Genomic DNA, 57,671 nt, shown 5'->3' with positions numbered 1-57,671 from the left:
TGACTATTACCTCCATTCACTAGACAGCCCGTTGGATCTGATTGGCTGTTTGGAGGTTTCTGGCATCGAACGGGGGAAGACTCCCACACTAAGGAAACGTGTGAAATCTAAGGTCCAGCGAATCGTCGATAAAGGTGCTGACGACATGGATTGGATCGTTATCGTCGCAATGGCCGAACCATTCGAAATGTCTGTGATAGAGAGGCCCTAATGCAAAAGGCAGAACACATACGTTATGCTGAGCTACATAACCGTGCGGCTGACTTGTTTGAAAAGGCCACTGAAGGTGAAGAGTTGAACACAGGAATGTTGGATGAAGCATTTGGCCTTGAGCATAAGGTAGCCCGTGCTGTTATAGATTTGGGCCTATCAGAACTCTCGATATACACTTACAACGTTAGCGCGGCAATGATGGCTCACTTGCTAGGTCGTAATGACGAGGCTTTGAGTATCCTCAATCACACTCGAATCAACTTAACCAATGATAAGTTGATTCAGAAGATTGCAGATAAGATTGGGGCCTATGATAGAAGCTCTACCAAGAATTCTTCGAGGAAGTTCAGATCCGATTATTGGACGCCCAGCGAGGTAGCGTTTTTGTCGGCTATTCCCCCTAGTATATCGATTGAACCGCTTACAATGCACGGTTCATCTATTCGCTATCTTGTATGGGGTAATATCAAGAAGAATACTGAATTCATCATACCTGCTATGTCCCATTCAGAGCAGTGGTATCCTCAGGAGATGTCCTCATGACAAAGGTCAAGAAGGATACCCCAAAAAGAACAACAACGCATCTTAGAAAGGTTAGCGCAAGTGATGCCGTAATGCCTGATGTCCCAGAATTGTCAGATGGCACTTATGCACTAGCTTTAGGAGTGGAGACAATCTTCGAACTCGAAAATGGCGGGCTCTCAATAGGGTTCGTCGTTGACATCAAGCTAGTTAGTGTCGATCTGGCTAAAGACAGTGACGAACCAGAAAAGATGAAAGCGATTGTCGAAGTCCTCAAATCTGAATCCCAAGTGTTCGCTGTTCTACACGTAACAGTCACAACAGCATTTGGCGTGTCTTATGGCGATGAGAGTCTATCTGCTGAGGCTGTATCTCAGTTAGGTAGAGCATGGTTCCGCCAACAAGTGACGGAGGCATTCGCAACTACTCGTGGTTATGTTTCAGCACTACTTGCCAATACTAAGTTTGCAGGGTTCACGATGCCAATCACCGACCCGGACACGTTCCTCGGTGGTGACTTTGGTAAAGTGATTGATGCTGGTATGCTGCCCAATACTCACGGTTAGAAAAAGCATTCTTCGTCTTCAGCAAGGTGAGCAATGGAGAACGAACTGAAATGGCTGATTATTGGTTAGAAGTTACTTCGAAGTATCCGACTTCCCCATGGACTCGACCATCTCCACAACTTTCCGAAGCAACTCGTCCGGCTCCATCTTCAGTTTTCGGGCCAGCACGATGAATCTCCCCATCCCGATTTCTCGCACACCGCGCTCCAGCATCGAGATATGTGATTGACCCAAAACGTCATCCGCAACCTCCTCCTGACTCATTCCAAGCTCGATTCGCCGTTTCCGAATGATGATTGCTAGGGCTAACTCAAACGTAAGCTCTTGGTTTTCCGATAGGTTAAGTTCGGATAGGGGTCTTGGCATGAGCCAAGCTAGGGTGGGTGCAAAATGCTGATAAACACAATTGTGATAAATAGATTCCGGATGGTAACTTCGTACCGAACATATCAATTCAATTACAATCCGGAGTGTGCTCGTGAGTGAGGGAACGAAGAAACCTATCTACAAGACCCTGTGGTTCTGGGTCGGAATCATCGTAGTCGTTGGCATCATCGGCAGTCAGGCTGGAAAGAAGGACGCTGGAGCGTCCGGAGTCCAGTCAACGACAGAATCCACGGCTTCGACCGGTACGGCCCCGGAGAAGCCCAAGGAGACTCCTCCCATGGCCGTGACGGCCATCGAATACTATGAATCCTATGACGGCAATGAGGTTACTGCCGACGCAAAGTTCAAGGGCAAGAGGATCGCTATCACTGGAACGGTGAAGGGCGTGGAGAAGACCTTCGGGTCGATCTACGCCGAGCTTGAAGGGAACGAACTCTACGGTCATGTCCAGTGCAAGCTTCAGACGGAAGCTGATGCAGCGAAACTCACGAAGGGCCAGTCCACAACCCTCATCGGTGTCGCCGATGGGAAGATGATGGGCTCCCCCCGTGTAACGGACTGCGTCGTCAAGTAAGCTTGGGTGTCTTAAAGCAGGAATCTGGCCGCTGGGAGAACATCTCAGCGGCCAGACGTCTTATTGGTATGAAGAACCTTCAATCCTTGATCGAGAGTGACCTGCCTGTGGAGAAGGTCGTAGAGGTCACGTTGCCTCTCACTCGCAGGGCGAAACCAGAATACAAGGGAAACGCTCATGTACAGCTTCGTGTGGATTTCGCACGAGGCAATGGATGGAGTGGGATAGCGACCGTCAACGGTCGCGAGATCAAGATCACAGGACCATATGGGACCCAGAGCAAGGTGCCGGGGTTGACCGTTCCGGCTGGGACGGGACGTGGAGAATGGGAATGGAGTCTGGATGAGAACAACAGAGAGAGGAAAGGAACTCACGAAGTTCTACAGGAGGAAGTAGGGGTTCTCACCTTAGAAAGGATGATAAGCGTAGAGATGAATGCTTTGGAGAAAGCAATGGACGGGGCGCGTACGGACAAAACAGTTTGGCAACAACTGTACGCAGCCAGACAAGCATTAGCCTGGGTTCTTGAGTCTGATTCCGCAATGGGGCCTCTACTGGCTATCCTCAATGGTATTGCTAGTCCTGAAACAACTAATCGCAGACCTTCACCTCGGTCAAGTTGTTCTTAGTCGTGTCGTCTGGATACGTGGTGAGGTACTGCCCATCCTCATCTTCCTTGACATACACGTGCGCTATTCGATCACCGCTATGGGTACTGTACCATCGTTCACCATTCGCAGTGTGCTGTATTGCATCTTCGTAGGGCACCCATCGCGGCTTCTGTGGGTGCATCGCTCTCATGTAAAGAACCTTCAACTGGACCTCACCGTGGTGATTCCTTTTACAAAGGATCAGGTACTGTGCCGGTCGGCAACATAGCCTACACCAGTCAACATTATTACTAGTTATTCTTTTCCTAGTATTAGCAATTGCGGTCGGGATGCTATGTTCTGGCAATGGCGTTGTACTCAGGCCATTACACTCTTCCTTAGTATGGATGATGTACTTCTTTCCATCACGGGAGTAATGACAGGGCTTATTTCGCATATATCCTCACAATCCGTTGGATTTCTTGATTCCTCGATTATTGCCGTTTTTCTCCCCTTGTATCCTGACGACCTTGTTCGCAACCACCAGTGAGAGGAGAAGGATAATCCAGAACCAAGGCTTCATTATACTCAAGCCTCAAGCGCTGTTGTTGCGAACCTACATATACTGGGGACTCAATGCCATCCCAAGAAATGGGTATATAGAGAAGCCTGCCCTAAGGGGTGGGCTTCTCTGTTTCTTCAATGGGATAGGCGTTGATGACGGAGTACAGACTGACCACACGAGACTGAGAGAGCAGTGCGAATCCCACTAGCATCCAGAGTACATATCTGGTGTTCTTGCTCATAGGTACCCCTCAAGATTCCAACTACCAGTTTGGAATATTCATCTAATAGTTAGTTGACTTAGTTATATTGGTTAAGTAAAATATGATGTCGAAATGGGGTTAGTTACATAGTATCTATGGAGGCGCGTCATGCTCCGCCGAATACGATTATTTATGGTAGTGCTGACTCTACTGAGTCCGAGTCTGCCACTATTTGCACAGTGCGATTCACTGGAGCAATTGTTTGTGGCAGATCAGAGCCTTCGAGTGGAAACTGCGGCCGGGATACAAGGGCCGGGGTCATTTGTCCCATCTTTTGACTTCGAGCATCAGACCGATTCGACGAGATTCTTTCTTGAAATGAGTGAGTTCCGGAAAAACTCACGGTGGGTGTTCCTCGATAACTGGTGCATGGAAAAGACATGGAACTATTCGCAGTATCTCGATACCGATACGGCCGAGGTGACGAATGCCGTGTTAAGCACATTGTCGAGAACCAAGGCTATTCCTGTCAGTGTAGGCGATACGCTTTCTGTGTTCAGGCGAATTAGTTGGATGGAGAGATCCGTCGACCGATATGGCTTCAAGAAGCTTGTCAATCCTGACGCTATTTCCATGTGGGTCGAAGTAGTGAATGCGTCAACGGGTGCTAGGATTGAACTGCTGGATTCGACGCATTTCTCGTCGACTACTGCAAGCAAGAAGCCATGTTTCCAGACGCAACACCCTTTGTTCTCCCGTCTAGTCTACATTGTACCAGCGGGTTTCCCGACAACGGATGTCTTTATTCGTGTGAACGTAGCTTCAGCCGGTTCTGTCAACAAGAGGTGGACGAGGTGGGACAATGTGGTACAAGCCGCGTCGAATATTATTCTAAACTATGAAGGTACGCGGGCATACTGCGACACGGTCGAACAAGCGAATGACTGCTCACCGACGACCGCGTCCTGCACGTTCACGGCATCCACACACAGCAGCCCGCGTCGGATTCGTGCAACGCTTGCCGCATCATCGCCGATTACGGCCTTCGACGTGTATTCGTCGACGGGGCAGCTCATACAATCGGCGTCGGTAGTATCGGGGACGACCAGCTATGACATGAACGTCGATGCTGGTCTGTACTACGTCGTCGCCCGCGTCGGCTCCAGTGTTCATTGTACCAGAAATATCGTTGTATACTGAAAGGAAGTATTGTGCGGCTTACAAGTAAAGCATTGATTGTCATCATACCCGTGTCATTTTTTGCATCAATGGAAATTGCCGCTCTACCGCAAAACCCAAGCCGGGGAAAGGCTTGCACAATTCCTGAACCACGCACCAATCCACCCGGAGAGATTGGAAGGTGTCTTTGTGGCGATTTCATTTCCGATTTTGGTGACGGGGTGTTTTCCCGTGTCTTCTGCAAGTGCGCCCCAAACTATTTTGTCCCAAGTCATCCGAACATACCGTCGGACAATTGCTCAGTAGGTGCTGACTGCTCGAACGCAGATGGTGGCCCATGCAAATCGCGCAGGAAATACGTCGACTATCCCGACAACCGAGACATTCCCAACTGGTCCGGAGGCATCATGCCGAAGTTTGGAGTCTACTCGAATTTCGACTTGTTCGGTGGGGGCTGAGGCATTACGCTGCCAACAATACCGCCCATTGTGGGAAATCGCCGGATTAGACGACAAGGTTTGATCCGGCGATTTTTGTTCATTATTTCAACCTGAGGTAGTACTCAGTACCTGCTGTGCCCGAAATAGGCTATGAGGGGTTAGGTAGTAGAAAACACACGGACTTTGGCAGAAATGTTGTTGTAAGTCCCTGAAAAACTTAAAGTCAAACTGATACAGTACCAGCCCGACATACACCTTTGATTTATCCACAGGAACCCCTATCTTTGTCGTCCCTTTTTGGAATCCAGCGTCAGGAACTCTTATGAGCACCTATATCGTCAATCCGGTCGAAGTCCGCATGGAAGAATCTTCCAAGGGCAGCATCTACCAGTCCATCATCGCGATGGGAATGCGCTCGCGCCAGATCAACGACCAGATCAAGACGCAGATCTCCGAGCGGATGGCCGACGTGATCATCGACACCGAAGAAACGGATACGCCGAACTACGATCAGATGGCCATCAGCAAGGAATTCGACGTGATCCCCAAGCCGACCTTCCTCGCCATGCGCGAGATGATGGACGGACGTATCAATGTCCGGATGCCTGAAACGCCGGAAACGGCCGCCGAATAAGCATCGACATCGAAACAGTAACGAGCCATCCGGTCTTCCGCGATGGCTCTTTGTTTTTCAGGATCAAGCCATGAACATCATCCTCGGCATCACCGGCAGCGTCTCGGCCTACAAGACGCCGTGGCTGGTACGCGACCTGCGCAGGGCCGGACATGACGTCCGCGTCGTGATGACCCCTTCCGCGACACGTTTCGTGACCCCTCTGGCCCTCGAAGCCGTGAGCACGCACGCCGTCGTGGCCGATATGTTCGACCCCTCGATCCAGGAAGGCGGCTCGTGGCATGTCCATCTGGCGCAGTGGGCCGACGTGATGCTGATCGCCCCGTGCTCGGCCACGACGCTGGCCCGTCTCGCCTCCGGCGCCTCCGATACGGCCGTACAACTGACGGCCTTCTCGCTCCCCAAGGATACCCCCCTGTTCGTAGCTCCGGCCATGGATACGGACATGTGGCATCACCCCGCCACGCAACGGAACGTCGACCGTATCCGCACCGACGGTGCCATCGTGATTCCACCCGCTACCGGGGCCCTGGCATCCGGACTGCAGGGCGAGGGTCGGCTGCCGGAACTCGACGACCTGGTAAGGATCGTGGCGTCCCACGAGCTTCCCTCGACATCCGATCCCACGACGACCATACCGGAGCCGGACGCCGCTCACTTGTCGGGAGCCGGTGCGCTCACCGGGCGTACAGTGCTGATCACCGCGGGGCCTACACACGAAGCCATCGACGACGTACGGTTCATCGGGAACCACTCATCGGGCAAGATGGGCTTCGCCCTTGCCGAAGCCGCACGCGATCGGGGCGCCCTCGTGACGCTCGTCACGGGCCCTGTCTCGTTGCCGTCACCCACCGGCATCACCTGCCTGCGCGTGACGTCGGCACAGGAGATGTACGACGCCTGCATGCAGCAGCCATTCGATGTGGCCATCTGTGCTGCGGCCGTCGCCGACTTCGCTCCTGCGGCACGCATCGAAGGCAAGATGAAGAAAGATGAAGTGACGGATGCCGCGGGCAATCTGACGTTGCACCTGCAGCGGACACCGGATATCCTGCAATCGCTCGGCGAGCGGAAGCGTGACGGCCAGATCGTCGTCGGCTTCGCACTCGAGCACGACAACGTCATCGACTACGCCAGGGCCAAGCTCGTCCGCAAGCACTGCGACATGATCGTGGCCAACAAGGCCGGAGGCGAACGCAGCGGCTTCGGCGTGTCGGACAACACCATTACCATCATCACCGGCAAGGGCGACGTGACGGACTATCCTCCGATGTCGAAGCGCGCCTGTGCCGAAGTCATTCTCGACCATATCGATCCATCAGCATGATCACACTCTCAGCCGTCGCCGTCGATCTCGGTACGCGTATGCTGTTCAGCGGCGTCTCGTTCCTGATCCAGCGCGGCGACCGCATCGGCCTCGTCGGCCGTAACGGCGCAGGCAAGTCGACGTTGCTCGGCATCATCACCGGAAACCGTCGCGCCTCGTCGGGCGAAGTCGCCCGTCAGAACGGCATGACGCTCGGCCTGCTTTCGCAGGACCTCACGCTCGACACCTCGCTCTCGCTTCGTGCGACGGCACTCCAGGCCTTCGACGAAGTACTCGCACTCCAGGCACGCATGGACGGCATGCAGAAGGAGATGACGGAGCGCACCGACTACGAAACCGACTCCTACATGGACCTGCTCCAGCGGTTCACGGATGCGCACGAACTCTTCGAACGCCTGGGCGGCCTTACGATGCATGCGGACATCGACCGCATCCTTACAGGCCTCGGCTTCGATCCCGTGGAATTCGACAAACCGCTCGACCAGTTCAGCGGCGGATGGCAGATGCGTGCCGAACTCGCGAAGCTGCTGCTCCGCAAGCCCGACTGCCTGCTGCTCGACGAACCCACGAACCACCTCGACATCGACTCGGTGCAGTGGCTCGAGGAATTCCTCCGTTCCTACGACGGCGCCATCGTCCTGGTCTCGCACGACCGTACCTTCCTCGACAACGTCACCAACCGTACCATCGAAATCACGCGCACGAAGGTCTACGACATTCCCGCTCCCTACTCCGCATACGAAGAGATACGTGCCGAGCGCATGGAACAGCAACGGGCCGCCGCCGCGAACCAGCAGCGTGAGCGTGAACGCGTACAGAAGTTCATCGACCGCTTCCGTTACAAGGCATCGCTCGCCACGCGCGTACAGTCGCGTATCAAGCACCTGCAGCGCATGGATCAGGTCGAAGTCGATGACGAAGACACGTCATCGATGCGGTTCCGTTTCCCGAGCGCTCCGAGATCCGGACGCGTCGTGGTGGAAACCAGGGCGCTCCGCAAATCCTACGGCAAGAAAGACGTACTGCGTGGTGTCGACTTCGTGATCGAACGCGGAGAGAAGGTAGCCTTCCTCGGCAAGAACGGCGAAGGCAAGTCCACGATGAGCAAGATCATCGCCGGACTCGAAGCATCGACGGGTGGTGAGCTCATCATCGGACACAACGTCACGCTCGGCTATTATGCACAGCATCAGGCCGAAATGCTCGGTGGCCACAACACCGTACTGGAAGTGATGGAGCAGGCTTCGCCTGCCGACATGCGGCCGCGCCTGCGCGCCCTGCTGGGCGCCTTCCTGTTCCAGGGAGACGACGTCAACAAGAAGGTCGCGGTTCTCAGTGGTGGCGAGAAATCGCGCCTTGCACTCGCACGCCTTCTGCTGCAACCGTGCAACCTCCTCATTCTCGACGAGCCGACGAACCACCTCGACATGCTCGCGAAGGAAGTGCTCAAGCAGTCGCTGGTCGATTATGATGGTGCCATGATCGTCGTGAGCCACGATCGTGACTTCCTCGACTCCCTCACCTCGAAAGTCGTCGAATTCCGCAACGGCAACATCAAGGAATACATCGGCGACGTCGACGACTATCTGCTCGAGCGCGTCAATGCTCCGAGCAAACCCGTACCCGCATCGCGGCAGCAGGAGCCACCGCGCGAGGTCGAGCGCAAGGAAGCGCCGCCGGTCGCTACGCCATCGCCCGCACCGCGAACGAAGCCGGTACAGAAACAGCAGATCACGAAGCGTATCACGGATGTGGAACGGAAGGTCGCGGAAACCGAAGGAAAGATCGCCGAACTGGAGCAACTCCTTGCCGATCCTGAGCTTTACAAGCAAGCCGAGCGTCAGCGGAATCTCGTTGCGGACTACGATGTAACCAAGCGCGATCTCGATGCTCTCATGGCACAGTGGGCAGAGCTCCATGATCAGTTGTCGTCGGCCGAATGATGATGCGGCGACGTAAAAAGATCAGGACGAAGTCGTGAAACCTCACGAAGTTCGCGGTGAATACGGATGAATGCAGAAACGAATCATCCTTCTCCGCCGTCGTTCATGGCCCTATTCCGGTATAGTATCACCCATCAGGACATCACCATGATTACGCGCATCGTTGCGATCGCCATGATCTTCGTCGCCGGTACGTTCGCCGCGACCGCACAACACACCGACAATCGTCGCTCGGTATCGGTGGAAGGCGAAGCGGAAACGTTCCTCATTCCCGACCGTGCATCGATCTCCATCGGCGTGGAAACGGAAGGCAAGGTCGCTGCTCAGGTAAAGAAGGACAACGATGCCAAGGTTCGCGCCATCCTCGCCGCGCTGAAGAAGGCGGGCATCGAGGAGAAGGATGTGCAGACGAGCAACCTGTCCCTGGAACCCGTCTACAACTGGCGTCCGGAAGGACAACGCGAATTCGTGAAGTATACGATGCGCAATACGGTCTACGTACTCGTGCGCGATCTCTCGAAACTCGATGCCGTCGTGGGCACGAGCGTGGAAGTCGGCAGCAACATGCTCAACAACATCGACTTCAGCGTCAGCAACGCCAAGGCCGTTCGTGACTCGCTGCGCCTCGCAGCCGCGAAGGATGCACGCACGAAGGCCGAAGCGCTCGCAGGTGCCGTGGGCGCACGCGTCGGCAAGCCCATCTCCATCAACGAGAATTCGAACTATCAGCCGCCGGTACCGGTATACCGCGCCCAAGGCCTGATGAAAATGGCGGATGCGGAAAGCGCACCGACCGTCTCCGCCGGCCAGGTCCAGATACGCGTCACCGTCAGCGCTACCTTCGAGCTCGAATAACCGTCCATCCAGCCTCCGCATGCTCAACAACAAGAAGATCGTCGTCGTCCTCCCGGCCTACAACGCGTCCAAGACACTGGAGATGACCTATCGGGAGATCCCATTCGACATCGTCGACGATGTCGTACTGGTCGACGATCATTCACGTGACGATACGGCAGACGTGGCGCATGCTCTCGGCATCCGCCACGTCATACGCCACGAACAGAACAAGGGCTACGGTGGCAATCAGAAGACCTGCTATACGAAGGCCCTCGAGCTCGGTGCCGACATCGTCGTGATGCTGCATCCGGACTATCAGTATACGCCGCTGCTCATTCCAGCCATTGCCAGCATCATCGCCAACGACCTCTATCCTGTCGTCCTGGCTTCGCGCATCCTGGGCAAGGGTGCACTCAAGGGTGGCATGCCCGTCTACAAGTACGTTGCGAACCGCTTCCTGACGCTCGTGCAGAATCTCCTCGTCGGACAGAAACTGTCGGAATACCATACGGGTTATCGCGCCTTCTCGCGCGACGTCCTTCTGGGCATCGACTTCCGCAGCAATTCCGATGACTTCGTCTTCGACAACCAGATGTTGTCGCAGATCATCTACGCCGGCTTCGACATCGGCGAGGTGACATGTCCCACGAAGTATTTCGAGGAAGCCTCGTCCATCAACTTCCGCCGCAGCTCCATCTACGGTCTCGGCGTCCTCTGGACGAGCTGCAAGCACTTCCTCCAGCGTACCGGTGTGGCCCGATTCGCCATGTACGGGCCGGCCAGACGATAAGACCGCCAGCCAGCTTCTCCCTCTCTTCTACCGCCCTTTCCGCGCCATGGCGGATCGCGAGAGGTAGGCTGCGGCCGTGGCGCAGGCCACAGGTCCCGCCGATTGGCCGTATATTGTGCGTTCGTATACGGAAGACTCCATGATCCTCACCGACAAAGAAATCCTTGCCCATATGGAGCGGGGTTCCATCAAGATCGAACCGTTCGATGCCTCGGCACTGGGTTCCAATTCCTACGACGTCCACCTCGGCCGCATGCTGGCAGAATACGTCGACGGCACCCTCGACGCCAGGAAGCACAACCGGATCAGGATGTATTCCATACCCGACGACGGCTTCATCCTGGAACCGCACAGGTTCTACCTCGGCGTCACGGAAGAGTATACCGAAACCCACGAACACGTCCCCTTCCTCGAAGGCAAGTCCAGCGTCGGGCGCCTGGGCATCGACATCCATGCCACGGCCGGCAAGGGCGACGTAGGATTCTGCAATTACTGGACGCTCGAGATCAGCGTGAAACAGCCCGTCCGCGTCTATGCAGGCATGCCCATCGGCCAGTTGATCTACTTCGCCGTCCAGGGCGACGTACTCAATCCCTACAACCGCAAGGCATCGGCCAAGTACACGGAGCGCACGAACGCTCCCGTAGAGTCGATGATGTGGAAGAACTTCCCGCAAGAGGAGCAGCGGTGAGATCCATCACCACCATCCTGATCGTCATGCTGGGCCTGTTCGTGGCCGCATGCACGGAAGACGAGGAGAACTCCCTCGAGCTGGGAGGATTCGACGAGGAACGTCTGATCGAGCAACGTCAGGCGAAGGACAAGGACTTCGCGGAATCCGACGAAAGCCCGATTCCCGAACATGTCCGCTCGTCATTCACGGGCTTGCGCTACTACAAACCCGATGAAACATTTGCGGTGGAGGCGAGCTTCGAAGGGTTTTCGAAGCAGGATACCATCACCATGGAAACATCGACCAACGAGCCACGGTTCGCCGTGCGCGTTGGGCGTTTCACGTTCGACATCAAGGGCAGGACGCATCAACTCGTCGCCTACCGCTTCGTCGGAAGCGATGACCAGGAACTCTTCGTTCCGTTCAAGGACAAGACCAGTGGCGATGAAACGTACGGCGGAGGCAGGTATCTCGATCTCCATCTGGAAGACGACACATCCTACGCCATCGATTTCAACCAGGCCTACAATCCGTATTGCGCCTACAACAGCAACTACAGTTGTCCCCTCGTACCGGACGAGAACAAACTTACCGTAGCCATCACGGCGGGAGAGCGCACATGGAAATGATGCGTCGCCTGTCCATCGTCGTGATCGCGCTGACGATGGCCGGCTGCCTGTTCGTGAAAGCACCTGACGAGAAGACCGAAGTCCAGAACGTCTCCCTGAGTCCGCTGCCCGAAGTCGAGATGAGCGACGAGCTCGTACGCACGCGTGCAGGCGACATGATAGCCCTGCTACCGAAGGGCTGGCTCTTCATCGATACGAAGGGCCGGGAATCGTCGGACATCATCGCCGTGGCGGTCAATCCCGACTATACGCTGAGCGCCGTCTTCAGCACGCTGCCGGGCAGCGAGCCATCGAAGGAAATGCTCGATCGCGAGGGCGTGCTCGGCCTGGCGCGCGTGGCCTTCAACAAGCGTTCGCGAAAGACGGCGGGTTCCACCAAGCTCGTCGGCTCCTATGCCACGGCTGAACTCGGTCCGCGTCGTTTCGGCCTCTACGACTTCAGCGCCTCCGGCGGCAGCCTGCGCTCGCGATGCGCCGTCTTCACGTCGTCGATCGGCAATCACTACGAATTCGCCCTGGTGCCGATGACCGTCAGTGGCAAGGATCTTGTGCCCGATCCCGAAACGCAGCAGATCTTCCGGTCGATTCTCGCCACGGTACAGTACTGACATGACGCTCTCCGACGATACGCAGGCCGTTCTGTCCTTCCTCCAGGAGAATACGGAGGGTGGACTGCGCAAACGCAACGACATCGGCGTCCTGCTGGAGCTTGGTGCCACCCACAATGAAGCCGATCTGTTCAATACGATCCTGCGTACCGGTACGGGCCTGTGGAAGGTCTATGGCGTCCTGCGCCGCCTCACGCCCGGGGCCGAGGGATATCCGCAGATGGAGCGCGAGTTCGCGACGCAGATGAACGATCTCCGTGAACAACTGGCGTCGCTGTCACGTCATGCCGACGACGATACCCTGAGCCGTTTCGACGACGTCTATTTCGGGATGACGCAGGGCGTGATCCGCAATCTGGTCGACCTCGCCCACGACCTCGCCAGGATCAAGGCCATGCAGGGTTGACGGCCGTGCTACCGTGGCTACACCGGATCCACTTCCTCAACCTCGACATCGTTGCCGGCGTCATCGCCTCGGCCATCCTCGCGGAACGCGTCTGTCACTGCACCTTACCTGCGGGATGGTGGTTCGTCATTCCCGTTGCCGCCTGGCTGATCTATACGCTCGACCGTGTCCTCGACGACAACCGCGCCAGCGGCGACTATCCGACGCTTCGTCATGCCTTCCATCATCGCAACAGGCGACCGCTCCTGATCGCCTGCATCGTTCTCGCTCCTGCCTGTGCCGTCGTGGCGGCCCTGACCCTGCCGCCCTTCACGTGGATCATCGCCATCTGCGCCGGCGCCCTCGTGGCCATCCATCATCTCGCGCAGCACCTGTTCACCAGCCGGTGGCTCAGCGTGCTCAAGGACGTCAACGTCGTCGTGACCTACACGGCCGCAATCTGGTCCGTCCCCGTCATCCTCAGCCCCGATCCCGGTCCTGTCGTATTCATGACCATCGCCTGCATCGTCCTCGTCACATGGGCCATCGTCGTCGTCGAAAGCATCGCGGACGTCGACATCGACACCGCCCTCCATCAGCCGAGCGTGGCGCGCGCGCTCGGTCCCAAGGGTACGATGGCGATGGTGACGGCCAGCATAGGCCTGGCCGCAGCCCTGGCCATCGGCATCATGACGACGGATCTTCCTGCGGGAGCGATGCTGCTCCTGATGTGTCTTGCCACTACCTGCCTGCCGATGCTGTTCCGATCCGGCATCGATCGCCCGATCACGAGACTTCTCGCCGAGCTCGTCCTTTCGCTGCCCTACCTGCTGTTATTCTTCGCCCGTTGAATCGTCGAACAGACGCCTCGCCATCTTGAGTGCCCGTTCGTGCCGTTTCCGCATGCAAGCAGGCGTCACACCGGCATAGTGCGCCGACTCCTCCAGCGTCAGCCCCTGAAGGTAGTGCAATGCCAGTACCTGGGCGTACTGGTCCGGAAGGGTGTCGAGAATCCGCTCCGTATCGAACCGATGCTCGGCCTGCCGGTCATCGTCCGACTGCAATGGCTGTGCGTCGTTCGCGGACAGGTTCTCCCATCCCGCATCGCCGTGCACGTCCATGAATACCATCCTGCGTTGCCGCTGCATGGCCCTGCCCAGAAAACGCTGTGCCACACACGTACGATAGGCTTCGGGATTTCGCACCGGCTCGCGGGCCAGAAAACGGGATTCTTCCAGAGCACAATTGGCCGCCGCTACCGCATCTTCAATATCTTCGATCGTAGAACCTGCATATCTCCAGGACAACATCCGATATAAATGGGTGTTGTTCGTCTCCATTCCCGCTCCTGAGTGATGAACGTGAACGGCGCAACGTATCTGCGTCGGAGAACCGCACCAAGAGCCAATTGATCAATCATCAGGCGACATTGACGAATGTCATACCGATCGCAACGAGACATCGCTAGTTTGACACGGTTCCGGGAGCCCCGTTCCAGGCGTTTCCGGACGTATTTTTGCGGCATCCACTCCCACACCGATCCAGCAGGAACATCCGATGTTCTTTAAACAGATTTATGAACCGGGACTCGCCCACGCCTCCTACATGGTAGGCTGTCAGGCAACGGGCGAAGTGATGGTCATCGATGCGAAACGCGACATCGACACGTATCTCGATATCGCGCGGCAGGAACGCCTCCGCATCACGCATCTGACGGAAACGCACATTCATGCCGACTTCCTGAGCGGCACGCGCGAACTGGCCGCCGTAACGGGCGCCACTATGTTCCTCAGCGACGAAGGCGGCCCCGAGTGGCAGTACGAATTCCCCCATACCGGACTGAAGGACAACGACACCTTCATGGTGGGCAACATCAAGGTCCAGGTGATGCATACGCCGGGACATACTCCGGAACACATCTCCCTGCTCGTGACCGATACACCGGCCACACGCGATGTTCCGATCATGATGTTCACCGGCGACTTCGTCTTCGTGGGCGACGTCGGCCGCCCCGACCTTCTCGAGAAGGTCGCCGGCCACCGGGGAACCATGGACGCGGGAGCCCGGCAGATGTTCGCCTCGCTGCGGAGGTTCAACTCCCTCCCTGACCACATACAGGTGCATCCCGCCCACGGTGCCGGATCGGCCTGCGGCAAGGCCCTCGGCGCGATACCGTCGTCGACCGTCGGCTACGAGAAGCTCGTCAACTGGGCATTGCAGCATACGGACGAAGAAGAGTTCGTGAATGCCCTGCTCGATGGCCAGCCCGAGCCGCCGCGATACTTCGCCCACATGAAGGTCCTCAACAAGGTCGAGCGCAACCTGCGGACGGAAGTGCAGCAACCACACCTGCTGTCTCTCCAGGACCTCTCGGAAGCACTCGCCGACGGAACGATGGTGGTCGATACGCGTGTGAAGACGGCCTTCGCGAACGGACACATTCCCAACACGGTCAACATCCAGAACAACAAGGCCTTCAGCACGTGGGCCGGCTGGATGATCGACTACGACAAGCCCTTCGCCATCATCGCCGACGACAGGACGATCGACGACGTCGTACGGAAGCTGATGCGCATCGGTCTGGACAACATCCTGGGCTATCGCCCTGGCATCGACGGCTGGCACGAGGGCCATCATGCACTCGCCACCACGGCAGAGATCCCGCATGACGAATTCGTCTCCCGCTACGACAATGACGACGTCGTCGTGATCGACGTACGTTCGACGAACGAATACGTGAGCGGACACATTCCCGGCGCCCGACATCTACATGCAGGCTACCTGCTCCAGCATCTCGGCGAGATACCGCGCGACAAGGTCGTCGTCATCTCATGTCAGGCGGGTGACCGGTCGAGCATCGCCACGAGTCTGCTTCAGCGCGAAGGATTCCATAACATCGTCAACTACGCTCCGGGCTATGCCGGCTGGCGTGCGGCAGGCTGTCCGTACGAAACCGGCACGACCATCGACGCCTGAGCAGCGACACATCCATCACCAACATCAGTGTATCACCACCATGCGTGAAATTTCACCCGACACCCTGAAGACCCGGCTCGGAACAGGCGAAGACGTCGTCCTGCTCGACGTACGGCAACCCGAAGAACATGCCGAAAAGAACATCCCGGGCTCGATCCTCATCCCGCTCGGAGAGCTTCCCGATCGTATCGACGAGCTCGAGGCATATCGTGACGGAGAGATCATCGTCTACTGCCGCTCAGGCAATCGCAGCGGACAGGCCTGCATGTTCCTCGAACTGAACGGTTTCACTGCACCGGTAAACCTGAAGGGCGGCATGCTCGCATGGTAACGGGACGACGTCCATGACGTTTCTCGTCCTCGCTCTCGCCGGCATCATCGGCATCATTCTGGGTCTGGTAGGAGCTGGCGGCGCCATCATCGCCGTCCCCATCCTGGTCTATCTGATGGGTATAGATCAATCCGTCGCAAGCGGCTATGCCCTGTTCACCATCGCCATCGCCTCGGCCGTCGGCGCCGTCCCGTACGTGCGCCGTCACGAGGTGTACTGGACTGCCGTCTATTCGTTCGGAAGCGTGGCGCTGGTCACGACAGGAATGGTACGCCGCTTCGTCGTGCCCATGATCCCGCAGTCGTTCATCGTCGCGGGAGACAGGGTCACCGACGATACGTTCCTGATGATCGCCTTCGCGCTGATGATGTTCATCGCGGCCATCGGAATGATTCGGGCCGGCACGGGATCGGAAACGCGCGAACCCGCACCGGCCTCGCGTCTCGCCATCGCCGGCTTCGTCGTGGGTCTCCTCAGCGCCGTCCTCGGCGTGGGTGGGGGCTTCCTGATCGTTCCGGCCCTCGTCCTCTGGTCGGGTATCGACATGAAAAGGGCCGTCGGCACGTCGCTCGTTCTCATCAGCGCCAATTCGACCATCGGAGTCCTCGCCGACATGACGTCGGGGATGGATTACGACTGGTCCTTCCTGCTCACGTTCACCGGACTGATGTCGGCAGGCATCCTCGTAGGTGCACGACTGTCACGCCATATCGACGGCCAACGTCTGAAGACCGGCTTCGGCTGGCTCGTCCTCTGCATCGGCACCATTGTCGTGTCCCTCGAGTTCTGGAAGCTCGTCATCGCCATCGTGGAGTGAGACCGGCCACGAGCTCCACGTGATATCAGCGGAGCATCCTGCCCGTCGTCATCCTGCCTCCGACCTCGGCCATCACGACATAGGCACCATGACCGAGCGATGCGGGCCATGTGATGGACGTCGTGGCTTCCATCTTCGGAAGGGTATAGACCAGGTTGCCGACGATATCATAAACGGTGATGTTACTCACCACGGATGTTCCCGTCGTCATACCGTACTGGTTGATGAGCAGGCCATCGTCCGTTCCGCCCTCGGCAACGGATGATGTGGTGGGATCGAAGACGATGTGATAGGCACTGCGGGCCGTCACGGCCAACGTGAAGGTCGAGGCATCGACCTGTACCGGCATCGGTTTCACGGCGATGACGTTCGATTCACCGTCGAATCCATGACAGGACTTCGGTACGCCCTTGAACGAACCGTCGATGGCGATCCGTACGACGTCGCTCCTGTTGGCCTTCCATATCACGATGACGTGCATACGGCCTTCGGTATCGACGCTCGAATAGGCCGAAGCCTCCGATGCATCGGACGTCGTCGTGACCACACTGCTGTCCCCTACGCGCAGACCATTGCCATCGGCGTTGCGATACAGACGATAGGCGGCACGGATATAGCCGTCGATCGCTTCCCAGTGCGTGGCAGAATACACTCCGTGATTACCGAGGATTCCGAGCACATCCGCCACGGCCAGCCCCGTCGATACCTGGCGCGGGCCGCCGTAGTTGAATTCCGAGATCGACAACATCGTACCCGGATACCGTTCGTCGATGATACGCTGCAGCGTGGGCAACAGCGGCAGGCGCATGCGCTGGCCGCTGGCCGGACCGTACCATTGACCTATCCAGCTATCCTCGACATAGCTTTCCTGCCAGAGCGAGCGTGGCGCCTGGATGCGCTTGTCCTCTTCCACCAGATTGTCGTTGAACGAGATCGCTTCCCCGTTCAGGTTCGGATACCAGTGAACGTCCAGCACGTCGAGAAGACGCTTGCCCGCCGTTCCCTCGGCCATCTTCATCATCATGAGATAACCGTCGATGAACGAACCGTAGGGCATGAAGAGACTCTTGTCGGGAGCGTCCTGCAGATTGGTGAAGGCCGAGAATCCGAATTCGGCCGGACCATAGATGAGGGCCGTCGGATCCACCGCACGGATCACCGTCGCCGTCCGTATCGATCTGGCCATGAGGTCCTGGAACGTCGTCTTGTCCGGATGGATACGCGGATGGGTCTCGGGCCACAGCGAAGGCTCGTTGTCGAGCGAATACGCTACCGTCCATTGCGGTCCCGCGCCTGCACCGTATCGATTAGTGAGGAAGCGCACTTCGTCCTCGACATAGACGACGTCATCGTCGGTATTGGCCTGTCCGGTCGACCCCGAATGCTCGATCTCCACCCTGTGGAACCGTGCGGACGGAGCGACCTGTTCGGGTGTCACGCTGCCGTTCGCATCGGCGGACACGTAACCGGCGACGGGCAGGGTCACGAGCGACTTGATCCCCGCGCCCTTGTTATCGTCGATGAACGTCGTGAGCACGACGCCGGGCTCCTGCCATCTGTTCTCGGGAACATGGTAGTACCAGGGCAGGTAGGTGTCGTTGGAATTCTGCCAGTCTTCGCCCGCATGGGAATAGTTGTTCTCCCAGTTGTACCCCGTGAGCCGGTTTCCGCCCTGACGACGGATCGTGATACCGTCCTGCGCGCCGGCATCGTTGCCGTTCGATCCGTAGATATAGGGCGAGATCGCGCGATGCGGTTGCGAATGGTCGATGGTAACGACAACGGGCTGTGCATGAAGTACGGAGGCCAGCAACGTTGTTGCGACAATGGTACGAAGCAGCATGGCAGTCATCTTCCGCTATGTGGTTGGATATCGTTCCAGCTCCGCCGATACTGGCATGAGGTTTGTTCATCGTGGCCATGGAACCATCGATACTCACCAGTCTCCTCTCCACGCCGGAGCGCCGGAAGATCTTCGACGAACTCGTCGGAGGTTTCCGTATGGGCGAGTTGACGTCTCTGCTGCTCGAAGTGTTCCGTAGAAAGACGGAATCCCTCACACCGCAGGACATTCTCGACGCCTACACGTCCAATCGGTTCGTGGCACCTGCCGAGAGCGATGCCGTCGCCATGCAGGCCTTCGGTCTGTCCCTGATGAAGGAAGCGGCCGCCCACGGTTTCACGACCATCGGCCTCTCGCCCGCCGCTCCTCTCGGAGCGTCGTCCGTCGTGGCCCCCTGCGACCAGAACAAGATATTGTCGGCACTGCGCGGTACGGAAGCAGTCTCCGATCCGACCAACGTGCTGGCACTGGAAGCCTCCGTCCGCCGACGCGACGCACGACGTAACGCCGGAACTCGTATGGATACCATTCGCCTGTCGGCCCTTCAGCGCGTCATCCGTACACCACCGCCCGGCGATCCCCGATTCCGCCCGCACTTCGATCTCTTCGGCATGACGTCCGCCGGCCACGACCGGGGAACGACCTGGATCGAGGAAGAAATCGTGCATCATGTCTCCACCCTCGTAGCCCTGTCTCACGATGGCATCGCGGGCGCGGCCGCCCATCGCGACATCAGGATCGCCTTCCGGATCCATGATCGCCGACCCGCCATCGACAGACTCTCCACGAACGTCATGGGCCGCATCGCGGCCACACTTCCGGACATCGTCATCGAACGGGAGTACATTCCGCAGCATGATCAGCCCTACTACAAGGGTCTGCGGTTCAAGCTCAGCCTGCGGCACGAAGGCACATGGTACGAAACGGGCGATGGCGGCATCGTGGACTGGACGGCGCGATATCTCTCGGACAGGAACGAACGGTGCGTGATCAGCGGCATAGGCACGGAATTCACGCATCGTCTCCTGATGCTGAAGAAGCGATAGTCGTAGGTTTCAGGCGGCGACGGACGGCCACGCCATGACCATCTTCGAAAGGACTCGCTGGCCACTGCGGCGGAGAGAGGAGGGGCCTGTCAGTCCTCGTTCCTGTCGCGATGCTTCTTCCTGAAGACGAAGCTCACGGGCACGCCTTCGAGGTCGAAATGCTCGCGTAGCTGACGCTCCATGAAGCGCTTGTAGGAATCCGGGATGAGATCCGGATGATTGCAGAAGAAGGCGAAGATCGGCGGTGCCGTACGCACCTGCGTGATGTAGTTGATGCGGAGGTCGCGGCCCCGCACCGAGGGCGGTGGGACGCGATCCAGTTCGGCGAGCAGAACGTCGTTGAGTTTCGACGTGCTGATGCGTACTTCGCGGCGGGCCTGGATTTCCTTCGCCATTTCGAGCACGCGTGTGATCCGCTGCTTGGTGAGTGCGGAGATGTAGACCACCGGAGCGTAGTCGAAGGTCGGGAGGGCCTCCTTGTACTTCTTCGTGAAGTCGTCGGCCGTGCGCGTATCCTTCTCGACGAGGTCCCACTTGTTCACGGCGACGATGATGCCTCTCCGTTCGGCGACGACCTGGTCGATGATGCGCTTGTCCTGCGTTTCCAGTCCTTGCGTGGCATCGAGAACGACGATGGCGACATCGCAGCGTTCGATCGCACGGGCCGTGCGCATCGTACTGTACATCTCCACCTGTTCCTTGATCTGGCTGCGGCGGCGCAGACCTGCCGTATCGATGAGGACCATCTCCTCGCCGTAGAAGCGCACGACGCTGTCGATGGCATCGCGCGTGGTGCCGGCGATCGGCGTCACGATACTGCGCTCGCGTCCGAGCAGGGCATTGGTCAGTGAGCTCTTGCCGACGTTCGGGCGGCCGACGATGGCGATCTTCAGGCGATCGTCCTCCGCTTCCTCGTTCTTCGGCAGGAAGCCGACGACGCGATCGAGAAAGTCTCCGGTGCTTCTGCCGTTCAGGGCGGAAATGGGATAGGGATCGCCGAGACCGAGGGAATAGAATTCGGAGGAATTCATATCCATCATCGCATTGTCGCACTTGTTCACGATCAGGGTCACCGGCTTCGGTGTCGTCCGCAGCATTGCGGCGATCATCTCGTCCACCGGCGTCACGCCATCGCGTCCGTCACAGACGAAGATGATGGCATCGGCTTCTTCGAGGGCCATCATGGCCTGTTCGCGGATGGCCTTGTCGAACAGCTCCTCGCTGTCCGGCACGATCCCCCCCGTATCCACGAGCTGGAAGTGGACACCGTTCCATTCACCGCGGGCATAGATCCGGTCGCGCGTCACACCGGGAACGGCCTCCACGATGGCATGGCGCTCTTCGATGATACGATTGAAGAGCGTGGATTTGCCCACGTTGGGGCGGCCGACGATTGCGACGAGACTCATAACTCGGTACCGGGAGCGGGCGTTGGGACAGGATCGACTACAAAGGTACGGCTTTTTGCGGGGGTGAGAGGTGGCGGATAGGATGGCCCATACCGACCTGCCCGGACAGGACCGAATCAAATCCGTGGTTACAGGCTATGGATACTATTGGTGAATTTGCACCATACATCATACTAGACGACATGGCACTGCCTGAACGGCTTGGCAGACCGATACGGGTTCATGGAATCGTATCTCGATGTGTCTAATGGATTCTGTCGATATTTAACGGACCCAATCATTCCCTTTACAAACCACGCTTCATCTCCAAAATCACTCTACGAATGGTGGTCCTAACTCAAAACCACCCTTATCCACTATTTACAGGCATCAACAATTATCAGTATTTACACGGGGGTATGCATATGGGATCCACAAAGGCCCAGCCAGATTGAAGAGACAACACAAAAAGAAAGCTCTCAAGCAAAGCCAGAGAGCCAATATAGCAGCAACGCTAGTGAAGTCTTTCTTATCGAAATTAATGCGATGATAAGCGATGGGACGGCCCGGAAATCGAAGCTGACAACTTCGAAGAAGCCTGCATTAAGGCAGAGGCTGCTGGTCGAGGTTACATCATTGGATCATGTCTTCGTTAGATCCACCATGTTCGTCACACTAAAGCCGATAGCTGTTGCGTTCGCAACACAATCAGTCCTATTCACATAGCCTTGCGAGGAAGCATAAACGATATTCCCATTATCGGCCTTACAGTTCCAACGAAACTTTCCGGCAGTATCCTTGAATAGATACCATTGCCATTCTCTTGCAGGTGCGGACATCTTTCTTTCTCCCTGAGTGTTATTGAAGTATGACCATTGCTAGACTGCCAGATTGGGTAGGGTCACTCCCTTCATGTTGAACTTGCTCCTGATTTCTAGCAGGTCCTTACGTCGCAATCGACGGACGATCCTCTTGTGCTTTGCACTATGACAATCACCATTTGTTAGATCCAATTTCAAGCTATCCTCTTCACAATGCGCGTGAGGATCCGATGGAAATGGATCTTCGTCGTACTTATGAATCATCCATCTCTTTCCAACACTTTTCACAATAAATCCAAGTAGATCACCCGGCATCTGTGGCAAAGTATCGTTGACTTCTTCGTGCTCAATCTCCACCCATAAATCCCTAAAATCGATACCACTCAGAAAGTCTTCCACAACGTAGAGTCTCATTTTCTCGCTACTGCCATTCAGCACCTTGTCTATCTCTTCGCGGTACTGATTGAAGACTTGCAGGATATCGATTTGCCCGATAGTGTATCCGAGACGTTTGCTTAGACGGTCCGAAAGAACATCAACTTCGCTCGTGGTCAAGATCATACTATCGTTGTGCATGTCACCTCTCTCCACTTACTAGATAATTTCATCGGAAACCTAGAGTAACATCTACGGCCAGTTACCCGGCCCCGCTTCAACGGTAAAAACCGGCTTGTCGATGTCCGGCCAATAATAGAACCATCCGGGCAAGGTGAGATCGTAGTCTGCGGAACAATCGTTGCGGTACGTGCATGTGACCTGCTCACTGGCCTCCTGTTCGGGCTGACAGGAGATATATACTCTCGTGTTGTACAGCGACCCGATGATCCAGTTCGGATAGATCGGTGAAAATTCCACATGGCCGGCAGGAGAACCAATGCAGAAACATGATCGTGGCCCGGCAACCTCGGATATCTTCTCGCCAGCGTCAGGGTTGCAAGGTGGGTTCCCTTGGCTTGCGCCGGGATGACGCTTCGACGTCAACGCGGACAGTGTGATACAGCAGAAAACGAACGAACAAACGAGCGGAACAAAGCGAACCATAGAGCAATAAGGGAATGGTTGACGGAACGGACTATGGAACGAGCATGGTATTCGTACAGACGACGGTACCGGAACTATTGACACCACACACGATGTACAGACCGGCCCCTGTCGAAAGGGCGACAGTAGAAGGCCATGTGGTTACGGCAGTGCTCGATACCAAGTATCCTGCCTGCGAGAACGCCTTCACAAGGGTAATGCTTGAGGACGTCACAGCCGCATTGACACTTCCCGATGTTCCATTCGTTACGGTCATCCCACATCCCCCGGTAGCAGCACCGCAGGCATTCTCGGAGTTGACCGTAGCCATGAAGTTCTCGAAATATGGGTTGTTGAGGAATATCCTTGCATTGAGCGTAGCGAAAAGATCCGTGCGTGAAAACACGTCATTGTCTGATCCGCTTGTGTACACGTTCACGCGGACACAGGCATACGTCGTATCCGAAATAACAGATGGAATGACGTAACGGACCTTCGACGCCAATGGATACCACATATAGACACATGGACTGGATGCCCCGCTCTGGCTGATTCGGACGGTGTCGAGGAGTGCCATCCGCTGACCGTCCGATTTCCGCACCAGCTCGACCGAGTACGAGACGACATCGCCCGAAACATACTTGGCGAGTGACCCTGTTGACGGACCACGGCGAAGCCAGTAGGCATGACGATAGAATCCGATGGTATCCCCAGCGATAACCGGCATATACGTCGTGTGGGAAATGCTGCTCAGTTGGGCATTCGTGACTTCATTGACGTATTGCTGCGTCGTCTTGTCCCAATTCCATGTCTTCCCTTCACACCAGTTGCTCAGCCACACACGGCGGCCATTGCTGACGAAGTCGTCAAAGACGAATCGGGTGATCGTTGAATCGGATTGCGTCTCGAAGTGCCATTGTGCCACGAACTTTCGTGGATCGACAGGATGGGTCGTATCCAGTCCATTGGGTGTCTGTGGATAGACCTTGGCACCCGGCGGATAGAACTGCCGAAGTGAGTCGCATTGCGCAACTACCGGAGTGGTTGTAATGAGGAACAGAAGGCATACGGCAGTGATACCGATAGCCCATCGGAACATCGAGAACATATAACCCTCGTGCTGTGTATATCTCTACAGCCGCAATCCGTACGTCCTATCTCGTCCTGACTAAGCTCAATAGCGACTTGCACTAACAGATATTTGCCCGAACGTACAGATTCGTGGTGGAAGATGCAAGTTTCAGGACTGTTTGCAACAATCGAGCCCAGATTGTGACATCAAGTACCCAGATGGTAGTTTGTGTTTTTCAATGCTACTTCCAACTCGGAGCCTCCCCTACTCTCGCTGCCGTCATCGCGGCAATCCGACAACGGAAACAGCAGATCGTTTCGTGGGAAGGACAGGATGAATGATCGTTGCGGATAGTCGCTGGTACTGGATTCCGCATTAACAGGACGCCCATCGAAGGATGACTGCATAACACGGTCATGGGAGAGAGGCCCCTCGCCGTTCCTGATCCAGTTTACGTATGTTGCCCCCGCGATCCCGGCCCGATCGCCGTCTATCACGTCACGCACTGCATCCGGGGGCATTCCCATGGCGAAGAACATCGTCGTCTTTTCCGATGGCACAGGCCAGGAAGGCGGAGAAGGCTACAACACGAACGTCTACAAGATGTTCAACATGGTCGAGGACCGCACGCCGCGTCAGGTAGGCTACTACGATGCCGGCCTCGGCACCGGCATGAAGAAGATCACCGGCAACATCGGCGGCATGGGAATCTCGCGGAACATCCAGCAGTGCTACAGGTTCATCTTCGATCATTACGAGGCGGGCGACAACATCTATCTCTTCGGCTTCAGCCGCGGCGCAGCCACCATACGAAGTCTGTCGAGCTTCATCCACTACTTCGGCATCCTGCCGAAGGGCCGCCCGGAACTCATCCCCAAGGCCTACGGCATCTACCGTACGTCGAATGCGGATCTGCGCAAAAGCAGGGCCGACGAGTTCGTGCGGAAGAACCGCACGATGTGGACGCGCATCAGATTCATCGGATGCTACGATACGGTAGCGGCCCTGGGCCTGCCCATCCGATGGCTGAGCGACCTCATCGACGGCCTTCCGATGTTCAGGCACAACTTCCACAACTTCACCTTGAGCGAGAGCGTGGAGAACGCCTATCATGCCCTCGCCATCGACGACGAACGCAAGTATTTCCATCCCGTGCTGTGGAATACGGATCTGAAGCCCTATCAGTCACTGAGCCAGGTGTGGTTCACGGGCATGCATACGGACGTAGGCGGCGGCTATCCCGAACAGGAACTGTCGGACATCCCCCTGCTCTGGCTGACGCAGAAGGCCTGCGACCTGGGACTGCGCCTCTACCTCAAGCACAAGGTACCCGTCACCATCAACCCATACGGCGTGATGCACGATTCCCGCGGCTCGTTCCTCGCGAAGCTCTATCCGAGAGCGGTACGGACGTGGGATGCGAAACGGACGGACAGGATACGTATCCACCAGAGCGTGATCGACCGCATGACGGGTGACCCCAACAGACCCGAACATCTGCGCTATACGCCCTGGATCGCCGGCCTCGACCACGATATCGAACCATGGTCCATCGATCTGAAGACCATGATCGAACGGCAACAGCGGATGGACGTCATCAGGGGATGACACGACTACGATGTCGTCCCGATCGGAACGTATGCGAAACGGCGAACGCATCCGGCACCATATCGGTGGGATGCGCTCCTGGATAGTAACGGCGTTGGTAGTTGGTTTTCGCGCCTCAGGCGCTCTTCACCAGCTCGTCCACGATCCGCGAAGGCGTCACGCCTTCGGCTTCGGCATTGAAGTTGGTGACGATGCGGTGACGCAGGACGCTGACGGCGACGGCATTGACGTCATCGATGGACGGGGAGAAACGCCCGTTCAGCGCCGCACGACTCTTGGCGCCGAGTACGAGGTACTGCGATGCGCGAGGGCCGGCACCGTAGCTGAGAAAGTCCTTCACGATCTTGATGCTGCCCGTATCCGGCCGCGTCGCGCGGACGAGTTTGACGGCATGCTGGATCACATTGTCGGCAACGGGGACACGGCGGACGAGTTCCTGGAAGGTAACGATGTCCTTGCCGTCCATCACGTGCTTCAACGTTTCCTTCTGCGCGACCGTCGTGGAGCGCACCACTTCGACTTCTTCGTTGAAGTCGGGATAGTCCAGCCACAGGTTGAACATGAATCGGTCCAGTTGCGCTTCGGGCAGCGGATACGTTCCTTCCTGTTCGATGGGATTCTGCGTGGCGAGGACGAAGAACGGCTCTTCCAGACGGTACGTCGTGCCGGCGGCCGTGACGCTATGTTCCTGCATGGCTTCGAGCAGGGCCGCCTGCGTCTTCGGCGGCGTACGGTTGATTTCGTCGGCCAGGACGATGTTGGCGAAGATCGGCCCCTTGATGAAGCGGAACGACTTCTGTCCCGTCGATACGTTGTCTTCGATCACTTCGGTACCCGTGATGTCGCCGGGCATCAGATCCGGTGTGAACTGGATGCGGGAGAACGACAGATCCATCGTCTGCGCCAGTGTGCGGATGAGGAGCGTCTTGGCCAGCCCCGGCACTCCGACCAGCAGGCAGTGGCCGCGGGCGAACAGCGAGATGAGGAGTTGATCGACGATCTCCGTCTGACCGATGATGACCTTGCCTATCTCGCTCTTGACGCTCTTGATGCGCTGCGCGAGTTCTTCAACGAGTTGGACGTCTGATGAAGCCATGATTTCCTGGAGTTTATGCCGGAACGACGCCGGCCAGTGCCTTTTCGTGTGCGTGGGTGATCGCTGCCACGAGCCTGTCGATATCGTCGGACGTCGTGAAACGTCCGAATGAAAAACGGAGCGTACAGGCGGCCTGCTCTGCCGTCTGCCCCATCGCCGTGAGTACGTGGGACGGCCTGGGCTTGGCGCTCGCACACGCACTGCCCTTGCTTACCGCCACGTACGGCATGTGCATGAGCATGATGTCGACATCCGTACCATCGAACCTGACGTTGCTCGTACCGTAGTTCCTGTGTTCATGCCGGCCGTTCACGTGCACGCCATGCAGATGGAGGATGGCATCCTCGAACCTGTCACGGAGGGCACCGATGCGTTCGGCGTCGCTGACGAGACATTCATGGGCGAGGGTACCGGCATGGGCCAGGGCCACGATTCCGGGCACGTTCAGCGTGCCGCTGCGGATGCCGCGCTCCTGACCGCCACCGTACTGCAACGGTTCGAGCTCACAGGTGCATTCCTTGCGGGAACGCACGTAGAGCACGCCCACGCCCTTAGGTGCGTAGATCTTGTGACCGGAGAACGTCATGAGATCGATACCGATATCGTCGACATCGATGGCCATCTTTCCGTAGGCCTGCGTCGCATCCGTCATGAAGTAGGCACCAGCGGCGTGGGCCAGCGATGCCAGTTCACGGAGATCCTGCTTTACACCCGTCTCGTTGTTGACGGCCATGACGCTGAGGAGCAGCGTATCGGAGCCAAGGACACTCCCCACCTCGTCGATGTCGATGCGTCCATCGCCATCCACACCCAGCCAGGTCACCGGCCAACCCCGTGCTTCGAGGTACATGCAGGCGTCGACGACGGCTGCATGTTCCGTACGGCATGTGACGATGCGACGGCGTTCCGACGTCTCGTGGCGGGCCATGCCCAGGATGGCGAGATTGATGGCCTCGGTAGCGCCGGACGTGAAGATGACCTCGTTCATCCGCCCCCCGATATGCGATGCGACCTGCATTCGGGCCTGCATGACGACGCGCTGCGCTTCCATCCCCGCGGCATGCGTGCTGGAGGCATTGTAGAAAACGTCCGTCAGGTACGGCATCATCGCTTCCACGACCCTAGGATCGACGGGTGTCGTGGCGTTGTAATCGGCGTAGATCGAGTCCATCTGTTGAGAGTCCATGGAGCTAAAATACGAGGCCGTGGAGAATGGTAATGCCAAGGGCCGCCAACATCGGCCACATCACGATGCGGACGAGCTGCGAGGGCTCCGTGTCCGTGAGCGTCGTGGTGAAGAGGAGGATGGCGGAGACCGGCGACATGGTGCGTCCGACGCTGGCACCGATCGCACCGGAGATGCCGAGCTTGACGGCATGGAAGACGTTGGTCGTGGCGAGTGACGGCAGCATGGCCTGGGAGAAGGATACGCTCGGCGCCGTACCCGAACCGCTGATGACTGCCAGGCCCCACGTCAGCACCGGACTCAGGACTGCCGCCAGTGCCGCATTGGATGCCAGGGCACCGGCCGCGGACGCGATGACGCCGGCCGCTTCGAGTCCGGCGATGAAGCACGATGCTGCGATGATGAGCGAGATGACCTTGGCGAAGGCATATCCCATACCCTCGAAGAACTGCGTCGTGAGCCTGTTGATTCCACCCCGCGTCACGAGCATGGCCAGTGCCGTACATATCACCATGACCATGGAGATATGGAGTCCCTTGGGATAGACTGCGAAGACCGGTGGAACGAGGTTCAGTCCGGGCTGCATGAGAAGCAGGATGAGCACGGGCAGAGGCGGCAACAACGCCTTGACGACATTGATGGGTTCGTCGTCCTCGACCTCTTCCGCCTTGTCCGTGCGGTGCTTCGCGCTCAGGCCCATGGCCGTGAGAACGAGGGTCGCCATCACGAAGGACAGTATGTTGGGCATGATGGCCTGGCCGATGATGTCGCCAACGGACGCCTGTGTGGCATTGTGGATGGCGACGATGTCGGGCTCGCCCGGATTGAACAGGTTGCCACCGACGGAACATCCGACGATCAGCGTGGCGCCCGCGATCAGACGCGAGTATCCGGCAGCCACCATCAATGGCAGGAGGATCGGGCCGACGGCTGCGGCCGTCGCCGTCTGGCTCGTGATGGCCATGTTGGTAAGGAAGCCGATGGCACATCCGCCGGGAATGAGAGCCCAGCGTATGGTCCGCAACGGTCGTATCAACAGACGCACCATGTGGCGGTCGCAGTCGGTGGCCTTGAGAACGAATGCATATCCCATCGCCGAGCAGATCGGCCCGATGATGTCACCCTTGCCGACGCTCCGCTGGAAGGCGTCGAAGACGAGCCAGGGAGCGCCCGCGACGGCCGTGAGGATGAGTCCCGCAGTGAACAGGGCGAACCGTACGTCCACACCCCGGCGTATCGCGACGACGGCGGCGATGGAGACGACGATGGCGATGACTGCGAGCATCGGCATCAGGCGCGATAGTCGATGACGGTATCGACGGAATCCGCGACGGCATCGACGATGATGTTGCGGTCCCCGCTGGCACCGATCGTCAACGTCGCAGGATCGAAGAACCGCTCCTGGACGTGCCGCACATCATCGGGCGTCAATGCCTGCAACCGTTCGATGTGGCGTTCGAAATAGTCCATCGGAAGGTCATTGCTGATGATCGTCCACAACAGCCCGGCCGTCTGCTGCGGTGTTTCGTTGCTTCGTGCGAATCGTCCGAGCGCGTGCTGACGCGTGTTCTCGAATTCCTCGTCGTCGATGCGCTGGCTGCGTATCCGCTGGAGCTCGGCCTTGACGGTGGCCACGGTATCCACCGTGAAGCCGTTCCCTACGCTCGTCATGAGGCGCATGGCCTGGGACCACTTCCTGTTCTCGAGATAGGCGTAGGCACCGTATGTATATCCCTTCTGTTCGCGCAGAACGGTGAAGAGACGTGCCATCGTATAACCGCCCAGGATCTCCGTCACCAGCAGCAGGGCCGTATAGTCGGGATCGACCAGCGGCAGTGCCGGCAGGGCCATTCTCAGCACGGTCTGCACGGCATCCTCCTTGCTGGCGATGGCAGCGACACGCGACCGGAGTATGGCAGGCGCGATGGACGACACGGCAGTCGGCACGGGCAGACGTCCGATCCCTTCGTCGAGGCCACGCAGGACTTCTTCCGGGTCGAACCGCCCCGAGACGATGACGAAGCGGGGATAGGAGAGCAGACGGGCATAGACGGACCGCATACGGTCACGGTCGACCAGGGTCATCGTCTCCGGTGTTCCGTCCTTCGAGCGTCCGTAGGGATGGCCATCGAAGGCGGCGACGGACAGGGCCTGCCCTGCGAGCCAATCCGGGTCGGCGACGTTCTGGAGATGGTCTCCGATCCGGCGCTTGAGCTGGCGTTCGATCTCCACGGTGTCGAAGCCCGGGCTGCAGATACTGTCCGAAAGAAATCGCACGAGATCATGATCGTACTCGGAAAGTCCCGTCGCGACGATACTCGTCGAATCGCGATCGCTCGACGAGCCGATGCTGCAACCGCGCCGCTCGACCTCTTCAGCAAAATCCTCGGGCGACATCGTCGTCGTGCCGCGCACGAGCATGGCGACGGTGAACGATGTTTCGCCGTCCAGTTCGTCATGGACGGCACCGGAGGCGATGTTGAGCGTGATGCTCATCAGGTCTTCGTCGGCCCGTTCGATGAGATAGACGGGCGTTCCGTTGCCGAGGAGTTCCTTCCGTATCGAGGGGAAGACGAAGTGCAATGGAGCTGTCGAGAGGGGTGGCGTGGTAGTCATTCCGTAAATTTAGATGTTTCAACACGATATGCTATGAAGAACTCCATCGTCCTCATTACCGGTGCCTCCGCGGGTATCGGCGAAGCCTGTGCGGAAGTGTTCGCCGAAGCGGGTGCACGCCTCGTCCTCTGGGCACGCAGAACCGACCGCATCGAAGCACTGGCGGATACCTTGCACAGGGAGCACGGCATCGACGTCTTCACGCAGGCCGTGGACGTACGTGACCGTTCGGCCGTGGAAGCCGCCATCGGCGAACTGCCCGACACCTGGCACGACATCGACGTCCTCATCAACAATGCCGGGTTGTCGCGCGGACTCGAGCCCATCCAGGAAGGTGTACACCTGAACTGGGAAGAGATGATCGACACGAACGTCAAGGGGCTGCTCAACGTCACCCGAGCCGTTCTTCCGGGCATGGTGAACCGTGCCAAAGGACAGGTGATCAACATCGCCTCCATCGCCGGTCGACAGGCCTATCGGGGAGGCAACGTCTACAGCGCGACCAAGGCCGCCGTGAAGATGCTCGGCGATTCGATGCAGCTCGACCTCCTCGGCACCGGTGTGCGTACCTGCACCATCGATCCGGGCCTCGTGGAAACCGAATTCTCCCTCGTACGCTTCCGCGGCGATGCGGAACGTGCGCAAACCGTCTACAACGGATACACACCCCTGCACGGTCGCGACATCGCCGAAACGGCACTGTTCGTGGCTTCTCGGCCACCCCACGTCGCCATCCAGGACATCCTGATCACCCCCACCGATCAGGCCTCCGTATCCCAAGTCAATCGTCGATAACACCTCATGCCAACAACACATTTCATCGTTTCCGGAACCGTCCAAGGCGTAGGCTTCCGCCGCTTCGTCCTCCACCATGCACATCAGCTCGGTCTTCGTGGCTTCGTATGCAATCTCGAAGACGACACCATCGAATGCATCGCACAGGGGTCGACCGATGCCCTCACCGAAATGGAGACGCTGCTGCGCACCGGACCGCAGCACGCCCGTGTATCGTCCGTGACCTGCAACGACCTCAGCGACGGCAAGACCTACTCCACATTCCGGATCCTGTAGGACAATGACGACACTCATCACCGGAACATCGAGCGGAATCGGAGCGGCCCTCGCGATCGCTCTCGCGGAACGTGGCGGCAATCTCGCCCTCGTGGCACGCCGTGCCGATCGCCTCGCAGCGGTCGCGGCAACGGCACGCGACCGCGGAGCCCACGTCCTCGAAATCGTCGCCGATCTCTCCGAAGAGCGGGCCTGCCGCGATGCCGTGAACCGTACGCTCGAGACCTTCGGTGCCATCGACGTCCTGGTGAACAATGCAGGACGGGGCAACAAGGCCCGTATCGAGGACACATCGACGGAACAGCTCGACAGCATCTTCGCCATCAACGTCTACGCGACGTTCTGGATGACGGCGCAAGCGCTGCCGTCGATGAAGGCCCGCGGAACCGGGCACATCGTCAACATCGCCAGCATCGCCGGGAAGATGGCCTTCCCTTTCAATGCGGCCTACGTCGCAGCCAAGCATGCCGTGGTGGGCTTCACCGCGGCCCTGCGTACGGAACTCACCGACACCGGCGTGGAAGCCACCGTCGTCTGTCCTGCCGGCGTACGCACGGACTGGGCCGACGTCACGGAAGGCGGAGCGCTCGGCGATGTCTTCGGCAGCGGCATCGTGAAATCGAAACGCTTCGCGAAAGAACGGAACGTGCCACTGGCTCCACTCACGCCCATGATGAGTGCGGAAGACGTAGCAGCGATCATCGTACGCACGATCGACGGCGGTCGCTCGAACGACGTCTTCACCCATGCGGGGACCTTCGAGCAATCGGTCGAGGCCGCAACGGACCGCATGGCACTGGAAGATCGATACTGGCCCCTGTACAAGGGTATGATCGCCACGATGGAAGAAGAACGCTCCGGCACATAAATGAAATCCCCGTCCATCATCGCGGGCATCATCGTCCTGTGCCTCCTGCACTGCGGCAGTGCCTGGGCACAGCCCGGAAAGCCGACCATCGCCCTCGTCCTGAGCGGCGGAGGTGCCCGCGGCATCGCCCAGGTCGGCGTCCTGCGTGCCCTCGAACGGCAAGGCATCGTTCCCGACTACGTCGTGGGCACGAGCATCGGTGCCATCATCGGCGGCATGTATGCGGCGGGATATACTCCGGATCAGATCGATTCCATCATCCTGGCCATCAACTGGCACGAGGTGACGTCGTTCACCAGCGAGCGCCATCGGGAACAACTTCCCTATCAGCAGAAGCAGGACGACGACCGAAGCCTGCTCACGCTCCACTTCAGGAACTTCGAATTCCTCGTCCCACAGGGTCTGTCGGGCAGCACACGGTTCGCCACCTTGCTGCAGGACATCCTCTGGGATGCGCCGTTCAATACGGTCATGCACTTCGACAGCCTTCGCATGCCCTTCCGCGCCATCGCCACCAATCTCAAGGACGGCCGCTGGGTAGCGCTCGATCACGGCAATCTGGCAACGGCCATACGGGCTAGTGCGACGTTCCCATTGCGCTACGCCCCCATACGCAGGGGTAGCGACATCCTCGTGGATGGCGGACTGGTGGCCAATATTCCCTATGAGGCGGCAGCAGCCTTGCGACCCGACATCATCATCGTCGTCAACACCGTCAGCGAGCTGTCCGATCCCGAGGACCTCAACACTCCATGGGCCGTCGCGGACCAGGCGTTGATGTCGGCCATGAAGCTCAAGGATTCGACCTACCTCGCCAAGGCCGACGTCGTGATCACGCCGAACATCGGCTTCCATTCGACCTTCAACTTCCGGAACCTCCAGTCTCTCATGAATGCGGGGGAACAGAAGACGATCGAGGCCCTGCCCGCCCTGACGCGCCTCATCGGCCAGCGCTCCGGAACCGAGGTCGCTGCGCTCGCACCGACGATGGGCGACGACACGACCATCATGCGTACCATGGTCAGGAGGATCAGGATCGAAGGGATGCCTTCGTGCGCGGACATTTCCGACGTGAAGAGCGTCATCGACGATGGCGTCGGCCGTGCCTGGAGTCCGGCCTTCGGCAGGCTGCTGACGGAGCGCATCCTGCGCGCCCTGCACGGCAACGGCTTCGACTTCGCCCATACGCGGGGAGTACGCTTCGATGCCACGACCAGTACGGTCGTCCTGCATGTCGACGAAGGACGCGTAACGTCCATCGTCATGGATCCCAAACGTCGCGTCGATTCGATGGACGTCATCCGCGAACTGACGTTCAATCGCGGCGACCTCGTCACGACGGCCTCGCTCAGCCGCAGCACGCTCAACCTGCACGCCTCGGAACTGTTCGACAACGTCGACGTGGCCATCCAGCCCGCGCCCGACAGCGGCTGCCGGGTCGTCGTCGGCGCCACGGACAGAGGGAACCAGGTCCTGAGGCTCGGTGCGAGGATCGACAACGAACGGAATACGCAGGGCGGTCTGGACGTGGCTCACCTCAACCTGTTCAGCTCCGGCATCAACCTCTCGGCACGTCTGGCGGGCGGAGAGCGCAACGGCGAGATATCGGGCGGCATAGAAGTTCCCCGCATCGCAGGTACGTTATGGACGGCGACGACACGTGCCTACGCTTCCTTCCGTAACGTGTGGATCTATACGCCCCAGACCGGACGTCCCGTGACAGAACCTCTGCGATCACGCACGGCCCAGTTTTCGGAAGAACGGTACGGCGTCAGGATATCCGGCGGACGCCAGCTCGAGCGCAATGGCGTGATGCTCGGCGAATTCCGTTACGAACAGCAGCGCTATCGCGATCTGGCCGACAGCGTATGGCCGGGCTATCAGCCTCTCGCCACCGTACGGATGATCGGACGCTGGGACGATCAGGACCGCGTGGACTTCCCCACCCGTGGCCGCATCCTCGATCTATCGCTCGAAACCTCCATCCTGAACCTCAGCAACGGCCTCTCCTTCACCAAGCTCGGTTTCCATTACAAGAGCAACCTTTCCATCCGCTCCGTCGTCATCTCCCCGTCGTTACATGCGGGTGCGGCGGATCGTTCGCTGCCCGGTGCCGAACTCTTCAGTCTTGGCGGACAGGACATGTTCTTCGGCATGCGGCAGGACGAAGAACGGGGCCGGCAGATCCTCGTCGGCTCGATGGAAGTACGGGCGCGCTCACCCATCGACATCTTCTTCGACACCTATCTATCCATCCGGTACGATATGGGGTCGGTATGGGCACAGCCGGACAACATCCGCATCGGCGACTTGCAGCATGGCGTCGGCGCCACCATCGGCATGGATACTCCCGTCGGCCCGGCCATGTTCTCCGTCGGACAACGCTTCTTCTTCCTCGACAACCCTGCCGCCGTTGGCAGGGGCCCGCTCATGGCATACTTTTCCATCGGCATGCGTCTCTGACCCCGTGGTCTACGCGAAGTGAATGCTAAATTCGTCGTGTCGCTGCACGACGTTCCAACTTCCGACCATCGACCATGATCTTCGATCGCATCAAGAATATCGCACGCGCATACTGGACCGACGCCACCACGGACGATACGGCGTGGGCCGAACGCATCCTGGACTCGGACGACGAGGAACTCCGCAGGATCATCGACGAGCTCAATTCCGGATCGGCAGGATCGGCGCAGGAGCACAGCCAGCAACGGACGCAGCACGCACATCGTGCGTCGGCGCCGCACATCCCCGCCGACGTGATGAAGGCGTGTGCGATCCTCGGTATCGCCCACGACGATTCCGTCGATACCGTCAAGAAGGCCTATCGTGCCGCCATCTACAAGGTCCATCCCGACCGCGTGGCAACCGGCACGGCAGCCGAGCAGCAGACCGCCGCCCGCAAGACGCAGGAACTCAATGCGGCCTACCAGGTCATGAAGATATATCGCCGGTTCAACTGAGGTCGCCCAATGGACAAGAGCATCTTCTCGAAAATCATCGACCGCGAAGTTCCCGCTACCATCGAGTACGAGGACGAGCGGGTCATCGCGATCCGCGATATCGCACCGAGCGCACCGATCCACCTGCTCATCATTCCGAAGAAGCATATCGCGAGCGCCAATGCCATCACGGAAGAGGACGCCCCGCTGATCGGCCATGTCTTCATGGTCGCACAGCAACTGGCGCGACGATTCAACGTCGATCACGACGGCTATCGTGTCGTGACCAACGTCAATGCCAACGGTGGACAGACCGTCTTCCATCTCCACTTCCATCTTCTCGGCGGTGAGCCTCTCGGCAGGATGAACAGTCGCAACACGGGACACGGCGGGGCTTCATCGTCCGGAACGCTGCGCGAAGCAGGTCTGCTGATCCTCATGGCCATCGGTCTCGCAATCGGCTTCAACACCATGAATCCGAAGCGCATCAACTGGGTGAAGCCCGTCTTCGAACGCGTACAGGCCACCGAGGCCGAGATCGAGCGACTGCTCGGCGCGAGTGGCAAGGACACCGCACGGCAGATCGCCGCGATACCGCCGGAGCGGAAGGATACGGCCATCGCTTCGTTGGACAAGCCGGAGACGCCCGTCACCACGAAGTCCGCAACGCCCGGAACGACGACACCACCGGAGACGCCTCCGGCAAGGCAGCAGGAGCCTTTCAGGCCCGAACCCGGCGTCGTACGCGAAGTAGGTCTCTCCGCTTTCCGCACGCTGCTGAAGTCACCGCACCTGCTCCTCATCGACGCCCGCATACCCGAGAGCTATGCCAAGGGTCACATCGCAGGAGCCATCAACATCGATGGTAATTCCGCCGAGGCCGAGATTCCGCGCATCCTGCAACTGCCGCAGGACCGTATCGTGGTGATCTACTGCGATGGCGGCGAATGCGAACTCAGTCATCACGTGGCCGAAACCATGAAGAAGTTCAACTTCGGACCGATCTTCATCTATACCGGCGGCTGGGCGGAGTGGTCCAAACAATGAGTACGGCCACCCGACAAGTCCTTCGGCAGATCGAGACACGATTCGGAATCGTCGGCGAATCCCCGGTGATGGTCCAGGCCATCTCCCGTCTTCTCCAGGTCGCGCCAACGGACCTCACGGTGCTGATCACCGGCGAAACGGGCACCGGCAAGGAAGTGTTCGCTCATGCACTGCATGACCTCAGCAATCGCAAGAAGCAACCCTTCGTCAGCGTGAACTGCGGCGCCATTCCCGAAACGCTGCTGGAGAGTGAACTCTTCGGCGCGGAAAAAGGCGCCTTCACCGGTGCAGTGGAACAACGTAAAGGCTTCTTCGAAGCGGCCCACAAGGGAACGATCTTCCTCGACGAGATCGGCGAGATGCCGATCGGCACACAAGTCAAGCTGCTCCGCATTCTCGAAAGCGGAGAATTCTCCCGTCTCGGCTCGAGCACGAATCAGAAGGTCGACGTCCGCGTCACGGCCGCTACCAATCGCGACCTCCTCTATGAGGTGCGTCAAGGACGGTTCCGTCAGGACCTGTTCTTCCGCCTCAACTCCGTCAACATCCACCTGCCGCCGCTGCGGCAGCATCCCGACGACATTCCGTTGCTGGTGGAGTATTTCGCCCGACGTGCCGCCGACAAGAACGGTGTCTCCTTCGAGGGTATCGACGATGGGGCGATGTCGATGCTGGAAGCCTATCGCTGGCAGGGCAACGTTCGCGAGCTGCGCAACGTGGTGGAAACGATGGTGACGCTCGAACGCGGGCAGCATGTCACGGTGGAGATGCTCCAGCGTTACCTCCCGGCGGACACCGAAGCGGACGACGCTCCGATCGCACCCGCAGCGCTGATGCGCATACAGGAACCCCAGCAGGCCACACCATCGTCCGCCGACATGCAGATGCTCTACCGCGCCCTGTTGCAGGTGAGCACCGACGTCAACGAGATCAAGTCCGTCCTGCGCCACCTCCTCAGCATGAACGTCCCGGTCGATGGTGAAGAATCATCGACGGCCCTTGCCGTACGCAAGGAGGCACCTCGTCCCGCTGGTGTGAACCACGACGGAGAGCTGAACCTGCAGGTCCTCGAGCGCCGTGCGATAGAAGCCGCGCTGCGGAAGACGCAAGGTAACCGACGCGATGCCGCGGAATTGCTGGGAATAAGCGAGCGGACGCTCTACCGAAAGATCGACGAATACGGTCTGCAGTAACGGATCGGGGCTCAGGCCGCCGTCAGGGGAAACAGTACGGGGCGGCTCGGCGCGGCATCGCCATCGAATGCGGCGGCATTGAAGGCCACGAGATATCGGCCGTCCTCGACGGTATCGGGAACGTAGATCAGTTCCGTGATCGTATTGTTCACACGCGGTGCTGCGGGCCAGTTCCAGAACAGCTTGTGTGCGGCCAGTGCGCCGCCGTCCTCTTCGCGATCCACGGACGGGATGTCTATGAGCAGGTGCTTCACGCCGCGCTCGACCATCAGTCGCATCGCATCCACATGGACGTAGGCGGGATTGGCTCCCGAATAACGCGTCGTGCGCTTGTTCCCGTCATTGGGATCCGTGCGGATGACGAGGGCGGGCTCCCCTTCACCATGCCATACCTTCTCCAGTTCTTCACGCGTCACGAGCCGGTCTCCCGATCCATCTTCCTTCAATGTCACGGTTATCAGCCTTGCCGGCACAATTACATCGTTGAGGCAGTCTGGCAGGCGGTACGCAGCACCGGCCACGTGTCCGACGCATTCGGTATGCGTGCCGTTGCCGTGTGGTGCCACTGTAACAACATCGCATCGGCACGGTCCACCCTCCTCGACGGAGCCGACGAAGGATCCCATGCGAAAGGGCTCGAACAGTGCCGGCGGAAGATGGAAGGCGTTCACGGACGGACCGGCGGATACGGCCAGGGAGATGTCGACGAAGCGTTCGCTATCCCAGACGTAACTCGCCGTTCCGAGAAGAAGGACATTGATCATGCACAAAGATGCGCAGGCATCCCCGTTGTGCAATGTGGTACGTTTCCTATTTTCGACACGTCAATATCATGGAGAGGTGGGATTATGTCGCGCACACTCAACAAGGTGATGCTGATCGGCAACGTAGGCAAGGATCCGGAGGTCAACTTCACTCCAAGCGGCGTCAAGGTCGCCCAGTTCCGCCTCGCTACGTCCGAGACCTGGAAGGACAAGGACGGCACCATCCAGGAACACACGGATTGGCACACCATCGTGGCGTGGCGTGGCCTGGCCGACGTCGTCGAGAAGCTCGTGCGCCGCGGCTCCCGCATCTACATCGAAGGCAAGATCCAGTCGCGCAGCTTCCAGGATGCCGATGGCCACAAACGATACGTCGTGGAAATCGTTGCCGACAACCTCCTTCTGCTCGATTCGAAGAAGTCGGAACAAGCCGGTCAACACGGCGAATCCGATCATCCCGGCACTCCATTGAACAATGGTGCGGACGATATTCCGTTTTAAGGCGCCGCGTAATAGGGATCATTTTTTGACGAGCCCCTCGCGAAGAGGGGCTTCGTGTTCAGGAAGCAACAATGGACGTCTCCAGAAGTACGGAAGTCAAGGTCGGATTGGTCAGTCTGCTCGCCATCATTCTTCTCGTCGCAGGTATTCTCGTCGGCAAGGGATTCAGCTTCTCCGTCAACCGTCAGACGATCAAGATCCGGCTCGCTACGTCAGGGGGACTCGAGAATGGCTCACCGGTCGTCGTCAACGGCGTGAAGCGGGGCAGCGTCGTCGACGTCGACAACGACAATGGCACCGTCCTCGTCCATGCCGAACTGGACGACATCAAGGATCTGCATGCCGACGCCACGGCCCAGGTTTCCATCCTGGAAATCACCGGCGGCAAGAAGGTGGAGATCGCCCCCGGGAAATCCGGACAGGCGCTGTCCGTCGAACAGGAAATTCCGGGCAAGGTATCGGCCGACATCGGCTCCCTCGTGGGAATGGTCGGTGACGTCAGCGGCGATCTCACGAGCCTCATCCGCCGTCTGGATACGATCGGCACCTCCCTCACGGCCCTTCTGGGCGACGGCCAGGTCGTCAGCGACATCCGGTCGATGACGTCGAACGGCGCCGTGCTGATCTCCGATGCACGCACCTTCGTGGCCGAGAATCGCGACGACCTCACCACGACCATCAGGAACCTGAAATCCCTCACCGAGGAAGTACGCACAGCCGTACGCAACAACGAACCCAGGCTCGCATCGCTGCTGGACAAGCTGGACCGCACCGTGGCATCGGTCGACGGTACCATCGCCAAGGCCGACGGCATGATCGTGAACATCGACAGTCTCGTCTCCACGGTCAACGGCGTCATCACCGACATCCGAACCAATAAGGGAACACTGAATGCGTTGTTGTACGACGAGACCTTCAGACGAAGGCTCGATTCGACGATCTCCAATCTCCGGACCTTCATCAACGGTGCTCGTGTGAGCGGCGTGAACGTCAACGTAGGTATCGGCCACAAGTGAACGCATTCGATGTCAACACACAGCACGTTTCTCACGCCTGAACTGAACGACTACCTCACGGCGAACTTCTCCGCCGAAGACGCCTTCCTGCGCACGCTGCTCGACCAGGCCGGGGAACGGGGCATTCCAGCGATCTCCATCGCACCCGAACAGACGGCCTTCCTTCAGGTATTGCTGCGCGGCATCGGAGCCCGTCGTGTACTCGAGATCGGCTCGCTGGCAGGATATTCGGCCATCACGATGGCACGTGCCCTGCCCGCCGATGGCGAGATGATATGTCTGGAACTCAATCCCGACTGGTCCGACTTCATCCGCCGCAAGGCACGTGAAGCAGGCCTGGACAAGGTCATCGACGTCATCACCGGCCCTGCCGTCGAAACGCTGGAGGCGGGCAACGTCAAGGGGCCGTTCGACGCCATCTTCATCGACGCCGACAAGGTCAATTACTCGCGCTACTTCGATCTCGCACTGCCGCTGCTCCGCACCGGTGGTCTGATCATCGGCGACAATGCACTCGCCTGGGGCGAGATCGCCAACACGAATACGACCTTCGAGCCGCAGAACGTGACGGCCATCCGCGCCTTCAACGAGCGCATCAGTACGCATCCCGGCCTCCAGTCGACACTGGTGCCTCTGGGTGACGGCATGGTCATCGGTATCAAACGCGAGGCCTGACGCCCGATGCGTCGTCGTACCCATCTCCTGCTCCTTACGCTGGCATCCTGCGCCCTCATGCTGGATGGCTGCAGATCCGTGCATCGTATCGAAGGCGATTTCGACCTTCGCGAGGATGGTGAGCGTGTGACGGAACTGCGGTTCACGCAGACGAGACACATCGACTCCGTCGACATCCGCAAGTTGATGGTCGACGTATGGAAGATCGAGCACTACGCCTATCCCGATTCCATACGTCTCTTCGTCCGTGTACTGGACTCGACCGGCAACGTGGTCACGCACATGGCTCAGCCCTATGCCAAGCCGGGCGCCCCGAACTACTTCCCGCGGCTCGACGAACATCTCGGTTCGCGACGCAAGCGCAAGGACGTGAACATTGCGCCCTACAAGGTGCGCGAATTCGGCGAACAGGACTCGATCCCGACGTCCATCTCCCTCGCTCTCGACTACAGCGGTTCGATGAAGGGCGTCAAGGATGCCATCGACGAGGGCACGCAGCTCTTCATCGGCATGAAGCGCAACTGCGACCGCATCGCCGTCACGGGGTTCAGCCGTGAAGTGACGACGGTGTTCCCGCTGTCGTCGGACACCACGATGATGCTCCGGGAATTCCGCGAGTATGCCAAACGTGCGCAGGGACTCTACACCTCGGCCAACGACGGCATCATGAAAGCGCTGAATCATCTCGACGCCGTGCCGGTCGAACAGCCGAAGGTCTGCGTCGTCTTCGCCGATGGCGACGAGAACCAGTCGATGGTGAAGCTCCCCGACATCTTCGAATACGCCGTCAAGCACAACATCTCCATCTATTGCGTCGGCTTCGGCTATGCACAGGACGAGGAACTGCAGTCGCTCGCCCTCTATACCGGCGGCAAATACTATCGGGCCTATACGAAGAAGGATCTCGTTTCCATCTTCCTCGACATCTACCGCAGCCTTCGCAACTACTACCTCGTCACCTACGTTCCGCCACGCTACGACGGACTCCATACCGTGGACGTCACGGTCGACGTTCCCGGCCGCGACACGCTGGTGGCCCGTGGCCAGTACGACAAGACGCCGCTCAATCCCATCAGCCCCACGGACGAATTCTCCCGTCCCATCCTCTTCGCCTTCCGCAGCAGTACCATCGACTCCAGTTCGATGTACATCGTGGACGAGATCGCCGATGCCATGCATCGCTTCGAGCGCGTCATCATCGAGATCCAGGGCCATACGGACAACGTAGGCACGGAGGACTTCAACCAGAAACTCTCGGATGCACGGGCCGATGCCGTACGCCAGGCGCTCATCGAACGCGAGATCGAACCCTCGCGCCTGCGTACCCGCGGCTTCGGCTTCACCGTTCCCGTCGTTCCCAACGACACGGAAGAGAACCGCGCGAAGAATCGTCGGACCGTATTCAAGATCCTTCGCAAGTAGCGCATATCTTTGCGCCATGCCGAATTCGCCCATCATGGCCGTCCTTCGCCGCGCACTGCGCGAAGCGGCCAGTAACGATCAGTACGATCCTTCCCGCCGCAACTTCCTCAAAGCTGCGGGAACGCTGGCTGTGGCCCCGTCCATCATCGGAGCATGTACGCGTCCGAAGGACCATCCTCCGCACCACAGGGCGCGCGTCGCCGTCATCGGTGCGGGTATCGCCGGGCTCCACACGGCCTGGCTCCTGAAGCGGCACGGTATCATCGCCGATGTCTACGAAGCGTCCGCACGACCGGGCGGACGCATCTTCAGCGCCAGGGACCTTCTCGTCCAGGGCGCCGTGACCGAACTCGGTGGCGAATACATCGACTCCGTCCATTCCGACATGCTCACGCTGGTGAAGGCCTTCGGGCTGGACCTCATCGACCTGCACAACGAACCGTATGCCAGCCGTAACGAGACGTTCTTCTTCGATGGCCGCAGCTATACGCCTGCCGATATCGTCCGCGAAATACGTCCGTTGCTCGAGCGGCTCCGCCGCGACATCTCCCTGCTCCCGCAGAACTACCGTCATCTTGCCGAAAGCCCGGCGCGCGGCTTCGATGCCATTTCGATCGAAGCCTACTTCACGTCGCTCGGCATCACCGGATGGTTGCGTTCCTTCCTGGACGTCGCCTTCATCACGGAGAACGGTCTGGAACTCGGCGAGCAGAGTGCCCTGAACTTCCTTTCACTGATATCCACGGATATCGGTGACGGAGCCTTCCACCAGTTCGGCGACAGTGACGAACGGTACAAGGTCAGAGGAGGAAATCAGCAGATCACGGACAGGCTCGCGGCCGACATCCACACGCAGATCCATTCCTCGCACATCCTCGAACGCATCGGACGCAAGGGGTCGACCTACAGCCTCACCTTCCGCAAGGACCTGTCGAGCGTCGATGTCGATGCGGACATCGTCGTGCTCGCCCTGCCCTTCACCCTCCTGCGTACCGTGAAGATCGACGTCGACCTTCCTGCCGTGAAACGGCGGGCCATCAACGAACTCCGCTATGGACAGAACGGCAAGGTCGTCGTAGGATACGAACGTCCGTTCTGGCACGACGTCAATGCGGACGGTGTGATCTATACGGACCTGCCCCTGCAACTCGTCTGGGACAATACGGCCATGCAGGGTGTGAATGCCGCAGGCCTCACGTTCTTCAGCGGTGGCTCCATGTGCCGCGTCATCGGCGAGATGTCGAAGGAACGGGCAGGACGCGAACTCCACGACCATCTCTGCAAGGTATGGCCCGAGGCCCGCAGGATGCAGCCCGGACGCGTGGAGCGATTCCACTGGCCGACCTATCCATGGTCCCTTGCCAGTTATTCGGGATACGGCCCCGGACAATGGACGGACTTCTACGGTCGCGAAGCCGAACCCGCGAACAATCTGTATTTCGCCGGCGAACATTGCAGTCCCGAATTCCGTGGCTACATGAACGGCGCTGCTCAGACGGGACGTCTGGCGGCGACGGGCATCCGTGCTGCGATGGCACGGGCCACGTTCTGACCATCCAGGGCGGCACTGACGATACCTCCGGCATAGCCCGCTCCCTCTCCGCAGGGATAGAGATTCCGCACGGTGACGTGTTCGTACGTTTCCTTGTCTCGCGGAATGCGCACCGGTGAACTCGTGCGTGACTCCACACCCACCAGCACGGCTTCGTTCGTGAGATAGCCGCGCATCGAACGGCCGAACTGACGTATGGCGTCGTGAAGGCGCGACGCGATTCCATGCGGCACCACGGCACGCATGTCGACGGAACGATGCCCGGGAATGTAGGACGTCTGCGGGATGGATGCCGATACACGCCCGTCGAGAAAGTCGATCATCCGTTGAGCGGGAGCTCTCTGCGAACCGTCCCCTACGACGTCGAAGGCACGTCGTTCGACCGCCGCCTGATATTCCATGGCCGAGAGTTCGCCCGATGCCGTGTAGTCGGCCCAGTCTTCACGTTCCACCGTCACGACCGTCCCGCTGTTGGCGAAGGGTGAATCGCGCCGCGACATGCTCATGCCGTTCACGACGATCTCGCCGGGTTCCGTCGCCGACGGAACGATGAGCCCGCCGGGACACATGCAGAAGGAGAATACGCCACGGCCATCGGCCTGGCATACGAGTTTGTACGACGACGCGGGAAGGTTCGGGTCTCTCGGCGACTGATGATACTGCACTTCGTCGATCAGGGGCTGCGGATGTTCGATACGCACGCCCAGCGCGAACGGCTTGGCCTCGATGGTGATCCCGCGGCGGCGGCACAGACGGAAGATGTCCCGCGCAGAATGCCCTGTCGCGAGGATCACGGCATCGCCCGTGATCTCCCGGCCGTCGGCCAGCACCACGCCTTGCGCACCATCCCGCTCCGTCATCACCAGATCGGTCACCCACGCGTCGAACAGCACCTGGCCCCCGAACCGCTGGATCGTCTCGCGGATCCTCTGTACGACGAGCCACAGCTTGTTCGAGCCGATGTGAGGATGCGTCTCCACGAGGATTTCGCCGGTAGCACCATGATCCACCAGCAGCTTCAGCACCTTGTCGATGCTGCCGCGTTTATGCGACCGCGTATAGAGCTTGCCATCGGAATAGGTCCCTGCACCGCCCTCGCCGAAGCAATAGTTCGAATGCTCGTTCACCACGCCCAACTGCTGGATGGCGCGCAGATCCTTGCGCCGCGTGCGTACGTCCTTGCCGCGATCGACCACGATGGGTGTGATGCCGTGTTCGAGCAGTTCCAGGGCCGCGAAGTATCCTGCCGGACCGGCACCGACGATGATCACGCGGCGGCCGGGGTCGGCCTCGCGGAGGCTGTCGATCAGCGATGGTTCGGCCGGAGGCTCCTCGTGGACGAAGACGTCGGCCTGGATCCTGATGCGCGGAATGCGTGCACGGGCATCGATGGAACGACGCACCTGGCGCACCGACGTCACGTCGTCGAACGGAATACCTGCTTCGGCGGCGGCGGAATGGTGCACCGTGACGGGATCGGCGGCCTGGGCCGGCGTAAGGGCGATGTCGACACGAACTTTCATATGCCGTAAATTTACGACCATGTCCACCGACAGATCAGACTTCTTCGAACGTGTCTACGAGATCGTCAGACGTATTCCCCGTGGTAAGGTCACGACCTACGGCCATATCGCCCGTGCCCTGGGCATGGCTTCGTCGGCCCGTATGGTAGGCTGGGCGATGAATGCCGTAGGCCATCCCGACCGCCTCGACGTTCCCGCGCATCGCGTCGTGAACCGCAATGGCCTGCTGACGGGTCGGATGCACTTCGAAACACCATTCGTGATGCGTGAGCGTCTTGAGGCCGAAGGCGTACGCTTCGACGGCGAGGCGGTGGACATGGCCAACCACCTGTGGATGCCGTAGTTAACGCCTGCAGATACCGTAGTTATGCCGTCGGCGGCATTCGCCGAAAACGGTGTATCTTTGTTTTTCAACAGTTTTCCAATCTGCCGAAAGACGGAGTATGAAATTTCTTGTGGCCGCACTTAGCGCCATTATCTTCATTTCGTGCACTGCCGAATCCCAGGTTAATTCCGTGAAGCCCCAGAACAAGAAGGACACGGCCAGCTACGCCATCGGCGTGAACATCGGCCAAAGTGTAAAGCAACAAGGTATCGATCTCAACGCCGACATGCTGGCAGCAGGCCTGCGTGATGCTCTGGCCGACAAGGCCCTCCTCACCGAAGAGCAAGTCCGCACCGCCCTCATGGCCCTCCAGCAGGAAGCACAGGAAAAAGCCCAGGCAGAACGCACCAAGAAGGGTGGCGAGGCCAAGACGCGCGGCGAACAATTCCTGGCCGAGAACAAGAAGAAGGAAGGCGTCATGACCACGCCCAGTGGCCTCCAGTACAAGGTCATCAAGGCAGGTACGGGTGCCAAGCCCACGAAGGAAAACACCGTCAAGGTCCACTACAAGGGCACGCTCATCGATGGCAAGGTCTTCGACAGCTCCTACGAACGTGGTGAACCCATCGAATTCCCGCTCGGCGGCGTGATCGCCGGCTGGACGGAAGGCCTCCAGCTCATGCCGGTAGGCTCGAAGTACATGCTCTACATCCCCTCGAATCTCGCTTACGGCGAGAATGGCGCCGGTCAGTCCATCGGACCGAACGAAGCGCTGATCTTCGAAGTGGAACTGCTCGAAATCAAGAAGTAATGTCGTTATCGACAGTACAGTGAACAATTCAGGGGGGCTGCGAGCATCGCTCGTAGTCCCCTTTGTCCATCCTGCCCATCAACCCCTCTCTCCATCGACGTGGACTTCCGGTCCACGTCCCTCAAGGTTCAACGCTCACTGCTGACAGTATTCCTATGATGCCTCGCCTTGCCAACTACTATGTCGTCCCGCTCGTGCTGTTACCCGCTGCCGCCACCATCTACGGTATCGTGCAGTTATTCACCGGCAGCGTGGGCATATACGAAATCGTCATGATGCTGGCCCTCGGCGCGCTGACCGAATTCGGCGTGACCTTCGGCTATCATCGCATGGTCGTCCATAAGGCCTTCACCGCACATCCCATCCTGAAGGCAATCGTCCTCGCCTTCGGCTCGATGGCATTCCAGGGTCCCGTCATCAACTGGGCTTCCGTCCATACGAAGCACCACGCCATGTCGGACCAGGAAGGCGATCCGCATACGCCGACGTTCCGCGGCTTCATCTTCGCCCACTTCGAGTGGCTGATCGAGATGACGTCCACGGACATGGCCGCCATCCGCTCCAAGTACGAGTCGCGCTACACGAAGGATCCGATGCTGGTATGGTTCGACAAAACCTTCCTGCTCTGGAGCGCCTTCAGCCTGATCCTGCCCTTCCTTCTCGGAGGCTGGCAAGGTCTCCTCTGGGGTGGCCTCATCCGCATCTTCCTGACGTCCCACGTCACGTGGAGCGTCAACTCCGTCTGCCATATCGTCGGCGGACGCATGTTCAAGACCACGGACCAGAGCCGGAACAACTTCATCGTCGGCCTGCTCGCCCTGGGCGAAGGCTGGCACAACAACCACCATGCATTCCCGAGCTCGGCATTCCATGGTCTGCGCTGGTGGCAGATCGACATCACTGCCTACATGATCCGCATCTTCGAGAAGGTCGGTCTCGTCAGCGGTGTCGTTCGCATCCCCACGGCGTATCTGTCGCGCCAGATCGCTCTGGCCCAGGACAAGGAAGCGCCCTGACCGATACGAATCCGGATCACGACGTCCATTCCAACTCCCCGCCGGCTCTGCCGGCGGGGAGTTTTTCGTCACAGGACACCCCGATCCATCCTCTCATGTTCGGGAAGTCACGGCGCCGGATCATCCGTATGCGGCCAGCTCTCGAGAGTTGCCGATCTTTGCGCTTCCTATGACGCTTTTCTCCTGCACCTCCCTTACCAAGGCCTACTTCGAGAAGATCCTGTTCGAGGACATTTCCTTCGGCATGCAGGATGGCGAACGCTGTGGCATCATCGGTCGTAACGGTGTCGGCAAATCCTCCCTCCTGCGCATCGTGGCAGGACTGGAAGAACCCGACGCCGGCACGGTGGCCATCAATCGCGAAGTACGCATCGAATATCTCTCCCAGCAGCCCCTGTGGGACGTCGACGCCACGGCTCTCGACGCCGTGATGAATGGCTACAAGTCCACGCACGGACATTGGGAGGAATGGGAGCTCGAAACCAATGCCCGCATCACCCTCGGTCGTCTGGGCATCACGGGTATGCATCAGAACGTCCGGACGATGAGCGGAGGGCAGCGCAAGCGCGTGGCCATCGCACGGGCCATCCTGGCCGATCCCGATCTGCTCATCCTCGACGAGCCGACGAATCACCTCGATGCCGATTCCGTGCAATGGCTGCAGGACCAGCTGCAGAACTCCGCCAAGGGCCTGCTGCTCGTGACGCACGACCGCTACTTCCTCGACGCCGTGAGCACGCGTATCATCGAGCTGGACCAGCGCAAGCTCTATTTCTATGATGGCAGCTACGAGAAATACCTCGAGCGCAAGGAGTCGATGGTAGCCACGCAGGATGCCACCGAAGAGCATCTGAGAAACAAGCTCAGACAGGAACTGGCATGGCTGCAGAAGGGCGCCAAGGCCCGCCGTACCAAACAGAAGAGCCGCATCGACTGGATCGCGAAGATGCAGGCCGAACCGGCACGCACGGAACAACGCGACATCAAGATCGAAGTCGGATCGCGCTTCCTCGGCGGGCGTATCATCGACGCCGTCGACATCTCGCGCAGCATCGGCGACACGCTTCTGTTCACCGCACACACATGGCGCGCCAAACCGGGCGACAAGATCGGCATCATCGGCGCCAACGGCGCCGGCAAGTCCACCCTGCTCCAGGTACTCGCCGGCCGCATACCACCCGACACCGGATACGTGACCGTCGGAGATACGGCCACCATCGGCTTCTTCGAACAGGAGCCGAAGGATCTTCAGGAGAACGAGACCGTCCTGGCCAACGTCCGCGCCGTCGCCGAATATATCGATACCGGTGTGGGACGCGAACGGTACATCTCGGCACGTGAACTGTGCGATCGCTTCCAGTTCACACCCAAGCAACAGAACGCCTACGTCCATACGCTGTCCGGCGGCGAGCGCCGCCGCCTGTCCCTCCTGCGCATCCTGATGGCCAATCCGAACGTCATCTTCCTCGACGAGCCGACGAACGACTTCGACATCGCGACGCTCGGCGCACTGGAAGACTATCTCCAGTTCTTCAAGGGTGTCCTGCTCGTCGTCTCCCACGACCGCGCCTTCCTGGATGCGACGGTGGACACGATATGGTCGTTCGAGGAGAATGCACGCATCCGTGAATATCCCGGCAACTATTCGGCCTATCTCGAGAAACGCGAGAAAGGCGGGAGCGCTTCGGCCGCAGGCCAACCATCCGCCGAGCAGCCGAAGGCGAAGGATGCCGGCAGTACGCCGCAAGCCACACGCAAGAAACTTTCCTTCAACGAGAAGCGCGAGTTCGAAGATCTCGAACGTTCGATCGCGACGCTCGAGTCACGGAAGCAGGAGATAGAGGAACAGATCGGAAGCGGCTCGGCCGATTATCGTCTGATCCAGACGCTGAGCGAGGAGCTGCAACAGACCACCGATGCCATCGATACGGCAACCTTGCGCTGGCTCGAACTCGGCGAGCGGGCCTGAGTCCGGATGCCGATCATGCACGCACGTACCGAACGGTAACGGGATCGCATCTGATGCGTCTATGCTGGGGAGCAATGACGCGCGGAACGCGTGCCGGCGAAGGTATACGAGGCCCCACACGTATCGGCCGGCGTCATGCGATCATGACGTGATCCTTGCATACGCTCCGACGTCGAATTCGAAACAAGTCGCATATTGGTTGCCGTAGACTTTTCCGGAGGTTCCATGCGCTCGATACCGCTCGCCTGCTGTTTGATCCTGACCGCCCTGTACCATCCGCTCTCCGCCCAGGAACCGGCAACTGCGACGTCGCCCGTCGCGATGTCGGTTGCGCGACACGGTCTTCTCGCATCGGCTCCCGAACGGGATGGAATCATCTGGCCCCGTGGTGGCATCCTGACGTACCTCCAGGGCGCCGGCCTGTGGATCGGCGCCACCGTCACGACGGAGAACGGCGTCGACCATCCTGTGGCGATGACCTACAACCCCATGAGCGGCCGTTCGTGGATGCTCCCCGGACGCATGACGGATACGGCACTGTCCGACGCCGAACGCCTGCAGAGATTCCCGACGCTGCGTATGGACGACAACGATCCGTCGGGTATGGCCCTGCGCGCCGCCGTTCTTCCTCCGGGACAACCTCTGCATGCCGATGAGCATCATGTCAGCGTCTACACGGCAGGCTCCATCCGGTTGCGCGAGCCTTCGTCGTGGCATTTCCAGACGAACCTGACGCCTCTGCCGCTCGACGTCACACAGCATACGTTCACATGGAACGACGGCCCGCTGAAGGATGCCGTCCTCATCGTCTACGAAATCGTGAATCCGACGTCGTCTCCGGTGGGGCCGTGTCATGCGGGTCTCATGTGCGACCCGGACATCGGCCGTACGGGATCGCGCATCTACGGTGCCGAGAACGATCACAGCCGCACGATGACGACTGCCGGCGACATTCCCGTCGCTCTCTCGTGGAGCGGTGTCGATCGTGGTGAATACGGCATTCCGATGGGCTACGTCGCTACGGGACTGATCGAGACACCGTCAGGACGGAACGGTTCCCGATCCGTGCAGATCTTCACGTCCACATCCGCGATCCATACGAATGCCCAACGATGGGACATGCTGTCGGCGAAGGGAACGACGTTGCAGGATGCGGGCCCGGCCGATGTGCGGACGCTTACGTCCACCGGTCCCTTCACGGTCGCACCGGGTCAGCGAATCCGCATCGCCGCGACCATCGTCTTCGCCATGCCCGTCCTCGCTCCCGTTCCCAACGGCATGGACGCCGACGCCGCAGCGGTCCGCAAGACAGTGGAGGCGTTGGCCGATGTCTATTACGGTGCCGACGTCACCTCCGTCACTGCCGGAACGATGTCGGCGGATGCACCGGGCGACCTTGCCGCATGGCGTGTCGGGAACGCCATTCATGTAGACCTCCCGTCAGGAGTCGACGACGACGGGGAAGTGGGTTTGATCGGAGTGGATGGCCGCACGATACTCAGCCAACGCGTGGAAGCGGGTGCGAGCACCACGTCGCTCGACGCCGGTTCACTGCTATCGGGAACGTACGTCGTTCGCTATGTCTCCGGAAAAACGGTCCGCGCACGCTCCATCGCCTTCGTCCGCTGATACAAGGTAACGAACGACAGAAAGTAGCGGTATCGGAATACCCGACGCGGAATCGTCACGGGTCTGGTGACAACATTCGATGTCGACTTCGGCCGATGTGAAAGCAGGAGATATTCGCCAACGTCGTCATTCCGCACGAAGGATCCGCAACAACGAGCGCTCCATCGAGGAGATCGTACTCCGGGTGGAACCCGTTGCCTTGTAGATCACCGTCGTATCGCCGGTCCTCAGACGGACCTTCCACTCGGGCTTCTGAAACAGGGAAAGCAGCCCGCTTCGCGGCACGCTGTTCGTGAAGCGCGCGAAGATCGTACCTGACCGATCCTCCGTGAACATGTTGCGCGTCGCAGTGGTCGACACGCTATCCATTCCGTTGTCGATGGTCAGGACATCCACCTTCTTCAGGATCCGGTCGCCTTCGACCGTGAAGTTCACCACGGCGGAGTCGCTGGTAGCCGGTCCAACCCTGAAGGTGATGTCGAGATTCATGTCCTCGTCATCCGATTCGAATTCCATCGGCTTGATGTAGTACTGCGTCACGCCCTCGGAGACGAAGAACGTATGATAGTCTCCTCCCCCACCGCCGTCGCTCATCCCACGACCCGACACGCAACCGGCAAGAGCACCGGCTACGAACAGCCCTGCGAGCGCGGCCGTCAGCCGACCGACCTTATTCACCGACCACACGCCTGATGACCTCGCCTCGATCATGGAATCCTCTGATCATGACACTGTCGTTCCCCACGACGGCGATGACGATCTGGGGATCGACCAGCTTTTCGGGAATGACAGCATTGACGAAATACCCGTTCTTCTTCATGAACAAACTCCGGGAGCTTCCCTTCGCCGTACGATCGTCGATAAGTATGGCCGCCGTATCCGCTCCGATGACGGATGCGGGCTCCTGTCCCTTCACCGCTCCCAGGGCAACGGCAAGATAGATGTCATAGCCATTGCCTGCCACGTGCCTGTAAAGTGGAACCTGCAGCGAGTCGTAGGAATTCAGGAGGCCGCCGTATTCGTCGGTCACCTTCTTCGTGAGAGGCATCCGCAACTGCTCGTGTTCGGCGATCGTGAATACGCTACCGTTCAACAGCGGAACCGTGTTGTTGTCGGTGGACGAACAGGCCGTCAGGACCATCGCTACGGTCAGGGCGGACAGAAGCGCTCTATGCATAACATCCCTTTAAACGATGCAAGCACCTGGTTTCCCAGGTGCTTGCATGTGAAATTTCCGAAGAATATTTCTTATTCACCCGTAACGATGCATTCCTTCGTATCGACGAGACCGAGGATACTCGTATGCTTCAGATCTACCGTCGAGATCTTGCTGATACCACCGTTCTTGGCTGCCGTGCGGATGCTGGCATCGCCATTGAAGTACAGAACCGTCAGGAAGCCGGTGGCCGTAGCCGTTCCGACCTTGCTGCCTACGGCGTTGCTCGTGGCAGCGACCGGAAGCGTGAGAGAGCAGGCCGTCAGCGAGGCCGATGCAACCATGACGGCTGCGAAGATCTTGAGTTTATTCATCTTTCACCAACAATAAAAATGAATATATGCCTACTCTATTGGCTTTTCGGCAACCGCCCCGTTTGATGATGTGGTTATCGGACTCCACAAACGGGGCGAACATACGATGACCGTCGCATATGTTCCAACCGCAATCCTGAGGCCCAACCGTTTTGTTTTGTTGACCTCCTGCGGGCGGCTCGCACCCGATGATCGGTGCAGTGACTGAACACGATACCCTCGACCATCGGGCCCACGCACCGTCCGCCGCGTTCGGGATGGGAGCCACCTGATGGCCCCGTCGGTCGAATTTTCTTTGCATCTCCTCCTTCGTCATACGATATTTGTATCGATAGCACGTCCGTACAACGAAGAAAGGACGATCCATCATGAGTACGACAGTCACCGTATCTCCGAAATATCAGATCGTGATTCCCCAGGAGATCCGGGAACGGATGAACATCAAGCCCGGTCAGCGCGTCACCTTCCTCGAATGGCGTGGCGGCATGCTTATCGTTCCTGTCCTCAGTCCGGACGATGCCTTCGGCTTCCTGAAGGGCTACGACATCCGTGTCGAGCGGGAGAAGGAGGACAGGGACTGATGATCACACCTCCCTACGTCCTCGATTCTTCCGTCTGGGTCGAATTCTTCCTCGGCAACGACACAGTCAGGAACCTCATCATCGACCGTCTGCGCGCGAACGAGATCATCGTTCCGAGTGTATGCGCCTTCGAAGTCGCCTTGGCCGTGGAACGACGCATCGATGCGGAAGCCGCACGCCTCGTCGCCGCCAACATGCGGGAACAACGCGTGGATGCGCTCACCGTCGACAGGGCGCTCCAGGCCGCCAGCATCCGCAGGGAATACAAGCTCGCGATGGCCGACTCCATCGTATACGCCGCCGCACTCGCCCATCACGCCACACTGATCACGCAGGACATCGATTTTGAGGGCTTGCCCGATGTGATGTACCTTCGTCAACGATGAACATTGAACGTCAACTACCCACCATTTCCTGACACAGCCATGAGCACCCAAGATATTTCCATGATCCGGAAGGTATACGAACAGCTTCCCGCCCGCATTTCGGCAGCACGTACGACGCTGGGCAAGCCGTTGACACTCGCCGAGAAAGTGCTGTATTCGCACATGAGCGAGATGCCCGCACATCCGCACGAACGCGGGAGGTCCTACGTAGACTTCCATCCCGACCGTGTCGCCATGCAGGACGCGACGGCACAGATGGCACTGCTCCAGTTCATGAGCGCCGGCATTCCCAAGGTGGCGGTACCGTCCACGGTACACTGTGACCACCTGATCCGTGCGGAGCACGGAGCGAAGCAGGATATGGAGAAATCCCTCGTCGAGAACAAGGAAGTATTCGAATTCCTCGCCTCCGTATCGCAGAAGTACGGCGTCGGTTTCTGGAAGCCGGGCGCGGGTATCATTCACCAGGTCGTCCTCGAAAACTACGCCTTCCCCGGTGGCATGATGATCGGCACCGACTCCCACACGCCGAATGCGGGTGGCCTCGGCATGGTCGCCATCGGCGTGGGTGGTGCCGATGCGGTGGATGTCATGGCCGGTATGCCCTGGGAACTGCAGATGCCCAAACTCATCGGTGTGAAGCTCACCGGCAAGATGAACGGATGGACGAGCCCGAAGGATGTCATCCTCAAACTCGCCGGCATCCTCACCGTCAAGGGCGGCACGGGTGCCATCGTCGAGTACTTCGGTGACGGAACGGCCTCGTTCAGCGCAACGGGCAAGGGCACCATCTGCAACATGGGTGCGGAAATCGGTGCCACGACGTCGATCTTCCCCTACGATGGATCGATGGAACGCTATCTCAGGGCAACGGGACGCAACGACGTGGCGGATCTCGCCAACGGCGTCGCAGTGCACCTCCGCGCCGACGATGAAGTGATCGCCAATCCCGACGCCTACTACGACCAGGTCATCCATATCGATCTCGATGCACTCGAACCCCATATCAACGGTCCCTTCACGCCCGACCGTGCCATGGAACTCAGCGAATTCGTCAAGGCCGTGAAGGAGAACAACTGGCCCGAAGAACTTCGCGTGGCCCTCATCGGCTCGTGCACGAACTCGTCCTACGAGGACATGTCGCGCGTTGCCGCCATCGCCGACTTCGCCGCGAAGCATGGCCTGAAGGCCAAGAGCGAATTCACCATCACGCCCGGTTCGGAGCAGGTGCGCGCGACGATCGAACGCGACGGCATCCTCGCGAAGATGGAAGCCATCGGCGGTACCGTGCTCGCCAATGCCTGCGGTCCGTGCATCGGACAATGGAAGCGCCACGACGTACAGCCCGGCGACAAGAACTCCATCATCACGTCCTTCAACCGGAACTTCACCGGACGGAACGACGGCATCAAGGAAACGCACGCCTTCGTCGCTTCACCAGAAACGGTGGCAGCCTTCGCTCTCGCCGGCAATCTCACCGTCAACTTCATGAAGGAGCCCGTGAACGGCGTCATGCTCGAAGCCCCCCAAGGTCTCGAACTGCCTGAAGGCGGCTTCGTCCCCGATCCTGACGGATACGTGAAACCTGCCGAAGACGGATCGGGCATCGACGTCATCATCGCTCCCGAAAGCCAGCGCCTCCAGGCACTGAAGGCCTTCACGGCACCGAGGAAGGAAGAATACAGCTCCATGCCCCTGCTCCTCAAGGTGAAGGGCAAGTGCACGACGGACCACATATCGATGGCAGGACCGTGGCTCCGCTTCCGTGGCCACCTGGACAACATCTCGAACAACATGTTCATCGGCGCCATCAACTACGTCAACGATACCGCCAACAACATCAAGAACACCTTCACCGGCGACTACGGTGAAGTGCCTGCCGTCGCCCGCGACTACAAGGCACGCGGTGTGAACTGGGTTGTCGTCGGTGACGAGAACTACGGCGAAGGCAGCTCCCGCGAGCACGCCGCCATGGAACCCCGTTTCCTCGGTGGCAAGGCGATCATCGTCAAGAGCTTCGCCCGTATCCACGAAACGAATCTCAAGAAGCAGGGCATGCTGCCTCTGATCTTCAACAATCCTGCCGACTACGACAGGATCAAGGAAGACGATCGCTTCAACATCGACATCGATCTGCTGACGCCCGGACAACTCCTGCCTGTCGTCATCACGCACAGCGATGGCTCGTCGGAAACCATCCAGCTCCGCCACACGATGAACGATCAGCAGATCGGCTGGTTCAAGGCTGGTAGCGCGCTGAATCTCATCGCTTCGCATGCGAAGTGAGCCCTGAGACGAAACGTTCGACGCATTCGGAATGATGAAGCCCCGACCCGGTCCGAGTTTCTCGGACCGGGTCTTCCGTTACTACGGCATTCCTACGACAGGCATACGATTTCACTGCGACCGGGATATATTGACGTGACCGGGTGGGCCTCCCCTTCATGATGCGCACCACACCGCCGATGTCACGTTCTTCCAGTAATCATTTCACGATCATCATGACGATCGTCATCAGACCCGAAACGGCCGCTGATATCGAAGCCGTACGGAACGTCAATCGCTCCGCATTTCCGACCGTCCTCGAATCGAACCTCGTCGACGCATTGCGCAATGCAGGTGATGCCGTCATCAACCTCGTCGCCGACGTGGAGGGCTTCGTCGTCGGTCACATCATGTTCAGTCCCGTAACCATCGGCGCCCATCCGATCCGTGGCCTTGGCCTCGCCCCGGTTGCGGTATTGCCCGATCTCCAGAACAGCGGCATCGGCTCGGATCTGATCCGCGAGGGACTCGACCGCGCACGCGGCCTGAACGCGGACTTCGTCGTCGTACTCGGTGAGCCGGACTATTACGGACGTTTCGGATTCGTCAAGGCCAGCAGGTTCGGTCTCGACAACGAATACGGCGTCGACGATCCGTTCATGGTCATGACATTACAGGACGGCGCTCTCGACAACGTCGCGGGACTGGTCAAGTACAGCAAGGTCTTCGCGATGGTCGACGTTTGATCATACTGCACGCGTCATGACGGGGCCGGGTCCCAACACCCGAATCGTCCATCGTTCCCGTCCGTGGATAGTATCGTACATTGGATAGCACGTCGGTCATGAAGGAGTACCCGAATCCATCGTGAACCGGACTCGACCTTATGTGCGATCCCCTGTCGAAGCATACCATTCCGGATCATCAACGATGAAGGGTGAGCATCATGACGGACGGACAGCATCGCCGGACGAACGGTACGTCGCCCGACACCACCACAACGAACGACGGGCACAGGTTCTGGTCCCTGTCGGCAACGGAGCTGTACAGCATGCTCGGCACCGGTGCGTCCGGTCTTTCATCCGCCGAAGCCAGGGAACGTCTGCAGCGCTATGGCGCCAATACCCTGAACCAGCGCAAGCGCAGCAACATTCCGATCCTCGTCGCACGACAGTTCATGAATCCGATCGTGCTCATGCTCCTTACAGCGACCATCCTGTCGCTGCTTCTCGGCGACACCATCGACGCCATCGTCATCTGCTGCATCGTACTCATCAGCGGCCTGCTCGGCTTCTGGCAGGAGTATGGGGCCGCTACTGCCGTGGAAGAGCTGCTCGCCATCGTCAAGCTGACGGCGTCGGTAATACGGGATGGGACAACGGTTAGGATTCCGATAACGGACGTTGTTCCGGGAGACGTCGTCACCCTCTCCGCAGGCTCCGGCATACCGGCCGACTGCGCATTGCTGGAATCGACGGATATGTTCGTCGATGAAGCGGTGATGACCGGTGAAACGTTTCCGGTCGAAAAACTTCCCGCCGTCCTTGCAGTGGACACACCGCTCGCCGATCGTACGAACGCACTGTTCATGGGAACGCATGTCGTGAGCGGTAACGGCAAGGCTCTGGTTGTCGAGACGGGGCGCAACACCGCATTCGGTGCGATATCGGATCGCCTGCGCCTGCGTCCGGCGCAGACGGATTT

Annotated in this window: 61 protein-coding genes (2 of these 61 running past the window's edge); 43 read left to right on the top strand and 18 right to left on the bottom strand. The window is 59.0% G+C overall.

Features of this window, described 5'->3' with window-relative positions; genetic code table 11:
• The 3 genes from BGO89_13650 to BGO89_13640 form a co-directional block, all read left to right on the top strand.
• A protein-coding gene (locus BGO89_13650) for a hypothetical protein (GenBank protein OJX56372.1) crosses the window boundary here: on the top strand, window positions 1-211 show its 3' portion. Its footprint begins 314 nt before the window's first position; only the last 211 of its 525 coding nucleotides appear in the window; its start codon lies beyond the left edge, outside the window; its stop codon occupies window positions 209-211.
• Window positions 211-756 (top strand): hypothetical protein, encoded by a 546-nt coding sequence (locus BGO89_13645; protein OJX56371.1) that lies wholly within the window; start codon window positions 211-213, stop codon window positions 754-756. The genes BGO89_13650 and BGO89_13645 overlap by 1 nt, the downstream gene beginning before the upstream one ends.
• A gap of 71 nt (window positions 757-827) precedes the next feature.
• Window positions 828-1,301 (top strand): hypothetical protein, encoded by a 474-nt coding sequence (locus BGO89_13640; protein OJX56370.1) that lies wholly within the window; start codon window positions 828-830, stop codon window positions 1,299-1,301.
• A 72-nt stretch (window positions 1,302-1,373) separates the two neighbouring features.
• Here the strand turns inward: BGO89_13640 and BGO89_13635 are convergent, their stop codons facing one another.
• The gene (locus BGO89_13635) at window positions 1,374-1,667 is read right to left on the bottom strand and encodes a hypothetical protein (GenBank protein OJX56369.1); all 294 of its coding nucleotides are present in this window, start codon (window positions 1,665-1,667) and stop codon (window positions 1,374-1,376) included.
• Window positions 1,668-1,773: 106 nt separating this feature from the next.
• On the opposite strand from BGO89_13635, the gene BGO89_13630 reads away from it, so the two are divergent.
• The 13 genes from BGO89_13630 to BGO89_13570 all read left to right on the top strand — a co-directional run bounded on the left by BGO89_13630 (window position 1,774) and on the right by BGO89_13570 (window position 13,915).
• Window positions 1,774-2,262, top strand: a complete 489-nt coding sequence (locus tag BGO89_13630) for a hypothetical protein (protein OJX56368.1) — start codon at window positions 1,774-1,776, stop codon at window positions 2,260-2,262.
• 68 nt (window positions 2,263-2,330) lie between these two features.
• Window positions 2,331-2,891 carry a hypothetical protein gene (locus BGO89_13625; protein OJX56367.1) on the top strand — a complete coding sequence of 187 codons (561 nt, stop codon included), beginning with the start codon at window positions 2,331-2,333 and terminating at the stop codon, window positions 2,889-2,891.
• Between the two features lie 896 nt (window positions 2,892-3,787).
• Complete coding sequence (locus BGO89_13620; GenBank protein OJX56366.1) at window positions 3,788-4,819, top strand: hypothetical protein; 1,032 nt, start codon at window positions 3,788-3,790, stop codon at window positions 4,817-4,819.
• 741 nt (window positions 4,820-5,560) lie between these two features.
• Window positions 5,561-5,872, top strand: a complete 312-nt coding sequence (locus BGO89_13615) for a hypothetical protein (protein OJX56365.1) — start codon at window positions 5,561-5,563, stop codon at window positions 5,870-5,872.
• Window positions 5,873-5,942: 70 nt separating this feature from the next.
• Entirely contained in the window at window positions 5,943-7,199 is a 1,257-nt protein-coding gene (locus BGO89_13610) for a hypothetical protein (GenBank protein ID OJX56364.1), read from the top strand.
• Complete coding sequence (locus BGO89_13605; GenBank protein OJX56363.1) at window positions 7,196-9,142, top strand: hypothetical protein; 1,947 nt, start codon at window positions 7,196-7,198, stop codon at window positions 9,140-9,142. The genes BGO89_13610 and BGO89_13605 overlap by 4 nt, the downstream gene beginning before the upstream one ends.
• A gap of 105 nt (window positions 9,143-9,247) precedes the next feature.
• On the top strand, window positions 9,248-9,997 hold the full coding sequence (locus BGO89_13600) for a hypothetical protein (GenBank protein ID OJX56362.1): 750 nt from the start codon (window positions 9,248-9,250) through the stop codon (window positions 9,995-9,997).
• A gap of 19 nt (window positions 9,998-10,016) precedes the next feature.
• On the top strand, window positions 10,017-10,769 hold the full coding sequence (locus BGO89_13595; protein ID OJX56361.1) for a glycosyl transferase family 2: 753 nt from the start codon (window positions 10,017-10,019) through the stop codon (window positions 10,767-10,769).
• Window positions 10,770-10,908: 139 nt separating this feature from the next.
• Window positions 10,909-11,460 carry a dCTP deaminase gene (locus tag BGO89_13590; GenBank protein ID OJX56360.1) on the top strand — a complete coding sequence of 184 codons (552 nt, stop codon included), beginning with the start codon at window positions 10,909-10,911 and terminating at the stop codon, window positions 11,458-11,460.
• A gap of 80 nt (window positions 11,461-11,540) precedes the next feature.
• A complete protein-coding gene (locus BGO89_13585) occupies window positions 11,541-12,071 on the top strand; it encodes a hypothetical protein (GenBank protein ID OJX56389.1) in 531 nt (176 codons plus the stop codon).
• A complete protein-coding gene (locus BGO89_13580; protein OJX56359.1) occupies window positions 12,062-12,679 on the top strand; it encodes a hypothetical protein in 618 nt (205 codons plus the stop codon). The genes BGO89_13585 and BGO89_13580 overlap by 10 nt, the downstream gene beginning before the upstream one ends.
• A 1-nt stretch (window position 12,680) precedes the next feature.
• The gene (locus BGO89_13575) at window positions 12,681-13,085 is read left to right on the top strand and encodes a hypothetical protein (GenBank protein OJX56358.1); all 405 of its coding nucleotides are present in this window, start codon (window positions 12,681-12,683) and stop codon (window positions 13,083-13,085) included.
• Window positions 13,082-13,915, top strand: coding sequence for a hypothetical protein (locus BGO89_13570; GenBank protein ID OJX56357.1), 834 nt, complete (start codon window positions 13,082-13,084; stop codon window positions 13,913-13,915). Before BGO89_13575 ends, BGO89_13570 begins: the two co-directional genes overlap by 4 nt.
• Here BGO89_13570 and BGO89_13565 read toward each other — a convergent pair.
• A complete protein-coding gene (locus BGO89_13565; protein ID OJX56356.1) occupies window positions 13,898-14,404 on the bottom strand; it encodes a hypothetical protein in 507 nt (168 codons plus the stop codon). The genes BGO89_13570 and BGO89_13565 overlap by 18 nt on opposite strands.
• 217 nt (window positions 14,405-14,621) lie before the next feature.
• Here BGO89_13565 and BGO89_13560 point away from each other — a divergent pair, with 217 nt between their 5' ends.
• Genes BGO89_13560 through BGO89_13550 form a run of 3 tightly spaced genes read left to right on the top strand, consistent with a single transcriptional unit; the run spans window position 14,622 to window position 17,188 of the window.
• On the top strand, window positions 14,622-16,040 hold the full coding sequence (locus BGO89_13560) for an MBL fold metallo-hydrolase (GenBank protein OJX56355.1): 1,419 nt from the start codon (window positions 14,622-14,624) through the stop codon (window positions 16,038-16,040).
• A gap of 40 nt (window positions 16,041-16,080) precedes the next feature.
• On the top strand, window positions 16,081-16,371 hold the full coding sequence (locus BGO89_13555) for a hypothetical protein (protein OJX56354.1): 291 nt from the start codon (window positions 16,081-16,083) through the stop codon (window positions 16,369-16,371).
• 13 nt (window positions 16,372-16,384) lie between these two features.
• On the top strand, window positions 16,385-17,188 hold the full coding sequence (locus BGO89_13550) for a hypothetical protein (GenBank protein ID OJX56353.1): 804 nt from the start codon (window positions 16,385-16,387) through the stop codon (window positions 17,186-17,188).
• 25 nt (window positions 17,189-17,213) lie between these two features.
• Here BGO89_13550 and BGO89_13545 read toward each other — a convergent pair whose 3' ends face one another.
• Window positions 17,214-19,031 carry a hypothetical protein gene (locus BGO89_13545; protein OJX56352.1) on the bottom strand — a complete coding sequence of 606 codons (1,818 nt, stop codon included), beginning with the start codon at window positions 19,029-19,031 and terminating at the stop codon, window positions 17,214-17,216.
• A 62-nt stretch (window positions 19,032-19,093) separates the two neighbouring features.
• Here BGO89_13545 and BGO89_13540 point away from each other — a divergent pair, with 62 nt between their 5' ends.
• On the top strand, window positions 19,094-20,077 hold the full coding sequence (locus BGO89_13540; GenBank protein OJX56351.1) for a hypothetical protein: 984 nt from the start codon (window positions 19,094-19,096) through the stop codon (window positions 20,075-20,077).
• An 89-nt stretch (window positions 20,078-20,166) separates the two neighbouring features.
• Here BGO89_13540 and BGO89_13535 read toward each other — a convergent pair whose 3' ends face one another.
• From BGO89_13535 to BGO89_13515, 5 genes are all read right to left on the bottom strand, one after another.
• Window positions 20,167-21,486, bottom strand: coding sequence for a ribosome biogenesis GTPase Der (locus BGO89_13535; GenBank protein OJX56350.1), 1,320 nt, complete (start codon window positions 21,484-21,486; stop codon window positions 20,167-20,169).
• Window positions 21,487-22,343: 857 nt separating this feature from the next.
• The gene (locus BGO89_13530) at window positions 22,344-22,862 is read right to left on the bottom strand and encodes a hypothetical protein (GenBank protein ID OJX56349.1); all 519 of its coding nucleotides are present in this window, start codon (window positions 22,860-22,862) and stop codon (window positions 22,344-22,346) included.
• Window positions 22,863-22,913: 51 nt separating this feature from the next.
• A complete protein-coding gene (locus tag BGO89_13525) occupies window positions 22,914-23,141 on the bottom strand; it encodes a hypothetical protein (GenBank protein ID OJX56348.1) in 228 nt (75 codons plus the stop codon).
• Window positions 23,142-23,358: 217 nt separating this feature from the next.
• Window positions 23,359-24,414, bottom strand: a complete 1,056-nt coding sequence (locus BGO89_13520; protein OJX56347.1) for a hypothetical protein — start codon at window positions 24,412-24,414, stop codon at window positions 23,359-23,361.
• 170 nt (window positions 24,415-24,584) lie between these two features.
• Window positions 24,585-24,905, bottom strand: coding sequence for a hypothetical protein (locus tag BGO89_13515; GenBank protein OJX56346.1), 321 nt, complete (start codon window positions 24,903-24,905; stop codon window positions 24,585-24,587).
• On the opposite strand from BGO89_13515, the gene BGO89_13510 reads away from it, so the two are divergent.
• Window positions 24,904-25,986 carry a peptidoglycan-binding protein gene (locus tag BGO89_13510; GenBank protein ID OJX56345.1) on the top strand — a complete coding sequence of 361 codons (1,083 nt, stop codon included), beginning with the start codon at window positions 24,904-24,906 and terminating at the stop codon, window positions 25,984-25,986. The two genes, BGO89_13515 and BGO89_13510, sit on opposite strands and share 2 nt — an antisense overlap.
• A 115-nt stretch (window positions 25,987-26,101) precedes the next feature.
• On the opposite strand, the gene BGO89_13505 is transcribed toward BGO89_13510, so the two are convergent.
• From BGO89_13505 to BGO89_13490, 4 genes are read right to left on the bottom strand one after another with little or no spacing between them, the layout of a single operon-like run.
• The gene (locus tag BGO89_13505) at window positions 26,102-27,085 is read right to left on the bottom strand and encodes an AAA family ATPase (protein ID OJX56388.1); all 984 of its coding nucleotides are present in this window, start codon (window positions 27,083-27,085) and stop codon (window positions 26,102-26,104) included.
• A gap of 10 nt (window positions 27,086-27,095) precedes the next feature.
• The gene (locus tag BGO89_13500; protein OJX56344.1) at window positions 27,096-28,253 is read right to left on the bottom strand and encodes an IscS subfamily cysteine desulfurase; all 1,158 of its coding nucleotides are present in this window, start codon (window positions 28,251-28,253) and stop codon (window positions 27,096-27,098) included.
• 19 nt (window positions 28,254-28,272) lie between these two features.
• Window positions 28,273-29,559: a hypothetical protein gene (locus BGO89_13495; protein OJX56343.1), complete on the bottom strand. Its 1,287-nt coding sequence runs from the start codon at window positions 29,557-29,559 to the stop codon at window positions 28,273-28,275.
• A complete protein-coding gene (locus tag BGO89_13490) occupies window positions 29,559-30,884 on the bottom strand; it encodes a hypothetical protein (protein OJX56342.1) in 1,326 nt (441 codons plus the stop codon). Before BGO89_13490 ends, BGO89_13495 begins: the two co-directional genes overlap by 1 nt.
• A gap of 33 nt (window positions 30,885-30,917) precedes the next feature.
• On the opposite strand from BGO89_13490, the gene BGO89_13485 reads away from it, so the two are divergent.
• The 7 genes from BGO89_13485 to BGO89_13455 all read left to right on the top strand — a co-directional run bounded on the left by BGO89_13485 (window position 30,918) and on the right by BGO89_13455 (window position 38,002).
• Window positions 30,918-31,679 carry an NAD(P)-dependent oxidoreductase gene (locus tag BGO89_13485; GenBank protein ID OJX56341.1) on the top strand — a complete coding sequence of 254 codons (762 nt, stop codon included), beginning with the start codon at window positions 30,918-30,920 and terminating at the stop codon, window positions 31,677-31,679.
• A 6-nt stretch (window positions 31,680-31,685) separates the two neighbouring features.
• Entirely contained in the window at window positions 31,686-31,955 is a 270-nt protein-coding gene (locus tag BGO89_13480; protein OJX56340.1) for a hypothetical protein, read from the top strand.
• A gap of 4 nt (window positions 31,956-31,959) precedes the next feature.
• Window positions 31,960-32,823 (top strand): hypothetical protein, encoded by an 864-nt coding sequence (locus tag BGO89_13475; GenBank protein OJX56339.1) that lies wholly within the window; start codon window positions 31,960-31,962, stop codon window positions 32,821-32,823.
• Window positions 32,824-35,286, top strand: coding sequence for a hypothetical protein (locus BGO89_13470; protein ID OJX56338.1), 2,463 nt, complete (start codon window positions 32,824-32,826; stop codon window positions 35,284-35,286).
• Window positions 35,287-35,360: 74 nt separating this feature from the next.
• Window positions 35,361-35,783: a hypothetical protein gene (locus tag BGO89_13465; protein ID OJX56337.1), complete on the top strand. Its 423-nt coding sequence runs from the start codon at window positions 35,361-35,363 to the stop codon at window positions 35,781-35,783.
• A 9-nt stretch (window positions 35,784-35,792) separates the two neighbouring features.
• Entirely contained in the window at window positions 35,793-36,809 is a 1,017-nt protein-coding gene (locus BGO89_13460) for a hypothetical protein (GenBank protein OJX56336.1), read from the top strand.
• Window positions 36,806-38,002, top strand: coding sequence for a hypothetical protein (locus BGO89_13455; protein OJX56335.1), 1,197 nt, complete (start codon window positions 36,806-36,808; stop codon window positions 38,000-38,002). Before BGO89_13460 ends, BGO89_13455 begins: the two co-directional genes overlap by 4 nt.
• Window positions 38,003-38,013: 11 nt before the next feature.
• Here the strand turns inward: BGO89_13455 and BGO89_13450 are convergent, their stop codons facing one another.
• The gene (locus BGO89_13450) at window positions 38,014-38,766 is read right to left on the bottom strand and encodes a hypothetical protein (GenBank protein OJX56334.1); all 753 of its coding nucleotides are present in this window, start codon (window positions 38,764-38,766) and stop codon (window positions 38,014-38,016) included.
• 84 nt (window positions 38,767-38,850) lie between these two features.
• Here BGO89_13450 and BGO89_13445 point away from each other — a divergent pair, with 84 nt between their 5' ends.
• The 5 genes from BGO89_13445 to BGO89_13425 all read left to right on the top strand — a co-directional run bounded on the left by BGO89_13445 (window position 38,851) and on the right by BGO89_13425 (window position 43,932).
• Window positions 38,851-39,267 carry a hypothetical protein gene (locus tag BGO89_13445; GenBank protein OJX56333.1) on the top strand — a complete coding sequence of 139 codons (417 nt, stop codon included), beginning with the start codon at window positions 38,851-38,853 and terminating at the stop codon, window positions 39,265-39,267.
• A gap of 71 nt (window positions 39,268-39,338) precedes the next feature.
• On the top strand, window positions 39,339-40,283 hold the full coding sequence (locus BGO89_13440; GenBank protein ID OJX56332.1) for a hypothetical protein: 945 nt from the start codon (window positions 39,339-39,341) through the stop codon (window positions 40,281-40,283).
• Between the two features lie 9 nt (window positions 40,284-40,292).
• Window positions 40,293-40,958: a hypothetical protein gene (locus BGO89_13435; GenBank protein OJX56331.1), complete on the top strand. Its 666-nt coding sequence runs from the start codon at window positions 40,293-40,295 to the stop codon at window positions 40,956-40,958.
• Window positions 40,959-40,964: 6 nt separating this feature from the next.
• On the top strand, window positions 40,965-42,380 hold the full coding sequence (locus BGO89_13430) for a hypothetical protein (GenBank protein OJX56330.1): 1,416 nt from the start codon (window positions 40,965-40,967) through the stop codon (window positions 42,378-42,380).
• 16 nt (window positions 42,381-42,396) lie between these two features.
• Entirely contained in the window at window positions 42,397-43,932 is a 1,536-nt protein-coding gene (locus BGO89_13425) for a hypothetical protein (GenBank protein ID OJX56329.1), read from the top strand.
• Here the strand turns inward: BGO89_13425 and BGO89_13420 are convergent.
• Window positions 43,872-45,455: an FAD-binding protein gene (locus tag BGO89_13420; protein OJX56328.1), complete on the bottom strand. Its 1,584-nt coding sequence runs from the start codon at window positions 45,453-45,455 to the stop codon at window positions 43,872-43,874. The genes BGO89_13425 and BGO89_13420 overlap by 61 nt on opposite strands.
• A gap of 19 nt (window positions 45,456-45,474) precedes the next feature.
• On the opposite strand from BGO89_13420, the gene BGO89_13415 reads away from it, so the two are divergent.
• The 5 genes from BGO89_13415 to BGO89_13395 all read left to right on the top strand — a co-directional run bounded on the left by BGO89_13415 (window position 45,475) and on the right by BGO89_13395 (window position 51,205).
• Window positions 45,475-45,798: a hypothetical protein gene (locus BGO89_13415; protein OJX56327.1), complete on the top strand. Its 324-nt coding sequence runs from the start codon at window positions 45,475-45,477 to the stop codon at window positions 45,796-45,798.
• A 100-nt stretch (window positions 45,799-45,898) separates the two neighbouring features.
• Complete coding sequence (locus BGO89_13410) at window positions 45,899-46,591, top strand: hypothetical protein (GenBank protein OJX56326.1); 693 nt, start codon at window positions 45,899-45,901, stop codon at window positions 46,589-46,591.
• A 158-nt stretch (window positions 46,592-46,749) separates the two neighbouring features.
• Window positions 46,750-47,607, top strand: coding sequence for a stearoyl-CoA 9-desaturase (locus BGO89_13405; protein OJX56387.1), 858 nt, complete (start codon window positions 46,750-46,752; stop codon window positions 47,605-47,607).
• A gap of 169 nt (window positions 47,608-47,776) precedes the next feature.
• Window positions 47,777-49,576: a hypothetical protein gene (locus BGO89_13400; protein OJX56325.1), complete on the top strand. Its 1,800-nt coding sequence runs from the start codon at window positions 47,777-47,779 to the stop codon at window positions 49,574-49,576.
• A gap of 252 nt (window positions 49,577-49,828) precedes the next feature.
• Window positions 49,829-51,205 carry a hypothetical protein gene (locus tag BGO89_13395; GenBank protein ID OJX56324.1) on the top strand — a complete coding sequence of 459 codons (1,377 nt, stop codon included), beginning with the start codon at window positions 49,829-49,831 and terminating at the stop codon, window positions 51,203-51,205.
• Window positions 51,206-51,331: 126 nt separating this feature from the next.
• On the opposite strand, the gene BGO89_13390 is transcribed toward BGO89_13395, so the two are convergent.
• From BGO89_13390 to BGO89_13375, 4 genes are all read right to left on the bottom strand, one after another.
• Window positions 51,332-51,883, bottom strand: coding sequence for a hypothetical protein (locus tag BGO89_13390; protein OJX56323.1), 552 nt, complete (start codon window positions 51,881-51,883; stop codon window positions 51,332-51,334).
• On the bottom strand, window positions 51,876-52,382 hold the full coding sequence (locus BGO89_13385; GenBank protein OJX56322.1) for a hypothetical protein: 507 nt from the start codon (window positions 52,380-52,382) through the stop codon (window positions 51,876-51,878). The genes BGO89_13390 and BGO89_13385 overlap by 8 nt, the downstream gene beginning before the upstream one ends.
• 71 nt (window positions 52,383-52,453) lie before the next feature.
• Window positions 52,454-52,735, bottom strand: a complete 282-nt coding sequence (locus BGO89_13380) for a hypothetical protein (protein ID OJX56321.1) — start codon at window positions 52,733-52,735, stop codon at window positions 52,454-52,456.
• Complete coding sequence (locus BGO89_13375) at window positions 52,728-53,051, bottom strand: hypothetical protein (protein ID OJX56320.1); 324 nt, start codon at window positions 53,049-53,051, stop codon at window positions 52,728-52,730. The genes BGO89_13380 and BGO89_13375 overlap by 8 nt, the downstream gene beginning before the upstream one ends.
• 52 nt (window positions 53,052-53,103) lie before the next feature.
• Between BGO89_13375 and BGO89_13370 the strand changes: the two genes are divergently transcribed.
• The 5 genes from BGO89_13370 to BGO89_13350 all read left to right on the top strand — a co-directional run.
• Window positions 53,104-53,316, top strand: a complete 213-nt coding sequence (locus tag BGO89_13370; GenBank protein ID OJX56319.1) for a hypothetical protein — start codon at window positions 53,104-53,106, stop codon at window positions 53,314-53,316.
• On the top strand, window positions 53,316-53,702 hold the full coding sequence (locus tag BGO89_13365; GenBank protein OJX56318.1) for a hypothetical protein: 387 nt from the start codon (window positions 53,316-53,318) through the stop codon (window positions 53,700-53,702). The genes BGO89_13370 and BGO89_13365 overlap by 1 nt, the downstream gene beginning before the upstream one ends.
• A gap of 39 nt (window positions 53,703-53,741) precedes the next feature.
• A complete protein-coding gene (locus tag BGO89_13360; protein OJX56317.1) occupies window positions 53,742-55,988 on the top strand; it encodes an aconitate hydratase in 2,247 nt (748 codons plus the stop codon).
• A gap of 215 nt (window positions 55,989-56,203) precedes the next feature.
• Window positions 56,204-56,713, top strand: a complete 510-nt coding sequence (locus BGO89_13355) for a hypothetical protein (protein ID OJX56386.1) — start codon at window positions 56,204-56,206, stop codon at window positions 56,711-56,713.
• A 305-nt stretch (window positions 56,714-57,018) separates the two neighbouring features.
• On the top strand, window positions 57,019-57,671 hold the 5' end (the start) of the coding sequence (locus BGO89_13350; protein OJX56385.1) for a magnesium-translocating P-type ATPase. Its footprint extends 1,816 nt past the window's final position; only the first 653 of its 2,469 coding nucleotides appear in the window; the start codon lies at window positions 57,019-57,021; the stop codon falls past the right edge of the window.

This window comes from Candidatus Kapaibacterium thiocyanatum, from assembly GCA_001899175.1.
GTDB lineage: Bacteria > Bacteroidota > Ignavibacteria > Kapaibacteriales > Kapaibacteriaceae > Kapaibacterium > Kapaibacterium thiocyanatum.
Note: the sequence above shows the minus strand (reverse complement) of the source record. Positions and strands in the feature narration are given on the sequence as shown.

Coding starts and splice junctions, on each gene's coding strand:
- BGO89_13485 (OJX56341.1), top strand. CDS start 30,918: ATGAAGAACTCCATCGTCCTCATTACCGGTGCCTCCGCGGGTATCGGC.
- BGO89_13495 (OJX56343.1), bottom strand. CDS start 29,559: ATGCCGATGCTCGCAGTCATCGCCATCGTCGTCTCCATCGCCGCCGTC.
- BGO89_13610 (OJX56364.1), top strand. CDS start 5,943: ATGAACATCATCCTCGGCATCACCGGCAGCGTCTCGGCCTACAAGACG.
- BGO89_13435 (OJX56331.1), top strand. CDS start 40,293: ATGTCAACACACAGCACGTTTCTCACGCCTGAACTGAACGACTACCTC.
- BGO89_13365 (OJX56318.1), top strand. CDS start 53,316: ATGATCACACCTCCCTACGTCCTCGATTCTTCCGTCTGGGTCGAATTC.
- BGO89_13370 (OJX56319.1), top strand. CDS start 53,104: ATGAGTACGACAGTCACCGTATCTCCGAAATATCAGATCGTGATTCCC.
- BGO89_13475 (OJX56339.1), top strand. CDS start 31,960: ATGACGACACTCATCACCGGAACATCGAGCGGAATCGGAGCGGCCCTC.
- BGO89_13555 (OJX56354.1), top strand. CDS start 16,081: ATGCGTGAAATTTCACCCGACACCCTGAAGACCCGGCTCGGAACAGGC.
- BGO89_13545 (OJX56352.1), bottom strand. CDS start 19,031: ATGCTGCTTCGTACCATTGTCGCAACAACGTTGCTGGCCTCCGTACTT.
- BGO89_13440 (OJX56332.1), top strand. CDS start 39,339: ATGGACGTCTCCAGAAGTACGGAAGTCAAGGTCGGATTGGTCAGTCTG.
- BGO89_13420 (OJX56328.1), bottom strand. CDS start 45,455: ATGAAAGTTCGTGTCGACATCGCCCTTACGCCGGCCCAGGCCGCCGAT.
- BGO89_13460 (OJX56336.1), top strand. CDS start 35,793: ATGGACAAGAGCATCTTCTCGAAAATCATCGACCGCGAAGTTCCCGCT.
- BGO89_13605 (OJX56363.1), top strand. CDS start 7,196: ATGATCACACTCTCAGCCGTCGCCGTCGATCTCGGTACGCGTATGCTG.
- BGO89_13575 (OJX56358.1), top strand. CDS start 12,681: ATGACGCTCTCCGACGATACGCAGGCCGTTCTGTCCTTCCTCCAGGAG.
- BGO89_13535 (OJX56350.1), bottom strand. CDS start 21,486: ATGAGTCTCGTCGCAATCGTCGGCCGCCCCAACGTGGGCAAATCCACG.
- BGO89_13380 (OJX56321.1), bottom strand. CDS start 52,735: ATGAATAAACTCAAGATCTTCGCAGCCGTCATGGTTGCATCGGCCTCG.
- BGO89_13360 (OJX56317.1), top strand. CDS start 53,742: ATGAGCACCCAAGATATTTCCATGATCCGGAAGGTATACGAACAGCTT.
- BGO89_13645 (OJX56371.1), top strand. CDS start 211: ATGCAAAAGGCAGAACACATACGTTATGCTGAGCTACATAACCGTGCG.
- BGO89_13615 (OJX56365.1), top strand. CDS start 5,561: ATGAGCACCTATATCGTCAATCCGGTCGAAGTCCGCATGGAAGAATCT.
- BGO89_13560 (OJX56355.1), top strand. CDS start 14,622: ATGTTCTTTAAACAGATTTATGAACCGGGACTCGCCCACGCCTCCTAC.
- BGO89_13355 (OJX56386.1), top strand. CDS start 56,204: ATGACGATCGTCATCAGACCCGAAACGGCCGCTGATATCGAAGCCGTA.
- BGO89_13425 (OJX56329.1), top strand. CDS start 42,397: ATGCCGAATTCGCCCATCATGGCCGTCCTTCGCCGCGCACTGCGCGAA.
- BGO89_13480 (OJX56340.1), top strand. CDS start 31,686: ATGCCAACAACACATTTCATCGTTTCCGGAACCGTCCAAGGCGTAGGC.
- BGO89_13400 (OJX56325.1), top strand. CDS start 47,777: ATGACGCTTTTCTCCTGCACCTCCCTTACCAAGGCCTACTTCGAGAAG.
- BGO89_13595 (OJX56361.1), top strand. CDS start 10,017: ATGCTCAACAACAAGAAGATCGTCGTCGTCCTCCCGGCCTACAACGCG.
- BGO89_13620 (OJX56366.1), top strand. CDS start 3,788: ATGCTCCGCCGAATACGATTATTTATGGTAGTGCTGACTCTACTGAGT.
- BGO89_13410 (OJX56326.1), top strand. CDS start 45,899: ATGAAATTTCTTGTGGCCGCACTTAGCGCCATTATCTTCATTTCGTGC.
- BGO89_13375 (OJX56320.1), bottom strand. CDS start 53,051: ATGACGAAGGAGGAGATGCAAAGAAAATTCGACCGACGGGGCCATCAG.
- BGO89_13590 (OJX56360.1), top strand. CDS start 10,909: ATGATCCTCACCGACAAAGAAATCCTTGCCCATATGGAGCGGGGTTCC.
- BGO89_13580 (OJX56359.1), top strand. CDS start 12,062: ATGGAAATGATGCGTCGCCTGTCCATCGTCGTGATCGCGCTGACGATG.
- BGO89_13500 (OJX56344.1), bottom strand. CDS start 28,253: ATGGACTCGATCTACGCCGATTACAACGCCACGACACCCGTCGATCCT.
- BGO89_13415 (OJX56327.1), top strand. CDS start 45,475: ATGTCCACCGACAGATCAGACTTCTTCGAACGTGTCTACGAGATCGTC.
- BGO89_13490 (OJX56342.1), bottom strand. CDS start 30,884: ATGACTACCACGCCACCCCTCTCGACAGCTCCATTGCACTTCGTCTTC.
- BGO89_13450 (OJX56334.1), bottom strand. CDS start 38,766: ATGATCAATGTCCTTCTTCTCGGAACGGCGAGTTACGTCTGGGATAGC.
- BGO89_13515 (OJX56346.1), bottom strand. CDS start 24,905: ATGGGAATGCCCCCGGATGCAGTGCGTGACGTGATAGACGGCGATCGG.
- BGO89_13385 (OJX56322.1), bottom strand. CDS start 52,382: ATGCATAGAGCGCTTCTGTCCGCCCTGACCGTAGCGATGGTCCTGACG.
- BGO89_13625 (OJX56367.1), top strand. CDS start 2,331: ATGAAGAACCTTCAATCCTTGATCGAGAGTGACCTGCCTGTGGAGAAG.
- BGO89_13520 (OJX56347.1), bottom strand. CDS start 24,414: ATGTTCTCGATGTTCCGATGGGCTATCGGTATCACTGCCGTATGCCTT.
- BGO89_13530 (OJX56349.1), bottom strand. CDS start 22,862: ATGCACAACGATAGTATGATCTTGACCACGAGCGAAGTTGATGTTCTT.
- BGO89_13470 (OJX56338.1), top strand. CDS start 32,824: ATGAAATCCCCGTCCATCATCGCGGGCATCATCGTCCTGTGCCTCCTG.
- BGO89_13445 (OJX56333.1), top strand. CDS start 38,851: ATGTCGCGCACACTCAACAAGGTGATGCTGATCGGCAACGTAGGCAAG.
- BGO89_13465 (OJX56337.1), top strand. CDS start 35,361: ATGATCTTCGATCGCATCAAGAATATCGCACGCGCATACTGGACCGAC.
- BGO89_13550 (OJX56353.1), top strand. CDS start 16,385: ATGACGTTTCTCGTCCTCGCTCTCGCCGGCATCATCGGCATCATTCTG.
- BGO89_13430 (OJX56330.1), top strand. CDS start 40,965: ATGCGTCGTCGTACCCATCTCCTGCTCCTTACGCTGGCATCCTGCGCC.
- BGO89_13455 (OJX56335.1), top strand. CDS start 36,806: ATGAGTACGGCCACCCGACAAGTCCTTCGGCAGATCGAGACACGATTC.
- BGO89_13565 (OJX56356.1), bottom strand. CDS start 14,404: ATGGAGACGAACAACACCCATTTATATCGGATGTTGTCCTGGAGATAT.
- BGO89_13600 (OJX56362.1), top strand. CDS start 9,248: ATGGCCCTATTCCGGTATAGTATCACCCATCAGGACATCACCATGATT.
- BGO89_13405 (OJX56387.1), top strand. CDS start 46,750: ATGCCTCGCCTTGCCAACTACTATGTCGTCCCGCTCGTGCTGTTACCC.
- BGO89_13640 (OJX56370.1), top strand. CDS start 828: ATGCCTGATGTCCCAGAATTGTCAGATGGCACTTATGCACTAGCTTTA.
- BGO89_13635 (OJX56369.1), bottom strand. CDS start 1,667: ATGCCAAGACCCCTATCCGAACTTAACCTATCGGAAAACCAAGAGCTT.
- BGO89_13510 (OJX56345.1), top strand. CDS start 24,904: ATGGCGAAGAACATCGTCGTCTTTTCCGATGGCACAGGCCAGGAAGGC.